This window comes from Shewanella amazonensis SB2B (genome assembly GCF_000015245.1).
GTDB lineage: Bacteria > Pseudomonadota > Gammaproteobacteria > Enterobacterales > Shewanellaceae > Shewanella > Shewanella amazonensis.
Map to the genome: position 1 here is coordinate 1,189,729 of NC_008700.1, position 57,671 is coordinate 1,247,399.

Below are 57,671 nucleotides of genomic sequence, written 5' to 3' on the forward strand. Positions count from 1 at the left end.
GGCCTCTGATGTGAACTGGCGTTTGATGGCATTGCCGATAAGGCTGCCCATTTGATACCAGTTCACCCCGATATGAGTGCCAACCCGGGGATCCTCCAGCTTGTTCACCAGCGCCAGTACAGGCTTATTAAGCCCGCCGGGCACGTCTTTGAGCAAATGCGGGGTTACGGCGCCCAGCAGCACAGCATCAAAATCGCCGCCTAAACAATGGGCCAACTGGGTCTGTTGGCGGTCGTGATTGGGGTAGCCGCCAGCCTCGAACATCTCAAAACTGACGCCGAGCTTCTTTGCTTGAGCCGCGAGGCCATAGTTAATGCCAATCCAATAGGCATCCTTTAAGTGGGGTACCAGTACACACAGCTTCCAGGGCTTATGTGCACGCTCAAGGGGCGTCAGCATGAGCGCCTTGCTTTGTTGCTCTATGGCGTTGAACGGCGTGCGCTGCTCAAGTTGCCATGGGGCGGCCTCGGCGGTAAAAAATCCCAGCGCTATCAAGAGTAAAAGGATTCTGGGGCTTATGTTCACGGCAAGAGTTCCGTAAGATGATCACAGCCGAAGTGTACCAGCTATAGGTGAGCCTGTGACCCCTCCTTCATTGTCCTTCTCCAGTCTGTCCGGACGTCTCATTCTGGCTTTTGTGCTATTGGCCGCCTTGCTGCTGTTGCTGGTGAGTTTGGGGTCGGTGAGCCTGCAATGGGTAAAACAGGCCGACCATATGCTCTACGAGCGTTCGTTACCAGCATCCGATGCGGCAAGGGAGCTGGTACAGTCTGCTGCTGCGCTCACCGAAAACACCCAGCTGCTTGCCAGGGTCAGCGAAGAAAATCAGCGGGAGTTAATTGGCCGCAAACTTTCCATTGAGACCGCCAATCTTCTGAGCGCCGCCGAAAAGCTGAGAAGCCTTGGAGTAGATACCGCCGTGGACACCCCCAACACCCTGGGGCGTGACTCGGGTGAAATCGTGTCGGCCCTTGCGGAACTTGGCAACAGGGTTGGGCGAAAGCTTGAACTGCACGATACCCTGACCCACCAGGCCAAGACCCTCGCCCTTGCCAGTGCCACTGCCCGTGAGCTGGTACAGGCAGAGCTGGCGGTTGTGGATGCCGTTCTTCTGGCGAAACTCAGTCAGGCGTATCCGCAGCAGGCCGGGCAGGGGCGCAGCGCCCGCTTACTGGATGACATCATAGAGACTGAACTGGATATTCAAAGCCAATTGCAGCGGGCGTTATCACTCATCAACCGCATCGCGCTGGTGGCCGAGCTTGCCGATGAGGGCACTGACTCGGGCCTGCCCCTTGGGGATATTCTGGGGGAGGGAGCGAGCGATGGGGCAGTAGAAAACAGCCTCTGGCCACTTAAGCGGGTAAGCCTGCTGGTGCGCGACCCAGTGCGCCAGGCCTCCCTTGAGGAAGAAACCCAGCGTCTGCTTCATGTGGGCGCTGTGCTGACGTTAAGAGCAGACTTTCTTAACGCCAGTCGTTCGGTCAATTCATTGCAACAGCTGCTGCAGGATAAGCTGTTTGGTCTTAGCCAGCGCCTCGACAGGGCGCTGCAAACTCAGAGTGCCAAGGCGCTGGAGGCCCGCAAAGACTATCTGCGTCAGCTCTCCTGGGCGGGCGCAGGGCTGTGGGGCACCGGCCTTGCGATGTTGCTGCTTATCCTGCTGGTGTCTTACCGGGTGATTTACAAAGGTATTGCGGTGCGCCTCGGGGAAGCCACTGGCGCTATGCACAGTTTGGCCCGTGGCAATACCGATATCAGTCTGGACCCTCACGGCGACGATGAGCTTACCGCCATGGCTGAAGCCATTGAGGCCTTTAAAGCCAAAACCATTCGTAATCAGGAGCTGGCGGGCGAACTGCGGGAGAGCGCCCGTGAGCTTGCCAGCCATAAGGCGGCGCTGGAAGTCAAAGTAATAGAGCGCACGGCCGAGCTTGCCAGTGCCCGGGAAGCAGCGGAAAACGCAAGTCAGGCCAAGAGCCGATTTCTTGCCACCATGAGCCACGAAATTCGCACGCCGCTCAATGGTCTGATGGGCACACTGGAGCTGCTCGATAAGGATAAAAGCCTCACCGAGTCACAGCATCAGTTGCTGGGGCTGTCGCGCTACAGTGCCGTGCTGCTGCAAACCCTGTTATCGGACATTCTCGATTTCTCACGGCTGGAAAAAGGCCAGCTAAAGGCCCAACCGGCTCCGGTGGATTTCCCCCAGCTGCTGGATGAAGTGATGAATGTGATGCTGGCCGGTGCCAGCCTCGCTGGGCTGGGGCTTGAGCTGCTGACAACCAATGTGCCGCAATACGTGAGCCTCGATGGCCCCAAACTCAGGCAGGTGCTGCTCAATTTGCTTGGCAATGCCATCAAATTCACCCAGCGTGGCTCAGTGGTGTTAAGGGTTAGCGCCGAGGGGCAAAGGCTTCACTTCAGTGTGACCGATACCGGCGTTGGCATGGATGAGGCGACTCGGCAACGGCTCTTTACCCCCTATGAAACAGGACATGTGCAGGGCAGGGCCCGGGGTACCGGGCTGGGACTTGCCATCAGCCGTGAACTGGTGTGCCTGATGGCTGATGTCGGCCCTGAGTCGGTCAACGAGGTTGGCATTCAAGTAGAGAGCCTGCAAGGTGTTGGCAGTTGCTTCAGTTTCAGTTTGCCGCTGGTTCACTGCGATGCCCCGGCAGAGGCTGCAGCGCAGTCCTTCGTTGCCGTGTCGCCCAGGCGGGTACTGCTGGTGGAGGACAATCAGGTGAATGCGCTGGTGGCCCGTGGATATCTTGCCACTCTTGGCCACGAGGCCTCCTGGGCATGGGATTTGGCCGAGGCACGCAGACTGCTTGCAGCAGAGCAATTCGATGCTCTGATGCTGGATATGCAGCTACCGGATGGTGATGGCCGCAGCCTGTTGCCATCGCTGCCTGCGGGTATTCTGGTCGCGGCCTTTACCGCGCAGGTCGATATTGATGCGGTGGCGGGTTATCAGCGGGCAGGCGTAGAGACTGTGCTTGCCAAGCCCCTGAGTCTGGCGGCTCTGGGCCATTGGCTGGGGGATGCATCCCAGACTGATGTGTCTCAAACGGATGTATCCCGTGCTGATGCCTCATTGGCGGTCCCGGTGACGGATGCCGCTGTGCACAATGCCCTTCGCACCGCCAACCCGGGACTGCTGGATATTGAGCAGCTTGAGCTGGACCTGGATATTCTTGGTCGTGACACGCTGGAGGAAATGGCGCAGCAGTTTGCTTCTTCAAGTGAGGCGCAGTTTGCGGCCTTTGAGCGCGGCGTAGCGACGCTCGAACGGCAAACCCGGCTGCACAGTCTGAAAGGCGCCAGTGCCAGCATGGGGCTGAAAGCATTGGCTCAGCTGGCGGCGGAGCTGGAAAAGGTGCAGGTAAGCGGCAAACTGACCGAAACCCAGTGGCAAGAACAACGCCTGCCAGAACTCAGGGAGCTCTGGCAGGCGTCGTTACAGGCGCTGGCTGAGTGGCTTAAGGCCAACGAATGATTCAGCTCAATGTTTGATGGCAAGCGGCTTACTTGGGGGTAAGCCCGTCAGCCCCTTTGCCAATTTCCAGTCGGTTTTTTCCTCTTAACCACCCAAAAGCTCAGTATCGAGTCGGGCCCAGGCGAGGGTAAAGTCGCCAAGGGCGCCATAGAGCGGACTTTCAAGCTTGAGCTTGCCAAGTCTTGCGTTGAACTCGGGCAGCCAGCTTAAGATGGCGCTTTCAAGGAACGCCCGCTGGCTCTCCTCAGTTGCTGAGGTGCACAGGTGCGCCATCAGCCCAAGGATCACCGCCAGATGATCGCTTGGCTCGCGAAAATCCGCATCAAGGCCAAGGCCCGCCGAGCGCAGGTAATCACTCATCAGCTGATGTTTTTCACCGTAGAGGCTTCGGGCGGCCTTATCCTGACTCTCCGTATCATAACTCGCTGTCTCATTCCGCTCAGTTTTGCCAGCATCACCCAGATACAGGCTCGCGTAAGGCGCGGCGCAGTGCTCGGCATTTTGCAAAAAGGCGCTGCAAAAGTCGGCGGCAAGTTCGAGGCGGGCGTCATCGCCGCCCTGACTTGCGTCATACTTAGCTGCGTGAGCGAGCGCCGCCTGGATTTGCGAAGCCGACGCCTGAAGCTCGACTTGTGCTGCAAATGCCTGCCACAGCTCGGCGCCAGCAAGCTCACAGATGCGCTCACGGCTCAGCTCTTTGGCGTAGAGCGAGCTTAGCAGTTGCCACACTGAGGCGCGGATGGCATTCATTTCGCCTGCGGCGAACTCTTCGGAATGAGACATCTTGTTCATGACAGATTAACCTCCACAGGGCCTGTGAATGAGCTGACCTCGGGCACCTTGCCCTCGAACTTCTCAAAGTCCACCAGACAGGTGTAGGCCGCACAGGCCTGCGCCAGTTTGGAGGTACCAATGTCCATGGTCAGGGTGTTGGGGTCACCAAAAGAGCAAAGGGCGCCGATTTCGCTGCCGCCTTCTTTGCTGCCATCCTTGCCCACAGGGCCATACCAGGCGCCTTCGTGGATACGGATAACCCCTTTGGGGAAGCGCTTGGAAATCACGGCGCCGGCCAGCACCTGGCCGCGGTCATTGAAGACCCGCACTAAGTCACCGTCTTTCACGCCACGGGCCTTGGCATCCTCGGGGCTGATGTACACAGGCTCGCGGCCTTTAACTGTATAGGTAGCGCGGTACTCTTCGCTTTCACACATCTGTGAGTGCAGGCGCTTGTCCGGGTGGCAGGATTGCAGCCACAGTGGGTGCTTGTCGCTGCCGGGGCCACCGTGGCTGCGCTCCTTTTTCTCCATCCACTTGGGGTGGCCGGGGCAGTCATCGTAGTTAAAGGCGGCAATCTTGCGGCTGAAAATTTCAATCAGACCAGACGGCGTACCAAGCGGGTTGATTTCCGGATCGGCACGGAAATCCGCATGACGGGTCCACTCTTCACCTTCACCAAAGTGCACATAGCCTTCTTTCCAGAACGTCTGGAAGTCCGGCATTGGGTACTTGGCCTTGTTGGCCTCACGACACTCGTTGTACAGGTGCTCAATCCACTGCATTTCATTCATGCCGCGGGTGTATTCCTGTTCGCGGCCAAGGATGGCGGCAAAACGGGTGAAGATGTCAAAATCGGACAGACTGTCGAACAGCGGCTCCACCATCTTGTGCATCGCCAAAATGCCGCGGCTCGCGTAGCTGCCGTACACGTCGATATCGTTGCGCTCCAGCGTGGTGCAGGCGGGCAGCACTATGTCACTGAAGCGGGCGGTGGCGGTCCAGTTCACATCTATGGTGACCACGGCTTCCAGTTTCTGGAACGCCTGCTTCATGCGGTTTCTGTCCTGATGGTGGTTCCAGGGGTTGTTGCCCGAGAACACCATCATCTTGATATCGGGGTAAGTCACCCGGCTGCCGTTGGCGTCGATGGTTTTGCCGGGCTCAAGGATGGCATCCACCCAGCGCGCCACCGGAATGGTGCTGCTGGCGCCTTTGAAGTCGTTGCTGTCAAACAGCGGCTTTTTGCCTTCATCGAGGTTACGGGGGAAGGCGCCGGGGGCTGCCGCCGAGGTGGCCGGCACGCCGATGCTGGAGTAGTGGTGGCCATAGCTGATGCCACCGCCCGGCAGACCAATCTGACCTATCATGGTGGCCAGTACCGCTGCCATCCAGTACGGCTGCTCGCCATGCTGCTGGCGCTGGATACACCAGCCCATCATGATTTGGGTGCGGTCTTTCACCATCACTTTGGCGAGGTCGCGAATGGTTGCTGCGCTCACGCCGCAAATGGCTTCGGCCCACTCAGGCGTTTTGGGAGTGTTGTCGGTTTTGCCAAGCAGATAAGGCAAAAAGTCCTCAAAGCCCAGGCTGTAGCCCTTCACAAACTCGGCGTCGTACAGCTTTTGCTGATACAGCTCGTGAGCGATTGCGAGCATCATGGCCACGTCGGTCTGGGGGTTGATGTATAGCCGCTCGCAGCCAAGGTAAGCCTGGGTCTTGGTTTCCACTGGGTCGATGCTGATGACCCGAATTTCCCCCTTGGCCACTTTCGCTTTGAGCTCGGCGAGATAGGCGTAGGACTCATGGGTTTCGGCGTTCCAGCCCACCTGCAGGTTCTTCACCGGATCGTTAGACCACAAAATCAGGGTCTTGGTGTTTTTCAAAATCAGCGGCCAGGATGTGCCCTGGGCATACACTTCAGTGGAGCCGAGCACGTAAGGCAGAATGGTCTGGCCCGCGCCGGTGGAGTAGTCGCCCACCTTTTTGACGAAGTTGCCGTGCATGCTCACCGCACGCTGCATATGGCTGGTGGAAGAATGTAGCTGACCGGTGGCGCGCCAGCCGGTTTGGCCGGCGTGCAGGCCGCTTGGGCCATACTTGGTCTGTATTTCATCCAGCGACGCTTTGAAAAGCTCCAGCGCCTCATCCCAGGTCACCCGCACAAAGCGGAAGTCGCCGCGCTCGGCGGTATTGCTCCTGTGGCCGTTCTTGTAAAAGTCGAGCCTGACCATGGGATAGCGAATACGGGATGGGTTGTACACCAGGCCCTTGATGCCGTTAATCATATCCGTTGGATACTTGTCCAGCTCGAAGGGTTTCACCTCGGCAATCACGCCGTTTTTACGGCGAATTTTAAAGGCGCCAAAGTGACTGCCGGTGGTAAGCCACTCGTCACGGCCGCGGGGCGCGGCCAGTGCGTTCAATGGGCTCAGCAGGCTGGTGGAGCCTATGGCCATACAGGAGGCTGACATCAGGCCTTTTAAAAAATCACGTCTTTTCATCTGACTGTCTCCCCTTAGTGGGCATCTTTGTTAAAGGTGGCTGAGTGTTCCTGCAGGTACTTCTGTACCAGCGCCTGGGTGTCCTGATCCATGTTGACGAAGGCCAACATGCCCTGGAACATGCCCGGCCAGGTGTTGGCATCGAAGTGGGCTTCCTCTGGCTGGGTGTGGCATACGCTGCAGCTGCTGCTGTAGGTGGTTTTGGCGTAGCTCCATAGCGGGGCTATGTCACCAAGCAGGTAGTCGGCATCGGTCCAGATGTCGGCTTCAATTCGCTCCCACATGAGACCCGTCATGGGGTCCTGTTTTTCTTCAAAGGTACGGATAAGGTCAGGGGTTTTGGCGGCATCCAGTGACAGCTGAGCCGAGAGGATATTCACCCCAAAGTCGAAGTAGATCACCCGGCCTGCACCCACACGCTTGCGCCAGCCTTCAATGGCCACTTTTACGCGCTTGCCGCTGGTTTCCAGTACCTTGACCTTGGTGGCCACGTTCAAAGTGCCCGCTTCTTCGGCGGTGGTGGCATCCAGATACAATGGCTTGGTCAGGGCGCTGAAGTAGCTCTCGCCTACATTGGGGGTTACGCCGCTGCCTACCTCGGCAATCAGCTCAGGGGCGCGGGCTGTGCCCATGTCCGGCAGCTTGTGGGCAATGCCCTTGTGACAATCGATGCAGGACTGGTCAATTTCGGCGGCGCGCTTCATCTGTTTTTGCGCCAGCGGCGACATGGTGTCCCACTTCATCGACTGGTAATCGTGGCAGTTTTTACAGGCAAGGCTGTTGTCTCTATCGAAGCGTTTCCACTCGCGGCTCGCCATCTCAAGACGCTTGGCTTCGAATTTCTCGTCGGTATTCACGGTCTGGAACAGCCAGCCCCATACGTCGTGGGAGGCCTCCATCTTGCGGGCGATTTTGCGGCTCCAGTCGTGGGGCACGTGGCAGTCGGGGCAGGTGGCACGCACGCCAGAGTGATTTGACCAATGCACAGTCTGCTGCAGCTCCTGATAGGGCTTGCTTTCCATGCTGTGGCAGCTGATACAAAACTCTTCGGTATTGGTGGCTTCCAGCGCGGTGTTAAAGCCGCCCCAGAACACAATACCCATGATAAAGGCGCTGATGGCAATAAAGCCCAGACTCAGGGAGAGTGCGGGCTTGCCGAGGGTTTGTCTGAGAGAAGAGAACCATTTCATATGCAATATCCTCGAAAATCAGTGGGGCGCAACGCCGGTGACGGCCTGGTAAACCCAGAGCGCCAAACCGTAGAGGCTGATAAAGGTGACGGTAAGTGCAGGAAAAAGCAGAAAAACAATAAAGCCTAAGCCCTTAAGCTCCCGGCTTCTGCTCTCCTTGGGGGATTGAGTGGGGTGTGACATGGACGCATCTCCGTTTTTTTGATGCGTCCACTATAAAAAAAGGTTGTGAATGGCCATGCGGGCTGGCGTGAATGGGTTTTGATAAATTATGTAAAAATATGAACAGAAGCCTCAGGGGCGACGGCCAAGGTGGCTGTATGCCCTGAGTAAATCCTTCCAGGTGATGATGCCGACCAGCTTGCCGTCTTCCAGCACCGGCAGTGAACCTATGCTGTATTCGAGCATCAGTAAACTGGCGTCATCCAATGACTTGTGCGGCGCTATGGTCACAGGCTCGCGGGTCATGACCTGATGCACCCGCTTTAGCAGGGTTTCCTGATCGCGATTGGTCTCGCCTATGGCGCCAATGTGGGGGCTGATGGCGCGCAGCAAATCACGCTCCGACAGCATGCCGCTCAGGGTGCCGTCTTCATCCACCACCGGCAGGTGATGGAAGCTGGCCTGATCGAAGATTTCCTTCACCAGTTGCAGCCTGTCGTCCATTTCAACCGTGACCACCCGGGTGACCATGATGTCGGCAATCGAGAGTTCCATAATCTGCCCCAGTAAAACTGTGTTTCCCTAGGTATATCAGACTCCTTCGCCGTCTGCGAGCACCAGCTGGGCATTATCTTGCCGGTGGACTCCCAGATATCGCTCGCGTTTTTTGTCTTTCAGGCGGGTCAGGTCCACAGTCACCAGCCCATCGACGCAGTGACCGAAGTCGGGATCAACGCTGAATGCGGCAAAGGATACGCCGTCTTCATGGCAGAGCTCTGTGTACTGTTTGTAGAGGGTTGGCACAGCAACACCCATGCCAGACAGGGTATGCTTCAGGCGTTTAAAGGCATCCTCCATGGGTAACCCTTCATACAGCTTGTCAAGCTCGCGCCGACGCTCATCAGACAGTCTGAATGCCTGTTTCGGGGATGCCAGTTGGGTGTTGGCGCCGTAGAAGCGGCCATAAAAATCCACCAACATTTCTCTGGCTGCCAGGGGTAACTGGCCGCTGATGGACACCGGGCCGAACAGATAGCGATATTGCGGATTGCGTGCGAGGAAGGCGCCGATACCAAACCAGAGGTAGTCCAGACTGCGTTTGCCCCAGTATCTGGGCTGTACGAAACTGCGGCCCAGCTCCAACCCCTCGGCAAAGCAGGGGGCAAAGGCGTCTGTGAAATCAAACAGGCTTTGGCTATAGAGGCTGTTGGCACCAAGCTCCTGATGCAGTTTACTGGCACTGGCAAAACGGTAAGCGCCCACTACTTCCAGCGCTTCTTTGTCCCACAGCACCAGATGCAGATAGTGACTGTCGAAGGCGTCTATATCCCGGCGTTTGCCCGTACCTTCGCCCACGGCCCGGAAGGCCTGCTCCCGCAAGCGGCCTATCTCACGCATGATGGGGTTGGAGCCCTGATGCTGGTAAAGGTAAATGGTTTTTCCGTCCTGGGTGTTCCCCAAATGCTCACAGGCACCAAGTGCCGCTTTAAGCTCGGCGCGGCACTCGGGGCGGGCAATGGGACTTTGGGTTTTAAACAGGGGCGGACGGTTTTTGCCGATGCGATACAGATGGTTTTTCAGCAGGGTGACCTTGGTTTTGAGATCAAAGTCCTTTGCCTTGAGGGCGTCAAGGGCGATGAGCTCCCCTATGCGTATGGGCATGGTTCGCTGTTTCTGGCGGAACATTTCTTTCACCAGCAGCAGGGTGGAAAGGGGTTTGTAAATCATGGATGTGCCGTAGAAGGTTGCCGAGTTGCGTGCGTCGGCAAACAGGGGCAGCAGCGGCGCATCGCAGGCCAGGGCGATTTTCAGAAATCCGCTTTGCCACAGGGTATCCCTGACACCATTCGGGCGCAGGCGGGACACTTCACCTGCGGGGAAGATAAGCAGGGCTCCGTCGTTTTGCAGGTGACGATGAATGGCTTCCAGATGATGCTTGGGGGTGCCGCCGCCCATGTTGCGCACCGGCAACAAGATGGGATGCAGAGGTTCAATCGCCATCAGGATCTCGTTGGCCACCACCTTGATGTCGGGACGGATTTCCCCGATGAGCTTTATCATCGCCAGCGCATCCAGAGAACCTATGGGATGATTGGCAAAAATCACCACCCGGCCTTTGGCGGGAATATTATCCAGGTCACTGTCGGGCACAGTAAAACTGAAGTTCAGGGTTTCCAGCACGGCACCGGCAAAGTCTACACCCTGCATAAAGGCGAATTCGGCGGCGATGCGGTTACATTCCTCTTCATGGAGTAAGAATCGCAGCGCGGCCGACACAGGGCGTTTGAGCCAGGGGCTTGCCGAGATGGCGGGCAAGCGGGTGTCTATCAGATTATCTACGGTAAAAATCATCTTGTGTCCTGTCTCAGGCAACCTTCATGCGGGCCTTGCTTGTGTTGTTGAGGAGCACTTCCTGCTCCAGCTCCAGCCGGTGCTCGGCATGGTTCCACCTGAGCAGCTGGAAGTTTCCCTGGGGTGTTTCGGCAATCAGGGTAGTGTTTTCTACCCAGTCACCTGTGTTGGCATAAATCAGTGAGCCCTGTTCGATGAGCGCAGGCTGGTGGATATGGCCACAGACCAGCATGTCTGCCTCCTGGCGTGCGCAGTGTTTCAGTGCGACTTCACGGTACTTGCTGATGGCGGCCTGCGCCTTGCTGACTCTGGCTTTGATGTAACCGGCCAGGGACCAGTAGGGGTAGCCCAACAACTTCCGGCAGCGGTGCAGTGCCCGGTTTAGCCACAGCAGCAGGTCATAAAGGTTGTCGCCGAGACGGGCGTGGAAACGGCCTATGGCAATTTCGGCATCGAAGTCGTCGCCGTGAATGGTCAGTACGTCCAGTCCGGTGCGGCTGTGATGTCTGTGAGTGCGCTCGATGTGAATGCCGCGAAAGCTGATGCCGTGAAAGCGGCGAAACCATTCGTCGTGATTGCCTGGCACGTAAACGATGTCGGTGCCTTGCTCTGCCAGAGACAGCAGCAATTCCAGCAATTGTCTGTGGCTTTGGGGCCAGAAACTGCGGCGCTTGAGCGACCAGAGATCGACAATATCGCCGGCGAGGATCAGTTTGTCGTAATGGTAGGATGAAAGCAGGCTGAGGAGGGGACCTGCCTGGCAGTCGGGTGTACCAAGGTGTACATCCGAAATCCACAGGCAGCGAAAGTGTCCCAGTGCTCCGCGGCGCTGTGTGGCACAAGCGGCTTTATTGGTGTCCATATCGGCTCCAAACCTTTGGGATGCTTACAGCCTAAGGATGGGGTTTGACCGACAAATGACAGCCCTGTGACTTTCTGATGACACCTTACTGAGGGCGGTGCAGTTCCATGCTTTTGGGCAGGCGGATGATGAAGTGAGCGCCCTGATGGGGCGCAGTGATCAGCTCGATATCGCCTTCCAGCACCTGATGAACCAGGTTGTAAACGATATTCATGCCAAGGCCACTGCCTCCCTTACCCCGCTTGGTGGTAAAGAAAGGCGTGAAGATATTGTCCTGAATTTCCTGACTCATACCGCAGCCATCATCACGGTAGTCCAGCACTATGCCCTCTGGGGTTCGCTTGATGGTAAGCCGCAGGGTGCCGCTGCGGCCATCCGGGTAGGCGTGGATGATGGAGTTGTTAAACAAGTTGCTGATAATCTGATAGAAAATCCCAGGGTTACTGTTCACCAGCAACTGAGGGTCGCACTCGTAGCTGTACTTGTGAGGGGTACGGGACAGCAAGGGGTTGAGGGAGAGAAAGATCTCATCCACGTACTGGCTCAAGTCAAACTCCCGCAACTCTTCATGGGACTGGTCGACCGATACCTTTTTGAAGCTGCTGATGAGTTTGGCAGCACGCTCAAGATTGGTGAGCATCAGCTTACAGCAGTCATTCACTTCACTCTGGTACAGCACAAAATCATCTTCATCCACTTCGCCTTTTTCAAAGGCGGCGGTAAATTCTCTCACCCGGTCCTGCAGATGGGAGGCCGCGGTCACCGAAATCCCGATGGGCGTGTTCACTTCATGGGTAATACTGGCCACCAAGCCGCCGAGGGTGGCCATTTTTTCTTTATCCAACAGTTCATCACGGGTCTGACGCAGTTCTTCAAGCAGGGTGTTGAGCTCTTCATTTTTGTCCTGCAGCTCCTGAGTCCTCACGGTAACTCTTTGTTCCAGCTCGGCATTGAGTTCTCGCAGGGCTTCTTCTGCCTCCTTGAGCCGCTGGATATTTTTGACTGTGCCCATAATCCGTTCTGGACGGCCGGTTTCATCCCGGGAAATGACTTTGCCGTGATTGAGTACCCACAGCCACTGGTCTTCACCGGTGCGGCCGCGGTAGCTTACTTCGAATTCATCCACGCCGCGGTAGAGGCAGTCATCCATTGCAGCCCTGACTTTGGCAACATCATCGGGATGAATAACCACCAGCAGTGTGTTGGCCAGATTCAGTTCCTGGGGAGGGTAACTCAAATAGGTATTGGAGCGGGTGAGGCGCTGGGCGGCAATCTCCCAATCCCAGAACTCATCGCCACTGCTGGAGAGCGCCTGCTGCAAACGCTGTTCACTGACGGCTATCTTGTCCATGAGCGCCATTTTGGCGCGGTATTTGGATAACTTCATGTACAGCAGTAGCCCAAGGATACAGGTCGCTATGAGTAAATACAGGCCATAGGCCCACCAGGTTTGCCACGGTGCGGCTTCGATGGTGATACCCATGGCTGTGATAGGGCTCTGGGCGCCGTCGATATTGCGGGCCCTGACTTCAAATTGGTACAGCCCGGGGCTCAGGCCGGTAAAGGTGGCCTGTTGCAGATCGTTGTCGGTAAACCAGTTGTCATCCAAGCCGAGCATACGGTATTCGTAACTGAGCTGGTGGGCATCGGTGAGCGCTGCCGATTGATAGCCCAGGGCAAACAGGGTGTCTGTGTGATTAATTTTCAGAGTTCCCGGCTCACCTTTGCCTTTGGCCGATTGGGGCAAGTCGGCCGGTTGGTTCATTAACATCAGGCTCTGTATTGACGGTGCTCTCGGAGGCGCCCGTCTGGGCAGATCTTCGGGGTGTATATGGTTGAAACCGTTAATCCCGCCAATGTACAGACTGTTGTCCCGGTCGAGAAAGGCAGCGCCAAAGTTAAATTCATTGTCCTGCAGGCCATCTTCTCTGGTAAAACTGCGGACCTTGCCAGTGCGGGTGTCGATAACACTTAACCCACTTGCGGTACCGGCCCACAGCCTGTGGTGAGCATCCAAAATCATCAGATAGACCACATCACCTATCAATCCCTTGGATTTGTCGATTCTGTCTACGGCCATGGTTTGGGTATCGAGGGAGATAACACCGTTGTCGGATGCCAGCCATAACTTGCCATTGTCTTCCATAAAGATTGAGAACAAATGATTACTGGGTAAGGCAGGGGTGGAATCTGTGTTGAAGTGCCGGTATTGGCCTTGAGTATTGAGCATGGCCAGACCACCACCGTAGGTGGCAATCCAAAGCGTGCCATCACTGCTTTGCGCCATTCCTGTGACCTGATCTTCCGGCAGAAGATTACTGTTGCTTCTGTCGATGGCGCTGAACTGGCCGCTGTTGACGTCCATTCGCGCCACGCCGCCATCCAGTGTGGTTATCCAAAACTGCCTTTGCGCATCGCGAAACAGGCTGTACAGGGTGTTGCTTGGCAGGCTGGTGCTGTTACCGGGGTCGTGGCGAAATTGCCGGAAACTCTGCCTGTCTTTGCTGACAATCACCAAACCGAGGCCCCGGGTGCCTATCCACAGCTGGCCATCGTCATCTTCCCTGATAAAACTGATAAAGGCCTGTGTCAGCTCTGGCAGCGGCAAACCATGGGGAAGAAACCCTATTATCTCGCCTTCAGCAGATTCTTTTGCCCTCAGTAAACCACCGGTTGAGCCCACCCAGAGTTGTCCCTGACTGTCGCGAAAGAAGCTGCGGATGTCGCTGTTTTGCAGATTATCTTTCTCAAAGCTCTGGCCATGAATATGCCTGAGTTGCCTCGATGGCAACGACAAACGGGCAATACCCGCGCTGCGGGTGCCAATCCACAATTGTTGTTCTTCATCCAGCCACAGGCGGGTGAGCGTTTGGTTGCTGAGGCTGCGGTAATCGGCAGGAGAATGCTCGTAGCGTTCAAGCCGCCGCTTGCCAATATCCAACTCAGCGAGACCCGCGCCTGAGGTTGATATCCACAGGTGCCCCTGGTTATCTGTGGCTGGGATGGTGTTTGATGATATGGCGTTGTGGTGGTGATTGGTGTGGCTGTACACATCCAGCAAGAGATCTGCAATGGCAACCCGGGTGATGTCCGATGGAAAAAGATTACTGAAATCCTCCAGGGAGTCATCGTCCTGCCCATAGCGCAGCAGCTCCATGTTGTCGGTGCCAAGCCAAAGGTTTCCTGCAGGGTCGATTGTCATGGCAGAAACCGATAATCCTCTGAGCTTATCCGGGCTCCTGCTTTGCCCATCCTGTGTCAGATGGGAGACACCGCCAAGCATTGCAAGCCAAAATCCGCCCCGGCCATCGGCCGTGATACCTAATACGTTTCCGCTGCCCGCTATCCTGTGGGTCTTTACCACCCGGCCTGCACTCGGGGAAAACTCCAGCACGCCCAGTTTATCGGTGGCCAGCCACAAAGCGCCGGAGGCATCTTCACTGATGCCGGTGAAACGGACATTGGGAATACCAGCCTCTGCGCCAAACACCTTGAAGGTATCTGTGAGTGGCTGATACAGGTTCACCCCTGCATTTTCTGTCAATAACCAGAGTTCACCTTTGGCGGAGAGATGTAAAAAGGAAATATCGTTTGCCGACGGTCCATTTGGTGCATCGCTTTGGGTATAAATTTTAAAGTGTTTACCGTCGTATCTGTTGAGCCCTGCCTGGGTGGCAATCCACAGATACCCCCGGGAATCTGTGACCAGGTCGTTGACGGTATTCATGGATAAGCCGTGTTCGGCTTCCAGGGTTTGAAAGGCGGGTTTATAGCCGTATGCACCGGCGCAAAGCAGTGAGCAACACAGGAGAATGAGCGAGGAAAGAATCAGCTTCACTTACAAAACCCTTTGATTAAGTAGTTAAAGTGTAGAAGCTGAAGACAAAGTTGCGAGCCCGAAAACAAAAACCGGCGCCAGGCGCCGGTTTGTCATGTTCAGGTTCAGGCTCAGAATATCAGGTGAGCCACACCGGCGATGACCGGCAGGGTGACCAGAGTACGCAGAACGAAAATCACGAACAGCTCCGGCAGGTTGACCGGAATGCGCGAACCAATCAGCAGGGCGCCGACTTCGCTCATGTAAATCAGCTGGGTCACGGACAGGGCCGCAATCACAAAGCGGGTCATATCCGATTCGATGCTGGCTGCCAGAATCGATGGGATAAACATGTCTGCAAAGCCCACAACGATAGTTTTGGAGGCAGCGGTGGCTTCCGGGATTTGCAGCAGTTCAAGCAGCGGAATAAAGGGCATGCCGAGGTAGTCAAAAATCGGTGTGTATTCGGCAATCATCAGCGCCACAGTACCTATGGCCATTACCACCGGCAAAATTCCCAGCACCATATCGGCGACGTTTTTCACGCCTTCGGTAAAGGTCTCCTTGACGCCGCCGCTGGCCGCTGCCTTGGCGAGTGCCATGTCATAGCCCCAGGAAAACACACTGTGACCGGCGGGGACCACTTCATCGTCAGGATGTCTCGGGGTGCCGTCGATGTAGTTGTCTTTTTTCCAGCAAAGCGGTGGCAACTTGGGCACCACAATGGCAGCCACGATACCGGCCAGACACACCGTCAGGTAGAAGGGTACAAACAGTGCCTCAAGCTTCACCTGAGAGATCACCACCAGCGAGAAGGTAATGGATACCGCCGAGAAGGTCGTGCCAATGACCGCCGCTTCGCGGGCAGTGTAAAAACGGCCTTCGTACTGTTTGCTGGTGAGTAGGATCCCCACACTGCCATCACCGAGCCAGGAGGCCATACAGTCGATGGCACAGCGGCCGGGCAGGTTAAACACAGGTCGCATGATTTTGGTCAGCAGAGCACCAAAAAGCTCCAGCAGGCCAAAATTCAGCAGCAGTGGCAGCAGCATACCGGCAAAAATAAACACGCTGAGCAGCACGGGCAACAGGTCGTTCAGCACCAGACCACCGGTGTTGCCTGACGTAATGGCTTCTGGACCCACTCCGGCAAAGGTCATCAGGATGAAGGCCGCACCCAACATACGGATGAAAAACCACATGGGGCTGACGTTAAACAGCGCATTCAAAAAACCGTTTTCGGTAATAAATTTGGGCTTTGCCACCTTGGTGATGAGAGACACCAGGGTCGTCAGAACCACGACTGCCGTCACTATGGCTGTCGCCTTATCACTCAGCGCATGTTGCAGGGCTTTTGAAATAATCGCGATGGGAATGGTGATGGCATCCTGATAGCTGACCGGCGTCATAAACAGCAGAAGCCCTATCAGGGAGGGGACGATAAAGGTCAGTATCGTCTTGATGTTGTGATTTTGTTTTTCTGAAGCCACGGTATTGGCACCTTAAGCTGTTGCTAATAAAGCTCTGTTTCCCCACATTCCGTGGTCGAGTCGCAGTTTAACTGTTTTGCGGCCAGTGCATGTCCATGCAGGCCGGAATTTGGCGAGGGGCAAGATTACTCTCTAAGACCTGCGCTGTAAAACGATTCGCCGCCGATATTCTTCAAGTTTGAGCTTGAGCATAGTTATTGACAGCAAATGACTGGATATAGCTTACTCTGGAGTATTGGAAACATCACGCACTAAATCTATATCAATCAGTGTGTTGCCAACGTGTTTTTAAAATGTTTAAAGCAGGTTTCTTGAAAATGGGCAGGCGTTTTTTGCCTGCCCCGGAAGGCTTGGATAAGCCACTCATTAGATGGTAAATACCTTAGTGGCCAAAGGTTTGGCGAAGGCTGCTGGCCTTATCGGCGCTGGATTGCAGTTCCAGGGTGGCTTTGCCCACCAGACTCATGGCAGCCAGGTTGTCATTGGCGCCGTGGGCAATTTGTTGCAGGTTTTGGTTCATGTCTGCCACCACGGTTTCCTGCTGGGCTGAGGCTACGGCGTTTTGTTCGGCGAAGTCGTGGATTTCACTTATCTGCACATGAATATTCTGAATGTCATCAACGCTTTCGGCAATTGCGCGGGCACAGGCCTCTGCCTCCTGCTGGCTGCGGCCCATCTCTTCGGCCCAGCTTCCCAGCATGCTGAACATCTGCTCGACACTGCGCGAAATGCTCATGGTGGACTGCTGGGTGCGGGACGACAGGGCGCGCACTTCGTCGGCGACGACGGCAAAGCCGCGTCCCTGCTCGCCGGCTCTGGCGGCTTCAATGGCTGCATTCAGGGCCAGTAAATTGGTTTGCTCGGCGATGGCATCGATTTCAGACATGGCGCTGGCCACTTTTTCGGCCTCACGATTTAATTTTTCGGCATTGCTGGCCGCTTCTGCCACAGCGTCTGCGAGGTTGGCAATCCGGACACGCTTTTCAGACATGGCATGGGCATTGTGTTGGCACAGCTGTTGGGCGTCACGAATTTTCTCCGAGGTCTGGCGACTGTTGAGTGCCACTTCGCCTATGGTGGCCGTCATTTCTTCCATGGCGCAGGCCAGTTGCTCCAACTGCCTGTGTTGCATATCGAGACTGGCCTCGGTTTGCCCACTGGCAACCACCAGGTTTTCGGCGATGCGCTGTAATTGCAACGCCTGATCCTGACTGCGGCCAAGCACGCCCTGCATGCGGGCCTGTTGCAGCAACAGCTGAAAGTCCAGAATAGAGGAGGTGTCATAGCCGCAATAGACGTGGCGGCTGACCGAGTCGAACTCCTGTTGCAATGCCATCAGGCGGGCAGGAATGCGAAACGCTTCATCGTAGAAAATGGCGAGATTGACCCCCATCAAGAGCGCGCCGGCCACCATTACGCCCGGGCCCCACAGCAGGCCACATATACCTAAGCCCGTGGTGGCAACCAGGGCGGAAATAATGCGTTTTTGCCCAAGGGAAAGGTGACGGGGCAACCCCTTACCCTGTTGCAGTCGCTGATAAATACGGGTGGCGCGATTGACCCACTCGGTCTGCGGCATGCGGCGCACCGACTGATAGCCGACGATTTTGCCTGCCTCAAAGATGGGCGTCACAAAGGCATCCACCCAATAAAAGCTGCCATCTTTGGCGCGGTTTTTCACTAGGCCGCGCCAGGACTGACCGGCTTTGAGCTTGCTCCAGAGTTCAGCAAAGGCGTCTGCCGGCATATCCGGGTGACGCACAATATTGTGGGAGTGCCCCACAAGTTCCTGCTTGCTATAACCGCTTATCTGAATAAAGCGTGGGTTGGCATAGGTGATGACGCCACGCAAATCTGTGGTAGAAATCAACTCGTCATCCTGATTGAGGCGAATTTCACGTTGGTTGATAGGGCGATGTTTCGACATGTTCGACATAGATACGGCCGTCGGCTCTGGAGATTATTATGGGTTGGAAAAAGGCGATCAATGTAGCATAACTTAACCATAATTTGATCAGGGTTTTACTCCGATTTAGGTAGAGGTATTAGTCACTTGTTATGACGACATAATGTCAGTGTCAGAATTGCCATGGGATCAGGCATATGAGGCTTATTGAATCTATTACTGAATACAAATAGGGATACTCATGTGAGCCAGGTTAAAAAATGTCATACGGTTAGCTGTAAAGCCCGGTTTTTATCTGTATGGTAAACAAAGTGATTTTACTATTCTGCCCAAGGATTGGAGACAAGGTGCCCCAGAGTGTTAGCGATTCCCCAAGGGGATCAGGCAACAAATGTCACAAGATATTCCGGCTCGCCAGGCAAATGTTTGCCGTCGGTATGCTGTTGCTCTGTGCGTGTTTACTCGGAGGGGCGCTGGGTTTCACCTCGGCAGATAATCCAGAGTTGTTCAGTCCTTTCAATCACAACCTTTCCGAGCTGGGTACCTATGGGCTGTCACCATTGGCAGTGCTTGCCAATGGCGGTGTGTTCTTCGGTGGTTTACTGCTGAGTTTGGGCTGCCTGCAGGGCATGCGTACTCAACGTGGTGGTGGCATGCTGGTATGGCTGTTGCTGGCGTTCACCTGGCTGTCTCTGGCCCTGACCGGACTCTTTCCATCGAACGTGTATCATCTGCACACCCTTGCCCTGAAATGGTTTTTTACCCTGGGGCTGGCGGCATCCCTGTGTTATTGCCTCTATCTTGCGCTGCGTCAGGCACCGGTAACCGGCTTTTGGTCTTTGGGTCTTTGTTTGCTGGCGCTGCTGGCAAACAGCGCTTTTTTGTTGTTGCCCAGTCTGACGCTGGAGGGCCTGCCTTTCAGCAGGCCCTTCTATGAAGAAGTTTATTCCCCCTACCCAAGGCCAGCGTTTTGGTGGCCCGCCACACTGCAATGGTTAAGCCTGGTCACCATGCTGCTGTGGCAAGCCGAACTCTTCAGACGGCCTGATTAAATCCCGCTTCACCAAACCAGTATCCATTACATTCATTCCCCGATAGCGGGGTGGAGATTTCCAGGTTTGGCAGCGACATGCCACTTGGGGAAATCCGGAACCAATCCACGCCCATCGCGGCCATATTGTGCCATTCGCTGGCCAGATTCACACAGGCCGCAGACTGGGTTTGGATGCCGTTGAGCCTGAGCAGCGGCTGAGATTCCTGAGTTTGCACCAAGAGGCCCTTGCTGTGGTTTTTGCAGATTATCTGACAACCATCTTTAGCCAGGCCATGGTGGCGGGCAGTAAAACAGCGAGCCGAGTGGGCAAGTGGTATGTGCCCGTGGCCCAACACCTCTACTTCGGGCCGTGACGAACCCAGCTGGCTCAAAACCTCAGCCAGCCAATCACGGGAAAGTTCGACCGGCATGACAAAGCGCTGCATCCCCCAGTCGGCCAGTTTGCGGATGCTGGCGGCATTGTAAAGGTTGATGTGGGGGCCACACACAAAGGGTACTGCCGCTTCGCGGGCATGGTGTACTGCGGCCATGTCGTTGGCTTCGATGATAAACTCGCCGTTACTGACCAGTTTTTTAAGTTCAGTCAATTCTCCAGCGGCTTCAATCAAAGCCAGACTGGTGAGCACCACCTCTTTACCGGCATCCCGCAGTTCGCGGGCCAATGTCAGATAGTCGCTGGTTTTCAGCTCGCGCCGGCGACTGCATACCGCTTCACCCAGATACACCAACGCGATATCGCTTTGGGCTATTGCCCGGTAAAACTCAAAAACTTTGGCTTTGTCCCAACAGTAGAGCAGGGGACCCAGACTGGATTTCATACGCTTGTTCCTTACTGCCAGCGACGCTCATAGGCGCCCAGCGTGGTGATTTGGCCTTCGGATAATTTACCCAGCGCCCTGTCCCAGTCGGCCTGAACCTGATATTGCTCTGGGTTGCGCTTAAAGGTATCGATGGCGGCGCGCCACACTCGGGTAACCTGCTCCACATAGGCAGGACTGCGCTGGCGTCCTTCAATCTTGAGCGACACCACGCCAGCCCGTGCCAGCTCTGGCAGCAAACTCAGGGTATTGAGGCTGGTGGGGGACTCGAGCAGGTAGTCTGGGGTATCGCTGTCTTCGGCGATAAAACGCCCCTTACATACCACCGGATAGCCCATCTGTTCATGCTGGGAGGCCTTATCAATTAAGACTTCGTTGAGGCGGGTCAGGCTCTGGTCTCCCTGCTGCTGCCAGCGCACATGTTTGGCGGGTGAGCAGGACCCACCCGTGTTGGGCGACTGGCCCGTGACATAAGACGACAGGTGGCAGCGACCTTCGGCCATGATGCACAGGCTACCAAAGGCAAAGACTTCCAAATCCACCGGGGTGTCGGCGGCCAGATCCCGCACCTGCTTCATCGACAGCACCCGTGGCAAAACCACCCGTTCTATATTGAAAGCCTCCTTGTAGAGGGTGAGGGCCCCCAGATTGGTGGCGCTGGCCTGCACCGACAGATGCAGCGGCAGATTGGGATAGCGGCTGTGGGCATAATCCAGCAACGAAATATCGGCCACGATCAGCGCATCGGCTTTTAACCGTGCCGCCAAATCCACCGCCTGATACCAACGCTGCTCTTCGCCGGGTTTGGGAAAGGTATTCAGGGTGAGGTAGAGCTTTTTCCCCGCCGCAGCGGTGAGGCGTCTGGCCTCGGTCATTTGCTCAGGGGTAAAGTTCAGCCCGGCAAAAGAACGGGCATTGGTATCATCTTTCAGCCCCAGGTAAATCGCATCGGCCCCGGCATTGAGGGCGACCTTGAGCGCGGCCAGATTGCCGGCCGGACACAACAACTCCATAGTGTGACACTCTTCAAATATCCAAAAACGCCCGCAGTGTAACCATGTTTGTCCGCCCGGGACTTGATGTAAGACAAGAGGCGGAAACTAAAAGCCACGTAAAATGCGCTGAATCCGTTTGGCCTGAAAATAGAGGACCCTTCATGCCCTATCCGTTTGCGGCACGTCTTGCCAAAGATCTGTTGGAAACCGCGCCCGCGCTGGTGCGTTTGCCCCTGTCCAGGGTGCCTTTTAGCGCCAAAGCCGCCCTGATTAAGCCCCTGTTGTCGTTGCTTTTGGCCGAGGAAGCCAAAGCGGGCGAGTTGGATTTTTTGGCCGGGCAGTGGGTAGGCATTGAAGTCAAAGATTTGGGGCTCTCGTTTGAAGTGAGCTTCGATGGCGCCATCAAAATACAAGCACCAGCCAGTCCTCAGGTGCAGTTCAGTGCCAATTCCCGGGAGCTGTTGCTTATCGCAGCGGGTAAAGAAGATCCTGATACGCTGTTTTTTCAACGAAGGCTCAGTATTGAAGGAGATACTGAGCTTGGGCTGATGGTGAAAAACATGCTGCTTGCCATCGACCTGAGCCGTTTACCCGCACCGGTAAAAACCAGCCTGAATCAGTTGGCCAATGCCTTGGTGGCGTTGGAGCACAAAGCTGAGCCTGCCTGGGCCTGAAAACTGATGTAAACATTTGGAGGACGCCTGGTATTTACCGGGCGTTTTTCTTTTGCTTATATAGCCTTAACGCGGTCTTGTCGGTGGCGAGAAAAGCGCAGGCGCGCTAGCATAACGTCATTAATCGGAGGGAAAGCCGCTATGCCTCAGTCCGCCAACACATCCAAAAAAATCAGTACTTACCTCTTTGTAACCGTTCTTGGCATCTGGCTTTACAGCCTCTGGGCCGACCGGGTGACACCCATGACGACCCAGGCGTTTGTACACGCTTATTTGGTGCGTATTACCCCTGAAGTCGCGGGAAACATAGTCCAGGTGAATGTGGACAACGATAAGCGGGTTGAGGCCGGTGAACTCCTGTTTGAGATAGATGCAACCCAGTATCAGATTGCCCGCGAAAAAGCCCAGGCCGATTTGGAACGGGTGGGGCAAAGTCTGGGTGCCAGCACCGCTGCAGTGCAGGTTGCCCAGGCCAAGGTGGGTGATGCCCGCGCCGCGCTGGATAACGCCAAGGCTCAGGCTACCCGGGTTGAAACCCTCGCCGAGCGGGGCGTGCTCAGCCAGGCAGAGCTGGATAATGCAAGGGAAGCTGCCCAGCGTGCCCAAGCCAGTCTGGAGGCTGCGCAGGCGTCTTTATTACAGGCCAAACAAAATCTGGGGCCTGTAGGGGAAAATAATCCAGAACTCAAAGCCGCCATGGCAGCTCTGGCCAAGGCCGAACTGGATCTTAAGCGCACCCGGGTGGTGGCACCCTCCCGGGGTGTGGTCACCAATGTGCAGCTGTCACCGGGTCAATACATGGCGCCCGGACAGCCGGCGCTGACGTTTATCGATCCCCGTGAGGTCTGGATTTCAGCCATGATGCGGGAAAACTCCCTTGAGCATATTCGCGAAGGCGGAAAGGTTGGTCTGGTATTCGATGCCTTGCCCGGACGGGTATTTGAAGGCGTGGTGGACAGCATCGGCTGGGGCAGTGGGGGGGCCAACAACATCGACCAGACTACGGGCTTTGAAACCGCCCAAACCGGCAAGCAACAAGCAAAGCGATTCCCTGTACATATCCGTTTCGACACGGCGCCCATGGCCAACGAGCTGCGTTTTGGCTCTCAGGTGACAGTGGCGTTTTACACCGGTGAAAGCAGTGTGGGAGAGACCCTTGCCCAACTGTGGCTGTGGTGCTGGAGTAAGCTGACTTATGTCTCCTGAACGCACCGAGGGACTTCGCCTTTGGTATTTCAAAGGCTTTTCCAGCAGGGCTAACCCAATCCTGAGAATCGCCGTAGCTGCGCTGGTACCGCTGTTTGTACTCCATTATCTGGAAAACCCGTTGCCCATGTTGGTGTCGGTATTTGCGGTGATCATGCTCACCCTGATGCCGGGACGCCCCTCACTGCAGGTTCTGTCGAAACTCAGCATGGTAGTGGTGGCTGCCGCCATGGTGCAGCATGCTGCCGGTATTCTGCTGTCGGGAACGGGCACCGGCTCCTGGATGTTTTTATTTGCGGTGCTCTTCTACAGCCTGTCGCGAATCCACCTGAACCCCAAAGATATCGTCGGGACTATGATGATGATTCTTGGGATCATGGTGACTATATTGCACTGGCAATTTGCCACGACAGTATCTGACTTACCGCTGGTACTGGCGGCCAACTTCGTGGGCGCCATTGTGATGGTGTATCTGGTATTTTGGCTGTTTCCAGGGGAAGAGCTGGGCGCCGAGGCTGACACGGCCTGGGAAGTAACCCCCAGTCACTGGCTTAAAATTGTTGTTAAGTCACTATTTTTATTACTGGTAATATTTTTGCTGATTGATTCGGATAACAGTCAGAGCCTGCTTATCGCTATTACGCTTGCCAATCTCATCAAAGATCCCAATCCCATGGCCGGAACCCACAATGGACGGCAAAGGCTGTGGACGACCGCGGTGGGAGTGCTGCTGACATTACCCTTATTGTTGGCATTTTGGCTGGATATGCACTGGTGGCTGTTGATGTTGTTTGCCATTGCCCTGGCCTTGTGGGGCAGTGCAACGGCGCTGGAACACAGGGTATCCATGGCAGAGTATCAACTGCTGATGAGCAGCTTTGTCATGCTGGTTTATCAGGTCATCAGCCATGATGGCACCAGCTCTCTCACCTCGTCCCTCACCCGATTTGGGGCCGTGGTACTGGCTGTTTTACTGGGGGTGATGATGCTGGGAATGCTGTCTGAACTTGGGGTGACTCGCACCGGTAGCCGTGTGGCCAAGCCCAGTAACGTGGGCCAAGACTGACTTGGTGTTTACCGGTGAAGCCTTAATGTTAGCAGGTGAGACCTCAGAGCTTGCCGGTGAGGCGGGCGTATTTTATCAGCAGCTCATCCTGACTCTCAGGGTGCGCCGGGTCGGGGTCGATGCAGTTGATGGGGCAAACAGACACACAGGTCGGCTTGTCGTAATGGCCCACACACTCGGTGCAGCGATCCGGGTCGATTTCGTAAATCTCAGCGCCCATGGCTATCGCCTGGTTGGGACACTCGGGTTCGCACATATCGCAGTTAATACAGCTGTCGTCAATTATTAAGGCCATGGCCTTGAAAAACCTCAAAATTTATCTGCCGTGAACGGCTGCGTCACTCAAAATTGCTGGCCTAATGCCATTCCCAATTGGTAACGATGTGCCTGTGCTGCTTATTTTAGCACTGAGGCCATCGGGGAGGCGGGATTCTACCATGGGGGCGTGGCAAAACCTAACCCGGCATCACGGGAAACTGCGTCAGATGGGTAGGGTTGTGGTGGTGGCCTGCATAGGACGCTTCCCTTTATTCTGAAACCCATTCAAGTCACAGTATCGGCGAAAGTTGCATACAAAGTGTCATGGAGCTGTGCTACTTTTTTATACAGCGACTGACCGAGGCTATTGCATTAGGCCCGTGAAAAGGGTGAACAGTGCAGCAGTCAAACTTGGTGAGTCTGAACGTATTTTGGATGCAGCAGATTTGCTCGCAGGCAAAGGAGAAATGCCATGATGCTGGAATGGGTCGCGACAGATAAGGGAAATCAGGTCATTGAAAGCCTCAAGGCGGAGGGGTGGCGGGTAAAAGCCCAGTACAGCCCCTTTGCCTTTGACAAAGGCATCGATTATGACAGCTACGAGCTGGTAAGAGCCGGTGATACCTTGAAACTGGAGTGGGACAACTGGCTCGAATGGCGCCTTTGCGGTTCGGCAACCCTGTTGCAGTCGCTGAAACAGCGCTTTGAACTCTAACTGGTCTATTGGCAGCTTCAGCACGCGACATTTTCCTGCTCAGATGAAAGCACTCAGGTGGTTTTGGGCGCTCTCGGTCCATCTACCCTTAGGGTTTGGTGCAATAAAAAAGGCTGCGAAAATCGCAGCCTTTTTCATGCATGGCGATGATTATTCCACCTTGGTGGGGATCACTTCCGCTTCGCCGTGTGGATTACGGGTGTTGTTGCCGTTTGGCAGGTTGCGCAGCAGCACGCCCATGTTCACATCCACCTCGGCAGGCACCGGCAGGTACACCATGTGGCCTGAACCCAGACCGGCATCAACGGCTTCACCCTTACGGTTGTAGAGGGTGTCTACGGTCAGGTTGATATTGCCCTGGGGGGTCATCAGCTCAACACTGTCGCCCACAATGAACTTGTTTTTCACATCGATTTCGGCCAGGCCTGCTTCGTTGCGCTTACCGGTAAATTCACCCACAAACTGCTGGCTGTCGCTGATGGAATAGCCGTAGTCGTAGTTCTGGTATTCATCGTGCACGTGGCGACGCAGGAAGCCCTCGGTGTAACCGCGGTGAGCCAGACCTTCGAGGCGGGTCATCAGGTGTGGGTCAAAACCACGACCGGCCACGGCATCTTCAATGGCCTGACGGTACAGCTGAGCAGTACGGGCCACGTAGTAGAAGGACTTGGTACGGCCTTCAATTTTCAGTGAATCCACGCCAATTTTGGCCAGACGCTCCACGTGCTGGATGGCACGCAGATCTTTGGAGTTCATGATGTAGGTGCCATGCTCGTCTTCAAAGGCTGGCATGTATTCCCCGGGACGGTTTTCTTCCTGCAGCAGGAAGATTTTGTCGGTGGCAGGGCCGTTTCCGAGCGTTGGGGTTTCCAGCTGCACGGCACTTTCCGGGGTGTGGATGGCCACAACGTCACCGGCTTCGTTTTCGGTGGCTTCGTGGGCGTCATACTTCCAACGGCAAGCATTGGTGCAGGTGCCCTGGTTGGGGTCGCGCTTGTTAATATAGCCAGACAGTAGGCAGCGGCCAGAGTAGGCCATACACAGGGCGCCGTGTACGAACACTTCGAGCTCGATGTCCGGGCAGCGCTGACGGATTTCTTCGATTTCATCCAGCGACAGCTCGCGGGACAGAATAACGCGCTTGATGCCAACCGACTGCCAGAACTTAACCGAGGCCCAGTTGATGGCATTGGCCTGTACCGACAGGTGCACGACCTGGTCAGGGAAGGCTTCGCGTACCATCATAATCAGGCCTGGGTCTGACATGATGAGGGCGTCCGGCTTCATGGCAACCACGGGCGCCATGTCGTCGAGATAGGTTTTCAGCTTGGCGTTGTGGGGGGCAATGTTGCTCACCACATACAATTTTTTGCCAAGGCTGTGAGCCTCTTCAATACCTGTCTTCAGGTTTTCCAGTTTAAAGTCGTTGTTGCGGACGCGCAGACTGTATCTGGGCTGACCCGCATACACGGCATCTGCACCATAGGCAAAGGCGTAGCGCATGTTTTTCAGTGTGCCTGCCGGCGACAGAAGCTCAGGTTTAAACATATTCATTCCCGAAGAAAGTATAAAAGTGGACGCGACTCGCGGGGGCGGCATTTTACTCAATCATAGCCCCTCAGTGCAAATCTGAGTGCGTAGGTCGGATATTCCGGGTGGGTTAGACTAAAATGTTGCGGGTTTGTCGTCGTATGATGTTATTTTGCACTTCGCCTGTTAGTTTGGGCTGGTATACTGCACCAATAAATAGAATAACCTTTTGATGGGAGCCAAGATGTCGAACGAGCACCAGCTTTTGGTCGGATTGCTGAAAAAGCTGAAGGACGATGCCCTGATTTTGCCAACCTTGCCTGAAGTCGCTATGAGAGTTCAGGAAGTGGTGGGAAGGCCCGATTCCAGTCTTAAACAGGTTGCAGAAATTATTGGTCAGGATGCTGCCATTTCTGCCCGTATCATTAAAGTGGCCAACAGCGCCCTTTATAGCCGTGGTGTACCGGCAGAAAACATCAATTCAGCCGTTACTCGCATCGGTCTCACTCAAATAAAATCCATTGCGACTTCTGTGGCCATGGAGCAGCTGTTTATCTCCACCAATGAAATGGTGTGGGAAGTCATGGATGAAGTGTGGCGTACCTCCATTGATGTGACCGCTGCCGCCTGTTCGTTGCTGCAGATATACAACAAAAAGCATCCGGGCAGTGGTCTGAATTACGACACCCTGACACTGGCGGGGCTGGTACACAATATTGGCGCCCTGCCGGTACTGACAGAGGCAGAAGCCCATCCTGAGATGTTCACCACCATAGAGCACCTGCGCTCACTGGTGCGCAAGATGCAGGGCCCCATCGGCCGTGCGGTACTCAAGAGTTGGGACTTTGCGCCTGAGGTGATGGAAGTGGTCGAACGCTGGGCAGATTTGCCTTATTTGGGCGATCATGTCAGTTATCTCGATTTTATTCGCGCAGCCGCCTTCTACACGGGTGAGCTCAGGGCGGGCAATGAACTTGAACAGCGTTTGGACGTATTTGTAAAACGCGGCCTGCCGGTGAGCCCGGAAGATTTGGGCAGCGATGCCTTCCTTGACAGTTATCATTCCATCAAGGCAAGTTACGAGTAATACGGGCCGGGGCAGGGGTCACTCTGCCATGGATCAGGCCCCGTTCTATTCTCAAGCTAAGGAGGCGCAGTGTTAAGGTCTAGCCCATGGTTTATCTGATTGCCTTCCTGGCTGCCTGCTTATTCTTACTGGCGTGGCTTTGGTATCGCTACTCGCGCAGTACTGAGTTGTTTCTTCATCGTCTTACGCAGGAGTTGCTCAGTAAAGGCGAGCAGCGCCAGCCCCTGATGTTGACTGATATCCCTGAGTCTTTTTCAGCCCTGGTTCAGGCGATTCAGCATGTATTGCTGCATACACCGTTGCATACCACCAAGGATAAGCTTACCGGCTTGCCCAATCGGGTTGGTTTCAAGCGGGCCATTACCCACTCCATGCCGCTCACATCCGGCACCCTGGTATTAATAGATCTCTATCGTTTCCGCTACGTAAACGATCTGTTCGGTTTCGCTTTTGGCGATACCCTGCTGCAATTATTTGCCGACCGTTTACGTTTAATGCCGAAAAAGCCCCGCCAGATGGCGCGCATGAATGGCGATGAATTTTTGCTCTATTTCGACACCTGTCTGGACGAAAAAGGGCTGTTGGAGATTAAGCAACTGTTGCAGCAGCCCTTCAGTATTCAGGACACCCCTGTCTCGGTCAGATTACAAATGGGGTATGTGCAACTGGCACAGCACCATGCAGATGTCAGCCAAATGCTCAGGCGCGCCGATCTGGCACTTAAGCGTGCCCGCAGCGACAAAGATATGCTGGCGGCTTATCAACAGGACGACGATATCAGTCAACGTCGTGAACTTTTTATTATCAACAGCTTGCCAAAGGCGTTGGCGCATAATCAATTGTATCTGGTATACCAGCCCAAAGAATCGCTGCACCACGGTGGCTGTGAGCAGGTCGAGGCGCTTATCCGTTGGGAACATCCTGATCTGGGATTGATATCTCCCGCCGAGTTTATTCCGCTGGCAGAATATGCGGGAATGATCGATTTGGTCAGTGCCTGGGCACTGGAGCAAGTGTTGATGCAGCAGGTGCGCTGGCGCGCCGAAGGCATACATATTAGGGTGGCGGTGAATCTGTCGGTGGAGGATATGCAGGAAGGCAATCTGCCCACGATGGTACAGGCAGCGCTGGCGCGTTATCAGCTGCCCGGTGAGGTCTTGGCGCTGGAAATCACTGAAAGTACCCTGATGTCCAATTTGGCCCGCGCCACTGAAAATATCGTCAAGCTCAGGGAAATGGGGGTGAAGGTCGCCATTGATGACTTTGGCACAGGTCACTCTTCACTGGCCTACCTCAAAGACTTGCCTGCTGATGAGGTGAAAATCGACCGTGCGTTCCTCGATGGCATCATGGAACAAGAGCGTGCACGCAATATTATGACCACCAGCATCCAGCTGGCCAAGCGCCTTGGTTTTGAGGTGACGGTTGAGGGCGTGGAATCCGATGCCCTTCGCAAAATGTTGGCTGCCATGGGCGCCGATAATATTCAGGGGCAATATTTCGCCAGGCCGATGCGGGCATTGGAGCTGGAAATGGACCTGCGGCGGCTTGGCATTGCCAGACGTGCCTGATTAAGCTTCCAGTAAGCTTGCCATCAGTTGTGCTGGCATGGGGGTGAGTTGGCGTTGCTGGTTCAAACAGACCATTTCGATATAGCCGCTCACAGCCGGACGTGAACCTCCTTCGCGCCAGATTTCCTGCTGCCACAGGGTGCGGTACTTACTTTCAATCAGTACCCGGCTTCTAACCTCCACGATGTCGGCGAATTCAACGCCTTCGTTGCACACCATGTCACAGCGATACACAGCAAAGCCCAATCCCTGCTCAAGCCACAGGCGACGCAGTTCATTTGCGCCTATTACCTGCTCTCTGGCCCGCTCAAAGTACTTGATGAAGTTGGCGTGATACACCACGCCGGAGAAATCGGTATCTTCGTAAAAAATCTGTACCGGATAACTGTGGCATCTGGCTTGGCTGAAATCAGGTTGTGACATGAAGGGCTCGCAGTGTGAAAAACTGGCTCAGTTTACCCCGCCGGCAGTTTTTCTCAAACCCTCTGGGGCGGATGTGACACCGGCAATCAGGCTGTGGTATTCGCCGCTGGCCTTAAGTTGTCTCAGGCCTTTGTCCAGTGCATCAGCCAGGGCCGGTGAGTCAGGATTATGTTTATCGAATGCCAGAAACAGCTCGCTGCTGTGATTGGCCATTACGGCACGCACTTCACCGCTGACCCCCATGGTATAGAGAAACTGGGCGGCGACTCTGTCATACATCACCACGGCATCGACCTTGTCGGTCAGCAGCAGATTAATCAGCTGATACTGGTTATCGACGATTTTCAGCACCATGTTGGGCAGCCTGTCAAACTCATCGCCATATTCATAGCCCCTGACTATGCCCACGCGGGTGTCTTTCGGAAGAGACCATTTGTCTTTCGCCAAGGGGGCATTGCGGCTTAGCTGATAGAAAGAGGCGGTAGCAACAAACAGGGGCTCTTCACCAAACCAAAAGCGCTCGCGGGTGTTTTGTTGCATTGCCACGTTAAACACCGCATTCACCTTGCCTTGTTCGGTGAGGATCAGCCCCCGATTGTACGGCACCACCAGGGTGTCAACATAGATACCTTCGAGGGCGAATGCTTTGGCTATCAGGCGGTGAGATAACCCTTCACCGGCGGCATCGGCAAAAGGAGGCCAGCTGTCTTCGGCGGCGAGTCGGATGCTGGTTTCGTTACTGCTGACCATGGTGGAAAACAGCAAAAAAACGATAGACATTACTGAGCGTAGACACGGCCGGTTCATTAGCTTCCCTCTGATGGAACTCCCTGTTTTGCTGGCTATTGTACGTTATGTAATGGCAAAGCAACAGACAGGATGGTCATGAAGGATTTGCCGTCTCACGTACTGAAAAATGCATTTTTATTGGTTTGGTTTGTATTTTGAATGCTGTTCGATAAAAGCGTTTTTGTTTGTTTTTAATTTATTGTTTTATATAGATTTAATAAATTCACATATTAAAAAATTTACCTGATAAAACTTATGTAGGACACTCTGTTTGGCATTGCTTTTATGGTCAAAAATAACGAGGCCATATTGTGGGTTGGTGCAGTCTTTCAAAAATAATTACAGCCTCCCGCCATGAATGCTGACATCTGACCTCTGCGCAGTCAGGGGCGGCTTGATAATTTTACCCTGGATTGACTATGAGTAACGAAATTCCACCTTCAACCTTGGCTGCAGGCCTGAGGGCTTGCGCGTGCGTCAGGCCATCGGTCAGACAGATAATGGCGGGTCTAATCGGTGCAATGGCTTGCCTCTTGTGGACGCCCCTGTATGCGGATGACACGTCTTTGTATGTATATGAGTCCTCCAATCGCTCGGATGAGCGACCACAGGTGCTGGTTATCTTTGATAACTCAGGCAGCATGGATACCACTGTATATGGTGTGAATCCATCGTTTTCCAGTGCAGACGGGGACCTGTCAGAGAGTGAACAAGTCTATTACAGCCTGGATGCGGCAGAAGCGCCGCCCAATCCGGCAAACCCCGCTGAAAAGCGCTTCTTTACCTTCAAACGCAATGCCTGTGCCAGCTCTTTTGAATTCCTTAAAGAGCAGGGTGTTTTCACGGGTTTTATGCGCCACTATGTTTACAGTGGGCAAACCGGTAGCTGGGAGGAGTTTCCCCGCAGTGACGGCGCCAGCATTCGCATGGTGGAGTGTTTTGAAGATATTCAGGATAAAAATTACGACAACGGCAGTGTCGCCAAAGATGGTCTTCCGGTAGACGGCGAGGGTCGCCGGGGCAGTCCTTCTCCCTTTTTTCGGGTCTCCAGCGGCAGCAAGGAGGCAACCAAAGAGCTGGCGATGTCCAAGGCAAAAAATACCGGATTTGGTACCGGTAGAGTCGTCACTCTGTACACAAAAACTTACCTTACCTGGTATCACAGCAAGAAAAAGCAGGTCAATCGAACCCGTATCGATATCGCCAAGGAAGCGGTGACTAATGTGCTGTTAACTACGCCGGGTGTGGATTTTGGTTTGGCCATTTTTAACAGTAACGTTTACGAAGGCTATGACGACGGTGGACGTATTATCGCTGGCATTAAACCTGCCACCGCCAGCAATAAAAAGGATTTGATTGAAGCCGTCGATTTACTGAAAGGGACAACCTGGACCCCGCTGTGTGAAACCCTCTACGAGGCATACCGGTATTTTTCCGGCGGTGAAGTTTGGTTTGGTGATGACGACCCTACCCTGAAACCCTATCGCGACAAAGACGCCATTGATGCAAATAGCCGCTATAAGTCGCCATTCAAGACTTGCCAGAATCGCGCTTATATCGTCTATGTGACTGATGGTGAGCCCACCCGCGACAGTAACGCCAATCAGCTGGTGTATGACTTAACCGGCGGCGTTGATGCCTATACCTCCAGCCCTGCCAGTTATTTAAGCTCGCTCTCTTCCTGGATGAACACCCAAGATGTCAACCCCAATATGACGGGGAAGCAGAGTGTATCTACTTACACCATTGGTTTCAGTCAGGGCGCAGCGTCGGCGGCTGGCCTGCTGCGTCATACTGCCGAAAAGGGCGGTGGCAAGTATTATGATGCAACCAACGTGGATGACTTGCAGAAATCACTGATGCAGGTGTTTAAAAACATTCTCGAAAAGAATGCCAGCTTCACCGCCCCCGCCGTGGCCAGCAACAACTTCAACCGTATCCGGACCTTCGATTCCGTTTACTACTCGATGTTTTTGCCAAACCGGGGGCCACGTTGGAGCGGGAATCTCAAAAAATTCAAGGTCACCGACAGTGGCGACATCATAGATGCCAGCAAGGCCAAGGTCATTGACGGCGATGGCAATATCGCCAAGACCGCTTGCTCCCATTGGAGCAGCAGCGCTGATTGCAGCGCGGGTGACGGTAATGATGTGCGCCGTGGCGGTGCTGCCGGTATGTTGCAGCGAATGCAGGCCAGGGACCGCAATCTGTTGTCGGACGTCGGCGGGCTGAAGCCGCTGACGCTGAGCGCCGCCAGAACCAAGGCCGGTGGTGACGGTGCCCTTGCCACCTTGCTCGGGGTGGAGGAGTCAGAAGTCGCGAGCCTGATTGACTGGGCCCGAGGTGTGGACGTGGATGACGACAATGACAACGGCGATCGCACCGAGATGCGCGCCGATGTTATGGGCGACCCCCTGCACTCCAAACCGCTTGCCATCAACTTTGGCAGCGAGGGTTCACCGGATATTCGGGTGATAGTGGGCACCAACCACGGTGTGCTGCACATGTTTAAAGATGAAGGCACCAGTGTGTCTGAATCCTGGGCTTATCTGCCGTGGGAAATGCTGCCAAAGCAGGCCACGCTGCGGGAAAACCTGCCGTCGGGTCGCCACTCTGTGTACGGCATTGATGGCTCACCCGTCGCCTGGGTGAAAAACGGCGCTTCCGGTATTCAAAAGGCCTGGCTGTTTTTCGGTCTTCGCCGCGGTGGCGATGCCTACTATGCCCTGGATATCACCAATCCGGATGCGCCACGTTTTATGTGGCGTATTGATGGCAATAGCCCGGGAATGGATTTGCTCGGCCAAAGTTGGTCCAAGCCTGTAGTGACCTTTATCCCGGGCAGAGAGTCCAGCCCGGTTCTGATTTTGGGTGGTGGCTACAGCCCGTCAAACAAGGATATCCCCGGCGTGGGTACACCGGATAATTTGGGTACGGCGGTGTTTATTGTGGATGCCGCGACCGGCGCTCTGGTGCACGCCTTTGGCCCCAATAATGCCGGTAACATGACTGTGATGCCCGGCATCAAAGACAGTATTCCCAACGAAGTGGCGGTACTCGATGCCAATAACGATGGCCTCACAGACCGTATCTACGCCACAGATACCGGCGGCAACGTGTGGCGCATGGATTTACCGGGGGCCACGCCCAAAGATGCCAACAGGCGTTGGTCTGCCTTTAAGTTTGCCTCCCTTGGCGGCATGACAACAGGCTCCGACAGGCGATTTTTTGCAGCTCCCGTGGTGGCCCAAACGGCATTGAACAATACCCTGGAATACACCAGCCGTGAGAAAGGTCGCACCACCACAGTAACCACAGTCCAGACCATTCCCTATGATGCCGTGGTGGTGGGCAGTGGTATTCGTCCCGCCCCTCAGGATGACCAGCGTGAAGACATGTTCTTCACCCTGCAGGACCGCAATATCGGTATAAGGTCCTTCGATGGCAGTAATAAAGACAGGCTGCCGCCATCGGCCCTGACCTTGGCGGATTTGTATGATGTCACCAGCTCGCCTCCAACCACCAAAGAAGAAGAGGTGCGTTTTGGTACGCTGCGGGGCTGGTATTACAATTTCACCCGTAAAGGCGAGAAGAGCCTGTCTGCGGGCTCCATAATCAGGGGGCGGGTGTTTTTTACCTCATACGTACCCGGCAGCGCCGGTGCTCCCGGTACCAATCAGTGTCTCATCCCGGGTAAAGGCTATCTCTATGGCTTTGATTTGCACAAGGGGACCCGGTCTTACAATCAAACCTATCTGGAAATGGGCGAAAGTGTGCCGGATACACCACAGCTTGTGGTGCCAAGCAGCGAAGCCATGTATCTGATTGGCATCGGCAAGGCGCCTGAATTGATGGTGAAAACCCGCTGTGAAGATAACAACGAACACTGTGATGGTTGCCCGCCTGGCGACGAGAAATGTATCGGTGGTGGCATGAATACCCGGAAGATTTATTACTATGCAAATTGACATCCCTGTTGTCGCCATGCTGGTGGCGTTGAGTTTTTCTTCCATGGCATCGGCCGCGACAGAGGCGCCGGTGCGCGCCGAACGCGAGTCGTTCAAGTGCTTCATCAGCACCAATGTAGGTGATGGTGTGTACGACTTCAGTTGGTATGCCGCAGACACCAGGCGCAATATGGCGGAGCTTGTGGGTCAGAGGTTGGCTAACTCTGCCATGGCTGCCAAAGGGGTCCGGGTTTACGCCAGCGAGGTTCACGAATGCGTGCCCCTGAGCCACGATTTCGCGGCCCAGAAGGCCCGGACACTGGATGAGGCAATGGCACGCTGAGCGAAGGCGCTTCAGTGCTTTGGTGTGGGTATCCCACACGTTTTGCTGCGCCGGGCTCAGTTCAGCGTTGTATTCAAAGGGGAGAGGATGGCGGCCATGCTGCCATCTTCTTCCATACTCACAATGGCCTGATTGAAATCTTCAAGCAGCTGAACGTTTCCCTCCCGCGTTTTGGACACCCCAAGATGAAACACCTCCTTTGCCAGGGGCTCACCCACAAACTCGAATTGCCCCTGATATTCAGCCGGGCTGTGGGCGATAAGATGCTGTGCCACATTGCGGCTTATTACGATTAAATCCACCCGACCTAACAGCAGTTTGCGTAGATTCGTTTCATCAGAGTCGGCCTCTTCAGTATGTAATTTGTTGCTGGCAATGGCCGCCGGGTTGGCATAGCCCCGGCTTATTCCAATCCGTTTGTCCTGGAGTTCTGACAATTGATGATAGCCAATGTGGTCTTGCTTTCTGGCCATAAAAACAATTTCTGTGCCCTGCAGGGGCCTTGAATAATAGGCCCAGCTTTCCCGTTCGGCCCGATACCACAGGCCAATAATGGCGTCGGCTTTGCCGGCTTTAATAAGCGCAGTGGCGCGAATAAAGGGATAGAATTTAAGCTCTACCTGATAGCCCCTGCGCTGCAGTGCCTCCAATACCAGAACCGCCACGGGGCCGAAATGATCCAGTGATTCAGCGTAAAAAGGGGGAAGGTCGGTGGCCACCAACGTCAGGGTTTTGGGCTCCTGCGCTATACCCCACAATGGCAGTAGCAGGCATATCAGCAAGGTTAAGCGCTTGGGCGACATAAAGCGGGTTCCAGCGGCGGGAAAGGCGGCGTTGTGTCTGAGTATAGTACGCCGCGTTTCTCATGCCTCTGGCTGTTTCTGAGAAACTGTGTGGGAAAGGTTAGGGATTAATCACTGATAAGTGGTGATTTGCTGCCATCGTATTTGCCCCGAAGCAAGGTGCTCCCCTCAACCCAAAGCAATTCCCCGGCGTTACCCAGCTTAATGGAAGAATCGATGGCGATGATGCGGTTGTCGTAAAGACCAAGCACCCGGGTTTGAGAGGTATGGCCAACCACTATGTGGTTGACTCCAAAGTGCTTAAGCAGAGCATCGATTTGCGACTCATCCAGCTCTGACTTGAAGTAACCCCGATACCATGTGGGGCCGCCCTTATAAAAGAGGAAGTTCAGTAACGGGTCTGTCTTGAGTGTGGCTTTTTCATCGTCGATATGTTTGCGGTACAGGTCGTTGGCCTGGGTGATGGTCAGGCCGCGCTCCAGCCACTCCGGGCTAACGCCGCCGTGCATAAACAGCATATCGTTTATCTTTACCAGGGTGTTTTTACTCCGAAGCCACTGACCGATTTCGGTATCCCTGTCGTAGAGGGCATCGTAGGGGCGACCGATGAGGGCGCTGCTGATACGGTAACGATCGTTGACGTAGCGTAAGTCGCCCTGAAGCACCATTTGCTCATGGTTGCCCATCAAGAGGTGCACCATGCCACCGGCGGCGCGTGCAGCCCGGTCGAGTTCGTACATGAACCAGAGCACTTCGTTAACCTCAGGCCCCCGGTCAAACATATCGCCGGTCATGACCAGATGGCCGTCTTTGAGTGCCCAGTTGCCTGTATCATCAATTACGCCATGGGCCTTCAGTAGTGTCTTCAGCACCTGATATTGGCCATGGACATCACTGAGAGCAACCAGGGTTTTCACGCCGCTGACATGATCAGCATCTATTGCATAGGGCCCAAACAGGGTGGGCTGGGGCAGGGCGCCGCAGTGTTTCGGGCGCTGCAGCCTGATGCTGACGTCTGTGGTGATTAATCGGCGGTGACATACCCAATGGGCCTGTTTTTGGCGCGCATCATTGAGAATGACATAGGGGCCATCATGAAAGTCTGTATCGGCATCAGAGCCCGTTTCTGCCTGTAAAACCTCAGGCATTTTGGCCATCACCTGGGATGCACTTGCCATAGCTAACATCGCCACACCCATCAAGGCGGTACTCATCAAGCCTGCGCGACTGCTACTCAAGCCTGCGCCACTGCTATGGGCACGCCGGGAGTACCTGCTCTGGTGGGGAAAAAACCGGGTTAGTACGGACTTCACTCGATACCTCGGGAATGGATTCAAGCGATGCCCCAATAGCATCACCTTTGCTGCTAATGCGCCGCAGTATAACTCTGAAAAAGGCGCGTTCGGAGTGAATAGAGAAAGAAACGAGTTAAAAACGACAAGGATGTTATTTGCTCAACTTACTGATATGTATTGGTAAATAAAAAGGAGACCCTGAGGTCTCCTTGAGCGTTCAAGCCAATTGTCAATATCAGGGCTTACTTGGTCATGCGCTTGTACTTGAGGCGGTGCGGCTCAACCACATCGGTGCCGTAGGTGTTCTTCAGCCAGGTAGAGTACTCGGTGTAGTTACCTTCGTAGAAGTTCACCTGGCCCTCATCACGGTAATCGAGGATGTGGGTACAGATACGGTCGAGGAACCAACGGTCGTGGGAAATCACCATGGCGCAGCCGGGGAATTCCAGCAGGGCTTCTTCGAGGGCACGCAGGGTTTCCACGTCCAGATCGTTGGTGGGTTCGTCGAGCAGTAGTACGTTGCCGCCGGCCTGCAGCAGCTTGGCCAGGTGCACGCGGTTACGCTCACCACCGGACAGGGTGCCGATGATCTTTTGCTGATCCGCACCACGGAAGTTAAAGCGGCCCACGTAGGCGCGGCTTGGGATTTCCATGTTGTTGATGCGCATGATGTCCTGACCGCCGGAAATTTCTTCCCAGATGGTGGCCTTGTTGTTCATGGAGTCACGGAACTGCTCAACCGAGGCGATTTTCACGGTTTCACCGATCTCAATCTCGCCGCTGTCAGGCTGTTCGGCGCCGCTCAGCATACGGAACAGAGTGGATTTGCCGGCACCGTTGGCACCGATAATGCCCACGATGGCACCTTTGGGCACCGAGAACGACAGATTATCGATAAGCACACGATCGCCATAGCTCTTGGTGAGGTTACGCACCTCAATCACCTTGTCACCGAGACGTGGTCCGGGCGGAATAAACAGCTCGTTGGTCTCGTTGCGGCGCTGGTAATCGGAGTTGTTCAGCTCTTCAAAGCGGTTCATACGGGCCTTGCCCTTGGACTGACGGCCCTTGGCACCCTGACGCACCCACTCGAGTTCCTTGGAGATGGTCTTTTGACGGGCGCTCTCGGTGGCGGCTTCCTGCTTCAGACGGGCGTCTTTTTGCTCAAGCCAGCTGGAGTAGTTGCCCTGCCATGGGATACCTTCGCCGCGGTCCAGTTCCAGAATCCAGCCGGCGGCATTGTCGAGGAAGTAACGGTCGTGGGTAATGGCCACTACCGTACCTGAGTATTCCTGCAGGAAGTGCTCAAGCCAGGCTACAGACTCGGCGTCCAGGTGGTTGGTGGGTTCGTCCAGCAGCAACATCTCCGGTTTTTCCAGCAGCAGACGACACAGGGCCACCCGTCGGCGTTCACCACCTGACAGCACTTCAATCCTGGCATCCCAGTCCGGCAGACGCAGGGCGTCGGCGGCGCGCTCGAGGATGTTGTCCAGGTTATGGGCATCCTGGGCCTGAATAATGGCTTCAAGCTCACCTTGCTCCTTGGCCAGGGCGTCGAAGTCGGCGTCCGGCTCGGCATAGGCGGCGTACACTTCATCCAAACGGGTCAGGGCGCGCTTGGCGTCGCCAACGGCTTCTTCGATGGCTTCACGCACTGTCTGATTCGGATCAAGCTGTGGCTCCTGTGGCAGGTAGCCAATCTTGAGGCCGGGCATGGGGCGGGCTTCACCTTCGATTTCGGTGTCGATACCGGCCATGATGCGCAGCAACGTGGATTTACCTGAACCGTTCAGACCCAGAACACCAATCTTGGCGCCGGGGAAGAAGCTTAAGGAGATGTCTTTAAGGATTTGCTTCTTGGGCGGCACGATTTTGCCAACCCGCAGCATGCTGTAAACAAACTGAGCCATGTCGTCTCTCTGCGATTTACAAATAGAATTAAGCGCTGAAAATTGGCCGAAGTTTACCAAGTCGGGGCACTATTCTCCAGATGGCGATGTGAAATCCCATTCACCAGACAGGTTGTTTTGATGATGAAACACAGTCATCGGTACAGAGAGGGATTTTCATCATATTGCGGCTGGGATTGTGATCGATTGCAGAGTAGAATACCGCGCAACCCTACCTATAAGATTTGCCAGCTGGAGTGACCAATGCTGAAGAAGACCATGAATATTGCCGACTATGATCCCGAGCTGTTCAAGGCGATTGAAGACGAAACCCTTCGCCAGGAAGAGCATATCGAGCTGATTGCCTCCGAGAACTACACTTCTCCCCGCGTGATGCAGGCTCAGGGTTCACAGCTGACCAACAAGTACGCCGAAGGTTATCCTGGTAAGCGTTACTATGGTGGTTGTGAGTACGTCGACATCGTGGAAACCCTGGCCATCGAGCGCGCCAAAGAACTCTTCGGTGCCACTTTCGCCAACGTACAGCCACACTCCGGCTCTCAGGCCAACAGCGCCGTGTACATGACCCTGCTGCAGCCAGGCGACACTGTATTGGGTATGAACCTGGCCCACGGTGGTCACCTGACCCACGGCTCACCGGTAAACTTCTCTGGCAAGCTGTACAACATCATTCCTTACGGTATCGATGAAACCGGCAAGATTGACTACGACGAAATGGAACGTCTGGCCGTTGAGCACAAGCCAAAGATGATGATTGGCGGTTTCTCCGCCTATTCCGGCATCGTTGACTGGGCCCGCATGCGTGAAATCGCAGACAAAATTGGTGCTTACCTGTTTGTGGACATGGCTCACGTAGCTGGTCTCGTGGCGGCCGGTGTATATCCAAACCCGGTTCCACACGCTCACGTAGTCACTTCTACCACTCACAAGACCCTGGCCGGCCCCCGCGGCGGTATCATTCTGTCTGCTGCCAACGATGAAGACCTGTACAAGAAGCTGAACTCAGCGGTATTCCCAGGTGGTCAGGGTGGCCCATTGATGCACGTTATCGCAGGTAAAGCGGTAGCCTTCAAAGAAGCGCTGGAGCCTGAGTTCAAGGTGTACCAGCAGCAGGTTGTGACCAACGCCAAAGCCATGGTGGAAGTATTCCTCGAGCGCGGTTACAAAATCGTCTCCGGCGGCACCGACAACCACCTGATGCTGGTTGACCTGATTGGCCGCGACCTGACCGGTAAAGAAGCCGACGCCGCTCTGGGCGCTGCCAACATCACTGTGAATAAGAACTCAGTACCAAACGACCCACGTTCTCCGTTCATCACCTCCGGTATCCGTATCGGTACTCCAGCGATCACCCGTCGTGGTTTCAAAGAAGCCGAGGCCCGCGAGCTGACTCACTGGATCTGTGATGTACTGGACAACGCCAAAGACGAGAGCGTGATTGCCCGCGTGAAAGGCCAGGTACTGGAACTGTGCGCTCGTTTCCCTGTTTACGGTTAACCTTTTAACCTGAATAGGATACACTCATGGCCGCTGCGATAGCGGCCATTTTTATTTGTATTGCGGTTCAATTTGTCCTTCATTCAGCACGCCAGGAGGCCCCATGCACTGTCCATTTTGCAACGCAACCGACACCAAGGTGATCGACTCCCGTCTGGTGGGAGAAGGGCATCAGGTAAGGCGTCGGCGGGAGTGCACTGAATGCCACGAGCGCTTTACTACCTTTGAAGGTGCCGAACTGGTGATGCCGAGGGTCATCAAGCGTGATGGCACCCGTCAGCCATTCGATGAAGAAAAGCTGCGCAGCGGTATGCTCAAAGCCGTGGAAAAACGCCCCGTGTCCATCGATCAGATTGACCAGGCGATGAACAAGATTAAGTCAACTTTGCGTGCCACCGGCGAGCGCGAAGTGCCCTCAGAGATGGTTGGCAACCTGATGATGGACAGCCTGATTGAGCTGGATAAGGTCGCTTATATCCGCTTTGCCTCCGTATACCGCGCCTTTGAAGATGTTTCTGAGTTTGGAGAGGCCATTGCCAGGCTTCAGAAGTAAGCACTGCGGCGGACTGTATCCATGAGTAATAACAGCGTTTTTTCCGCTCTTGACCGCGCCATGATGGCCCGCGCCATCATGCTGGCCAAGCGTGGCCAGTACACCACCCGACCCAATCCCAATGTGGGCTGTGTGATAGTTAATGACGCCGGTGACATCGTTGGCGAAGGATGGCATATCCGCGCAGGCGGCCCCCATGCCGAAGTGCATGCCCTCAAGGCTGCCGCAGACAAGGCCCGGGGCGCCACTGCCTATGTCACTCTTGAGCCCTGCAGTCACTATGGACGCACACCGCCCTGCGCCAAGGCGCTGATTGACAATGGCTTAAAGCGTGTCGTGGTGGCCATGACCGACCCCAACCCCCAGGTGGCGGGCAGGGGGATTAAGCTGCTTCAGGATGCTGGCATCGAAGTGGCTCACGGCCTGATGGAAGCCGAGGCGCGCGCACTGAACCCGGGCTTTTTGTCGCGGATGGAGCGTAAACGCCCGTTTGTGACCGTCAAAGTAGGGGCGAGTCTCGACGGAAAAACCGCACTGTCCAGTGGTGAGTCCAAGTGGATAACAGGTCCCGAGGCGCGCCGCGACGTGCAAAGGCTTCGGGCCAAATCCTGCGCCCTGATTACCGGTATCGATACTGTGCTGTTGGATGACCCCAGCCTCAATGTTCGCCACGGTGAACTTGGCAGTCTGGGAGCAAGCCTGACGGAGCCCGAGCTTATCCAACCCATTCGGGTTGTGCTAGACAGTCAGCGGCGTATGAGCACTGATGCCAAACTCTTTGGTATCACTGGCCCGATACTGCTGGTGTCTGCAGAGCCATATGATGAGAAATTTTTGCACTCGCTGCCGGACTTTGTTACCTGTTTGATCCTGCCCGGTTCCCATGGCCGTATCGACCTTGCCGCACTGCTTAGCCACCTCGGTGAAAACTGCAACCGGGTGCTGGTTGAAGCCGGCGGAACCCTCGCCGGCGCCTTTATCGCCGCGGGACTTTGTGATGAGCTGGTGCTGTATCAGGCGCCAAAACTCCTTGGCAGCCATGGCCGCGATATGCTGCAACTGCCCGACTATCAGACCATGGCCGAGGTGCCGGGTCTTAAGCTTATTGATGAGCGTAAAGTGGGCCAGGATTGGCGCTTTACCTTCACTGTGGCCTGAGTGTCAGCATCTGCTGCATCGAGCCTAAAGAGGATTTATGTTTACCGGGATCATTGAAGCCGTTGGCCAGTTAAGACGAATCGATCGTAAGGGCGATGATATTCGCCTGACGGTCGCCAGTGGCAAGCTGGATTTATCCGATGTTCGCCTTGGCGACAGTATCGCCACCAATGGCGTGTGTCTGACCGTGGTGGAATGCCTTGCCGATGGTTATGTTGCCGATGTATCAGCTGAAACCGTGAAGCTCACCGGTTTTGGCGACTATCGTCCCGGCCAGGCGGTGAATCTGGAAAAGGCTGTCACCCCAACCACCCGCCTTGGCGGACACCTGGTGAGCGGCCACGTGGATGGCCGAGCCATGGTGGTCAGTCGCAGTCACCTGGGTAAAGCCATTGAGTTTTGGCTTGAAGCACCCGCCGAGCTTGCCCGTTATATTGCCCACAAGGGCTCCATTACCATTGACGGGGTGAGTCTGACTGTAAATGAAGTGGACGGCAGCCGTTTTCGCCTGACCATAGTGCCCCACACCGCAGGGGAAACCACCCTGATTGATTTGGCGGTGGGCGATAAGGTGAACCTCGAAGTGGATCAGATTGCCCGTTATCTTGAGCGATTGATGCAACGCGGGGAAGAAAGTGTCTCCGGCGGTGTGACCCTGGATTTGCTTGCCCGCAGCGGATTTATGCGCTGAGCGCGCTGATACGCCGGTGAGTCAAAGCACCGCTTTGTGCGCCCGGCCCTGTTTTTTGGCCCGCAGGCCGCTAAAATTCACACACTCTTAAAAGAAAATAAAGGTCTTACAATGGCGCTACACAGTATCGAAGAAATCATCGAAGACATTCGTCAGGGCAAAATGGTGATCCTGATGGACGATGAAGACAGGGAAAACGAAGGCGACCTCATCATGGCCGCCGAACTGGTGACCCCGGAAGCCATTAACTTTATGGCCACCTATGGCCGTGGTCTGATTTGTCAGACCATGACCCGTGCCCGCTGCCAGCAGCTCAATCTGCCATTGATGGTCAGTCACAACAACGCCCAGTTCACCACCAACTTTACCGTGTCCATCGAGGCCGCCCAGGGGGTGACCACCGGGATTAGCGCCCACGACCGCGCCGTGACCATTCAGGCCGCGGTTGCCAAGAATGCCAAGGCTTCTGACCTGGTACAGCCCGGCCACATTTTCCCGCTGATGGCTCAGGAAGGTGGCGTGCTGACACGTGCCGGCCATACCGAAGCTGGATGTGACCTGGCGCGGCTGGCAGGCTTAGAGCCCTCCGGTGTGATTGTGGAAATCCTCAACGAAGACGGCACCATGGCCCGTCGTCCGGATCTGGAAAAATTCTCCGAGAAACACGGTATCAAGATTGGCACCATTGCCGATTTGATTGAATACCGCAACAACACTGAAACCACCGTGGTGCGGGAGGCGAGCTGTAAACTGCCGACCCGTTTCGGTGAGTTTATGATGCACACCTTCCGCGACACCATCGACAACCAGTTGCACTATGCACTGGTGAAAGGTGACGTTAATGACAATGTGCTGGTGCGGGTGCACCTGACCAACACCTTCAACGATATCCTGCATTCAGAGCGGGATCAGGAACGTTCCTGGCCATTAGAGAAGGCCATGGCCCGTATCGGCAGCGAAGGTGGCGTGCTGGTTATCCTTGGTAACCACGAACATGACAGTGATATTCTGGCCAAGGTTAAAGCCTTTGAAGCCGAAGATCAGGGCCAGGCCGCAGCGCCTGCCAAGTGGCAGGGGACTTCACGCCGCGTGGGTGTGGGTTCTCAAATTCTGGCCTCCCTGGGGGTTCACAAGATGCGCCTCCTGAGTTCACCCAAGAAGTACCACTCACTGTCGGGCTTTGGTCTGGAAGTGACCGAGTACGTCTCAGGCGAGTAAGTAATTCACTATTTCAGTTAAATAGCATAGGGATTGGGGCAAAAGCCTGTGGTATGATAGCGCCACTTTTTGTCCCGGTCCGTCCGGGCGGATTGCACCAAGCCGGGTGCCTTAAGTTAAACCAGGTGAGAGAATGCACATAGTAGAAGGTCATATCGAAGCCAAATCTGCCAAAGTGGCGATTGTGGTATCACGTTTCAACAGTTTTGTGGTTGAGAGCCTGCTGTCAGGCGCCATCGATACGCTCAAGCGTTTTGGCCAGGTCAGCGAAGACAACATCACTGTAGTGCGCGTTCCGGGCGCCTTCGAATTGCCGCTCGCTGCCAAGAAAGTTGCTGCTTCAGGCAAGTTTGACGGCATCATTGCGCTGGGCGCCGTGATCCGTGGTGGTACTCCTCACTTTGACTTTGTTGCCGGTGAGTGCAACAAGGGACTGGCCCAGGTTTCCCTGGAATTCAACACTCCAGTGTCTTTCGGTGTATTGACCACGGATACCATTGAGCAAGCCATCGAGCGCTCAGGTACCAAGGCCGGCAACAAGGGCGGCGAAGCTGCTCTGGGCCTGCTGGAAATGGTCAATGTACTTAATGCTATTGATAAAGAGCTGTAATTAGTAGGAAAAATCATGAAGCCTTCAGAGCGCCGTAAGGCCCGTCGCCTGGCGGTCCAAGCTATCTATTCCTGGCAACTGAGCGGCAATAACGTTGCCGATGTCGAGCACGAGTTCCTGACCGAACAAGAGCTGGACGGTGTCGATGTTGCTTACTTCCGGGAGTTGTTTGCTGGCGCTGCAACCAAAACCGCTCAGCTGGATGAAAAGCTGAAACCCCTGCTCGATCGTCCTCTTGAGGAAGTGTCACCAGTAGAAAAAGCCATTTTGCGCCTGGCAGTCTACGAGCTGACTTTCCGCAAGGACGTGCCTTACAAGGTGGTGATCAACGAAGCCATCGAGCTGGCCAAATCCTTCGGTGCCGAAGACGGACACAAATTCGTTAACGGTATTTTGGATAAGCTGGTTGCACGCAACTAAATGACAGACGGTGCCTGAGGGTGCCGTTTTTCATTTTCCGGTGTTCATTTTTCAATGGGTCGGCGGGCCGACATCAAGGCCGACGCCGGAATGACAGTGAAAGAATTCCAACTTATCGATCAGTATTTCTGTGGCCGTGGCCCGGTGCGTCGGGATGTTAAACACGGTATTGGCGACGACTGTGCCCTGGTTCAACCGGCTGAGCACAAGCAGATTGCCATCTCCTGTGACACCCTGATAGAAGGGGTGCATTTCTTCAACGATATGCCTGCCTGGGCACTGGGTTACAAGGCGCTTGCCGTCAACCTGTCAGACTTGGCCGCCATGGGCGCCGAGCCAGCCTGGTTTACTCTTGGCCTTAGTTTACCATCGGTGGATGAAAGCTGGCTCGCTGCCTTTAGCGAAGGCCTGTTTGAGGCCGCCGAATATTATGGTATCGCGCTGATTGGCGGCGATACCACCCAAAGCCCTGTGAAGGTCATAGCCGTTACCATCAATGGTCAGGTGCCCGAAGGCAAGGCGCTCACACGCTACGGTGCCCGTAGCGGCGACTGGATTTACGTTACTGGCTCGTTGGGAGACTCTGCGTTGGGGCTGGATATCCTCAGAGGACGTCAGCAAAGTCGCCCGGAGCACAGTGAGTACCTGATTGAGCGTCATTACCGACCTACACCAAGGGTACTTGCTGGCCAATCTTTGCGAGGTCTGGCATCCAGTGCCATCGACCTGTCCGATGGTTTGATGTCTGATCTTGGCCATGTGCTGAAGGCGTCCAATGTGGGTGCCTACATTGACGTGGAAAAGTTACCCCTGTCACAGGCGATGAAGGACTCGGTGCCGCTTGAGCAGGCGCTTGGGTATGCGCTCACCGGTGGAGAGGACTACGAGCTGCTCTTTACCGTGCCAGAGGCGCAACGTGGTGCGCTGGAAATTGCGCTGGCCAATGCCGGGGTGAAGTTTTTCCGCATCGGGCAAATCACGGCGGGCAGCACCCTCAAGCTGACCCATAACGGTGAGCCTTTCACACCGATGAACAAAGGTTTTGAGCATTTCTGATGGGTTGGCGCAGTCAAGATGAGGCGCTGTCGCGTCTGTCGTTAAAAAATCCCTGGCATTTTCTTGCCCTTGGCTTTGGCAGTGGTTTGGCCAAAAAGGCCCCCGGCACCTTCGGCACTCTGGCCGCCATCCCCTTGTACCTGCTGTTGAGCCCGTTGCCACTGGCTTGGTACTTAGTTGCCACCCTCATCGCGGTGATAGCCGGTGTGTACATCTGCGACAGGGCCTCCAAAGACATGGGCGTCCATGACCATGGCGCCATTGTATGGGATGAAGTGGCGGGGCTCCTTATTACCCTGATTGCGGCACCCGCTGGCATCGTCTGGCTGGTGGCTGGTTTCATCTTGTTTCGAATCTTCGATATTCTGAAACCCTGGCCTATCCGCGTGCTGGATGCCAGGGTGCACGGTGGCTTGGGTATCATGGCTGACGACGTGCTCGCCGGTGTGTTTGCCTTCGGCTGCCTGCAGGGGCTCGCCTATTTGTTTGCAGGTTAAGTACTGTGACTCTGCGGGCCTGCGCCTTCCTCTCTTTTTGATGCCATCGGGGCTATGCTTAAATGGCACTGGTTTATAAAGACAGTGGACAAACAGGCTCAGGCACTTCTAAAGGACTGACATTGTAAGCACTCCAGAGACTGAGCCTTGGGAGTCGCTTATGTTCAATAGGTTGTTCAATAGATTGTTCAGCCCCGAGGTTGTCAGGTTACTGGCCTCGATTAACCGGCTTTTCGCTTCTAAACCGGGGCTGTTTGCATTACTGCTCCCCCTGCTGCTCGGCAGTTTGAATTCTGGCGTGGTGGCGAGCCCTCACGCTGCTTTTTCCTCCGGATTTATCTTAAGCAACGCCAACATCGCAAATACCACGCCTGTATCTGACCGCGACATTGGCTCAAACCATTCCGCCGACTTAGCCGCTGCAGTTACGTCACACCAAAACACGGGTGCCCGGGGCCTCGAAGGGACTGTGGCTCCCATATGGCTGCTGGAGGTAAAAGGCGCTATAGGGCCTGGGGTAGCTGACTATCTTGTTCGTACCCTGAACAAGGCACAAAAGCAGGTCGTACCGCCCCAACTACTCTTGCTCACCCTGGATACCCCCGGAGGTCTGGTGGCAAGCCTGAGGGACATCAATCAAGCCATACTCACTTCAGAAATACCGGTAGCCTGCCTGGTGTATCCGGCCGGTGCCCGCGCCGCCAGTGCCGGCACCTATATGCTTTACGCTTGCCATCTGGCAGCGATGGCGCCGGCCACCAGTTTAGGGGCCGCGACGCCGGTACAACTCGGGCCACCTGCGGGAGGCGAGCCGAAGGATAAGGAAGCCGAGCAGCAAGGGGCTTCGGATATGGAGCGTAAAATCCTCAATGATGCCGTTGCCTATATCAGGACCCTCGCACAGTTAAGAGGGCGAAACGCTGAATGGGGCGAACAGGCGGTGCGCGAGGCTGCCACTGCGACTGCTTCTGAGGCGCTGGCGCTGGGGGCGATAGATTTAATTGCCAAAGATCCTTACGCCTTGCTTGAGGCCATTGATGGTCGACAGTTTGTGATTAATGACACAGTCCGCGTCCTGCATACCCACAAGGCATTGCTCCTTGACGCCAAACCAGACTGGCGAACGACTTTTCTGAGTACCATCACCAATCCAAATGTGGCTTATGTGCTGATGATGCTGGGTATCTATGGACTGCTGCTGGAATTTTACAGTCCGGGCATGGGGATCTCCGGTGTGGTGGGCGCCATCTGTTTGCTGGTGGCCATGTTTGCCCTGCAAATGCTGCCAATCAATTACGCTGGCGCGGCGCTGCTGATATTGGGGATAGGGTTGCTGGTGGCCGAATCTTTGGTTCCCAGTTTCGGCATTCTGGGGTTTGGTGGTGTAGTCGCTTTCGTGCTCGGTTCAGTCTTTCTCATCGACAGTGAGTTGGATGCCTTTCGTATTGCCTGGCCTGTCATTCTGGCACTGGCCATGGTGAGTCTGCTGTTCTTTGCCGTGCTGGTTTCCCTGTTATTTAAGCAGCGCCACAGGGCTGTGGTCAGTGGGCCTGAAGCAATGGTAGGTGCCAGGGCTCTGGTGCTGGATGGTTTTCCCGGTAAAGGGCAGGTGCTTTTTATGGGAGAGCGTTGGCAGGGCCACAGTGAGCAGGCGCTGCAGAGCGGAACCTGGGTCAGGGTAGAGTCTATCTCCGGGCTCTTGCTGGAGCTTGGTCCGCTGGATGAATCAAAGGAGAAACAAGATGAATGAGGTTATCTCAAGTCTGCAGGTGTCTTTCAGCCTTGTGGTGTTGCTGTTACTGCTGCTAATTATTTCGATGTTTCGCATCCTGCGTGAATATGAGCGGGCGGTGGTCTTTATGCTGGGGCGTTTTTACCGTGTCAAAGGACCCGGGCTTATCATAGTTATCCCTGTGATCCAGCAAATGGTGCGGGTTGACTTACGCACAGTAGTGATGGATGTGCCATCTCAGGATGTGATCAGCCGCGACAATGTGTCTGTGAGGGTTAATGCGGTGCTCTATTTTCGGGTTGTCGATCCCCAGAAGGCCATTATCAACGTGGAAGACTTCTTGAGCGCGACCAGTCAGCTCGCCCAGACCACGTTGAGATCGGTATTGGGGCAACATGAGTTGGATGAAATGCTGGCCAATCGCGACATGTTGAATGCCGATATCCAGCGGATATTGGACTCACATACGGATGTTTGGGGGATTAAGGTCGCCAATGTGGAAATCAAACATGTCGACCTCAACGAGACCATGATCAGAGCCATTGCCCGCCAGGCCGAAGCTGAGCGGGAACGGCGAGCCAAGGTGATCCATGCCCTGGGTGAGCTTGAAGCATCGGAGCAATTGGTCGCCGCTGCGGCCAGGCTATCACAGGAGCCAAACGCCTTATTGCTGCGTTATCTGCAAACCCTGACCGAAGTGGCCGGTGAAAATAACTCCACCATACTCTTCCCCCTGCCGATTGAACTGCTCAATCATCTCAGTGGTTTAACATCGTCAAAGACACAGCAATAAGCTACTGAGCGTCTGTCGGTGGTAGATTACCGCAGAGTTTATTCCAGGAGATAAGGGCCTCAGGGTTGCCGTTTTTGGCGCTGATATAGGTATTCAATTTGATGGCTATGGGGCTTTGCTGCTCTGGTTCAGTGGAGGTGGGTACTTCTATCAGATGTAATCCACCCTGAACGCCCATTGCCAGCGCCTCATAGAGGCGGTCCACGGACTGACACAGATGATATTTGCCACCGTAAGCGGCAATCAGTTTTGAGACATCAAACCTTAAGTCGTTGCAGGCGTATATGGGAGCATCACCGCATTTCCCGAGGTGAAAGAGGTTGTTGCGCATGTACAAAATGATGAGGTTTGCATTCTGCTTTTGCAGATTAATCAACTCATTACATTGAAAATTAAAACCGCCATCGCCGGTGATCAAGAGTATCGGCTGTGGGCTTCCCTTGGCATTGAGTTCATCGGCAATGGCCCGGGCATAGGGCAGACTGGTACCCATGGCCGCATACCAGGGGTTGGCAAGAAAACTGCGGCCTACATCTGAGCTTCGGGCGTCCAGAGCAAAGGCGGCGAAGAGAGCGTTACCCACCTCAGGTACCAAAATAAAGTCCTTCCCGGCTGCACGCTGAAATTGGTTGATGGTCTGTGCAAGGTTGGCATATCCCAGGGACGACGAGGTATCCGGTGTTATTGCCTCGTGCAGGTCTTTATTCTGATTGACCAAAGCCAGGTTGCGTACCGGCAGGTTAGCCCTCTCCAGCGCATCCACCACGGCCTGTAAATCCAACTCCCAACGGGCGGTGCCTTTGAGCAGGGTCTTATTTGGATGTGTGTCGATGGCGTGAGTGCCGCTGGCGAAGGCATTGTTGGTGTCTGAGTCATAGATGGCAGTACCAAACTCAAGCACATAATCCGCGTTTTCTTCGATATACGCCTGACCACGGCATTGGCTGAATACCCCATTATATGCCCCAAGACACAAGGGATGAGATTCATCGACCATGCCCTTGGCAAACCAACTGGTGGCGTAGGGCAGTCCCAGGCGCTGGCAAAAATGCACAATACGCTCAAGCAAAGCGCTGTTCATTCGCAGACGTTCCCCCAGATATACCAGGGGATGTTTGGCTTTCACCAGACGGCTGCAGATATCGTCGGCGATGAGTCCTGCGCCAGCAAGATTCAGCCGGGTCATGGCATTTAACTCATCGATATTCAGGGGAAGTCGCAGGCTCTGCGTCGGCTGCATGACCAGATCCCGTGGCACTTCGATATACACGGGCTGGCGGGATTGCACCGCCTCACACACAAGTTCAAAAAAGCGCGCGGCAGCAACGTTGGGTTGTCCCTGATGCCGCTGTCCCTGCAGCCGCTCGGCTCGAATTCCCAATGCTTTAAAGGCATTGAGCGCCGCATTGAGGTCGGTATGCCAGCCTGAACCCGGGTGCACCATATGGTGCAGGGCATGGCCCTGTATTTCATTTTCACCGGGGGCGCCGGACATGAAAATCACCGGCAGGCCTTCGGTTCGGGCAAGGGCCGCGGCACTGACACAGGGCAGGCTTCCCACCGTGTAGGTTGTCAGACAGGCCCCCAGACCGGTCAGCTCAGCCTGTGCACAAGCGCTGAATCCGGCGTGCATTTCGTTACTGGAGGGAAGTACCTGCAGCGGACCGTCCAGGGCATTGATAAGGTTTGCCACAAAATCGCCGCCGACTCCATAGACGCGCTTCAAACCAAAAAAGCACAGGATGTCGCAAAGGCTTTGTCCCAGGTTGGGAAGTTGTTCACTGTATGCCTGGCCCAGATTTTGAGAAATAGAAGTCATAAGTTATCCGCCGCAGAGGGGCAAAGGCGATTGCCCAACAAATGCTCGCAGCTTATGACTGAGACGGCTTAGGGATGTTGATGTGGATCATTTGCAGTGCATCTGCCCGGATAACGCGCTGTCATCCGGGCGTGACACTATGGTGAGATTAAGGTCTATCCAATTGATTAATTGAATATTTTGTTGGAAAGCCTGGCTTACGTTCCTTGCAGCAGCTCGCGGGCATTGGCGAGAGTATTTTCGGTAATGGTATCGCCGCCCAGCAAGCGAGCCAGTTCCTGTATCCGGGCGTCTTTGTCCAGTGGCTTCATCGAGGTTTCTGTTTGTCCACCCTTAGTGGATTTGTTCACAAACATATGTTGATGGCCATTACCGGCAACCTGGGGCAAGTGGGTGACACAAAACACCTGAGTTGCCTCACCGAGGGCACGGAGCATACGGCCAACCACGGCCGCAGTTGGGCCGGAAATCCCCACATCCACTTCGTCAAAAATCAGTGTGGGTGTCGAGACCTTTTTCGCGGTGATCACCTGAATACCCAGTCCAATGCGGCTCAGTTCACCGCCCGAGGCAACCTTGGCCAATGGCGACAGGGGCTGGCCTGGGTTGGTGGTAACCAAAAACTCCACACTGTCACTGCCGTTTGCACTCATCACCTTGTCGTTGAAGTTCACCTCGATGGTGAACTTACCTTTTGGCATGTTGAGCTCCTGAATGGAGGCGGTGACCTGCTTATCCAGTTCTTTGGCATAGCGAAGACGGCTTTGACTGAGCTTCTGCGCGTGACTGAGATAAGCCTCCCTGCTGGTTTGCACCTGTTGCTTCAGTTCATCCAGCTGCGCCTCATCGGAATCCAATCCGGCCAGTTCCCTGGCAAGCTCCTGATGATGCGCAGCCAGTTTATCGGCGGCAACATGGTGTTTTCGTGCCAGGGTCATGGCTTTGGAGAGTCGCTCTTCGAGATAGGCAAAATGTTCCGGGTCCAGCTCCAGATTGGACAGGTAACGGCCAAGTTCGCTGCTGCTTTCCTGCACCTGAATAAGGGCGTCATTGAGCATATTCCCAATGGGGGCCAGGGTAGGGTCAAGCGACTCCAGGGTTGCGGCCAGGGATAAGGCTCGGTTTAACAGCGACTCAATATTGCCTTCGTCGGATTCACTGAGCAGCGACAAGGTGTGCTGACAATCTTCAATCAGTGCGGTGCCATTGGCGAGGCGTTTGTGTTCGGCCTCGATTTGTTCAAACTCTCCTTCCATCAGGGCGAATTCGTCCAATTCTTCAACCTGATACTGCAGCAGCTGTTTGCGGGCGATGCGTTCCTGCTGGCTTTGCTCAAGCTGCCTTAATTCGGCTTCGATCTGACGACAGCGCTGATAGGCGCTGGCGACCGACTCCTGCAGCATGCGGTGATTGGCATAGCTATCCAGCAGCGTCAGTTGGTGTTCGTTTTTTAAGAGAGCGTGGTGTGCATGCTGGCCGTGGATCCCCACCAGATATTGCCCGAGGGATTTGAGCTGAGAGAGGGGGACAGGATTGCCATTGATGTAGGCCCGTGAACGGCCATCGGAAGTGATGGTACGCCTGAGAATACATTCGTCGTCCAGCTCGAGATCGTTGTCCTCCAGCCAGCGCCGGGCCAGTGGCACATCATCCAGAGAGAAACGGGCGCTGACCTCGGTTTTGCTGGCTCCGGGGCGCACGGCACCGGCGTCGGCGCGGTTACCCAGGCACAGCCCCAGGGCATCGATGGCGATAGACTTACCGGCACCGGTTTCACCGGTAATACTGGTCATACCCGGACGGAAGTCCAATTCCAGAAAGCGAACAATGGCAAAGTTATTGATGCTGAGCTGACAAAGCATGACGGCAATCCTGTGTGATTAGCAATCAAAGTACTGTATTGATACACAGTATATACTGATTTTTTGTACAGTAAATTATCCCAGAGGCCCGACGTGAAAAATTTTTTGGTTACTGGGTTATCAGGTTTAACCCCATCGTCAGCAGCGGCAGACTGAAAAGCGTCAGCAGCGTGCCTGCCACTATGCCCCGGGCGATTTGTTTTTCCAGGGTTTTATCCTGATAGGCCAGCAGATAAACGCTGGCGGCAGTGGGCATGGCGGAAAGCAGTACCCCCATCACGGTCAGCTGCGTGTCCACCCCAAACCAACTGAAGAGTAGCCATACCAGGAGCGGCTGCAAAGCCAGTTTCGCCAGATTCACGTGCCAGAAGGGCACGCCCACTCGACTGTGTTCAGGCTCTCGCATGGAACGGGCCAGCGCTATGCCGATGGCAAAAAGCGCGCAGGGGCTGGAACTTTTACCTATCCATGTCACCAGGGGTTCCAGTATCGGGGGCAGTGAAAACTGCATCGCCGACGCCAGTACCCCGAGAGCGCAGCCGATGACCACAGGGTTCCTGCTCACAACCCGCAGCGCCAGGCTTAATCGAGCAATGCCAGTCAGTGGTTGGCTGGCAAGTCTTAATTGCACCACGGTAACGGCAAACATCAAGACGGATAAAAGGCTTGCCAGCGCGGCAGCCATCAGCGCCTGCGGATTATCCGGAAACAGCATCGCCAGCACGGGAATACCGATAAAGGCTGTGTTGCCGAAGGTGGCCGAGAGGGCACGCAGACTCGCCGGACGGGGTTGTCCCTGTTCATGCTTCAGTGACCATAGCTGCACCAATACATAGGTCACCACCATGGCAAGCAGATAACCCAGCACAAATCCGGGGTTGAGAATTTGTTCAATGGGCGTTTTGGCCAAGCTCACATACAGGATGGCCGGAAATGCAAGGTAGTACACGTATTGGTTGAGAAAGCGTTCTAACCAGCCCGGAAGGAGTCTGGAGCTGGCAGCGCCCGCAATCATCACGGCAACAACAGCGAGCAGCGGAATGAGGAGGTTGAACATCTCAGCTGGGGCCTCGGCAGATCACAATTTCCCCCTTTGCAGTGGGGCTCGGCAGGCAAATTAGCATATCATGATGCGAGCTGACCATTGGTCCTTGGTCGCAGGCATATCCATGATTAACGGCGGGAAACGGCATGAGAGAGCATCCGGGCAGCGAACTTGAATTGATTTACCTCTTTGTGCAGCTGGTGGACGCCGGTAGCCTGTCTGCCGTGGCCGACCGCCTTTCGATGCCGGTGGCGACTGTCAGTCGTAAATTATCCCGCCTGGAAGAAAACCGAGGCCGTCAGCTGTTGATGCGAAGCACCCGCAAAATTCGCCTCACCGAAGAGGGTATGGCGCTTTACGAGCGTTACAAGTCTCTGGTGAGCGCCGTGGACGCCCTTTATGGTGATGGCGAAGACCCGCTGGAAGGCACGCTGCGTATTGCCGCCCCCATCTCTATCATCTCGATGATTTTTATGAAAACCATTAACGAGTTTCGGCGGGAATATCCGGGGATCAGGCTGCATATCACCCAAAAAAACGAGGTAGTCGACCTTATCGACAAGGGCATAGATATCGCCATCGTGGGCGGTATTCAGCCGGACTCGTCCTGGATAGCGGTACCCCTTGGGACACTGGATTACCGCCTGGTGGCGTCGCCTGGGTATCTGCAGCGCCGGGGCATGCCAACTCATCCCAGCAGCCTTGCTGCCCACGACATCATCAAGGTATGGCCTTTGTATAACTGGTCGCTGAGGCATCCACAGGGGGAGGCCTTCTATTATGACGGACCCGCGAGCCTGACGCTGACCGACCTGCAGGGGGCTATCAGTGCCTGTGTGGATGATGGTGGCATATTGTATGGGCCGGAACTCTTCTTTAAACAGGAGCTGCAACGGGGCCTGCTGTTGCCGGTATTGCCGGATTGGCGGGGAGAAACGCGGCGGATTTCGATTTTGTGTCACCAGCGGCAGCAACAACCTGCCAAGGTAAAAGCCTTTATCGATTTTATGAAGTCGCGGGCGCCGGGGTTATTTACGATGGACGCTTAACCCAACTGCTTTTTGCGTCCCTTGGGAGGGTGACCGGGTTTGCGCTTGGAGGATGATGTGGTGGGAGCCGGATAGTCCTTCACCGGGGGAAGGACCCCCAGCTCCTGATAAAAAGCCACCTGACGGCGAAGTTCAAACAGAGAGCCGATGCGCACTTCATCGGCTATGGTTAGACGCCAGCTGTCGGTTTTTCCGTCGAGATTAGTGAGTATAAAGCCTTGATAAAGTAAGGTTCTCACACATTACCTCTGAATATCCGTTTCAGGCTTCCTGCAGGCTGATACCAATATTGGACACGCCGCTGGATACCAGCTCTTTGCGCAGAGCCTTGATAAAATCCGCCGACATGTCCGGATTGTCTTCAATCAGCTCCAATAAGGTGCCTTGCAGTTCACGCTCTGCGACCATGGCTTCGTGGGCAAAGACAAAGTCATCCAGCGCCTCGTCGTCCAACTCCACATCGCTGATAGCTTCAATATAGTTGGCCACAGTAGCAGAAGACAACTTACTGATATTGGTGATGTCTTCTTCTATTTTGCTCTCGATACCGCTCAGCAGGCTTATCAGGGCGACCACGGCATCCATTGCCGGGTATACGCCGTAAACATCAAAGTTTTCCGGCTCTGGGATCACTTCTTCGAGTTTGTTGGTGTGCAGCTCAAGGTTCAGTTTGAGTTTTCGGTCGTACAGCGACTGCCACAACAGGTTCAATACTGTGTCCAGCACCTTGGGTTCACCAAATTCACACACTTCGGCAAACAGCTGATAGTTGGGATACATGCGCTGGCACAGGGCAACGGCAAATAATTGCTTTTGGGGCAAAGACAGCGCTTTGAGACGCTTGAAAAATCCGGGTTTAGAACTCATTGGGTACTTCCGCTGACATCTGGGAAATCACTTGGGTTGCCGCCGATTCTACCTTAGTCAGCTCATCAAGTAACTCAAGGATTTCCGGTTCAACATCCGCCACATCGGCACCGCCTTTCAGCGCAGACTCGATTTGCTGGCAGAGTTTTTGGGTGGTGGGCACGCCGCAATAGCAGCTGGCCCCGTGGAGTTTGTGCACCGTATACAGCATAGACTCGTTATCGCTGCGGGCCATGGCAAGCTCGATATCGTTAACCGTACCGGGCAAGGACTCCAGCATCATCTTTAACATGTCGATGGCCAGATCCTCTTTCTGATTAGCCTGGCTCAGGCACAGTTCCCAGTTGAGCGTGTTGCTGTCGAAGTGGGTGAACTTGGGCCGGGTGAGCCAGCGCGAAATCACCCCTTTAAGGGCGGCTTCATCAATGGGCTTGGGCAGATAACCGTCCATGCCGCTTGCCTGTATACGCTCACGTTCTTCGTTAATGGCATGGGCGGTAACGGCAATAATTGGGGTATTGCGGTTGAGTGAGTCCTGCCGTATCAGGCGGGTTGCGGTAACCCCGTCGGTGCCCGGCATCTGAATATCCATAAAGATGAGGTCGAACGAACGGCTCTTGGCCAGCGCCACCGCCTGATCGCCGCTGCTGACCGCCACCACGTTGGCAACAAGCTCTTTGAGCAGGGTGTCGATAAGCTTGAGGTTGGCCAGGTTATCGTCCACCGCCAGCACATTGAGGGGGTGGCGGGCGCTGGGTTTTGTGGCCAGCGCCGGTTTGGGCGCGGCATTTTTCTTCACCGGTGGGAATATGAGGTTTTGCGCCAGCTTCAGCTCACTCACCGGCAGCTGCAGCACCAGATCCACAAAGGGCTCCATCTCCTGGGTGTACACCTCTGGGTCGAGACAGTCGTTGAGCAGCAGCAGCGAGCCTGTATGGTCTTTTACCCGTGACAGGTGCCGCTGTAGATCTTCGCATGATTCGCAGCTTTGGCCGGATAACAGGATGGCGTCGTAGTGCCTGTCATCCAAATGCCGCTCCAGCTCATCTTCGTTGCTCGCCAGCGTCACCATCATGTGCCAGTCCTTGAGCTTACGGGCGATGGACTCGCGGGTGAGTTTGCGGGGCTCAAACAAGAGCACCGAGTGGCCAATCAGTTTTTCCAGCGGCAGGGTATCGTGCACCGGGAAGGGACTGAGTTGCAGCGGCACGGTGAACCAGAAGCTGGAGCCTTTGCCGACCTCTGAATGAAAGCCTATGCGACCGCCCATCATCTGCACTACCAAACGCTTGGTGATAACCAGCCCGAGGCCTGTGCCGCCGTAGCGGCGGGAAATGGAGGAGTCGGCCTGACCAAAGGCCTGGAACAAGAGTTCCTGCTGCTCGGGATCAATGCCTATGCCTGTGTCAGTCACCTCACAGCGCAGGGTCAGGTTGTTGTCTTCCAGACTGGCAAGACTGATTTTGAGATGGACACTGCCTTCTTCGGTAAATTTGATGGCGTTGCCCAAAAGGTTGGTCATCACCTGCCCGAGGCGCATCACATCGCCGCTCAGGTTTTCCGGTACGTTGGCATCCACATCCACCACGAACTCAAGCCCTTTGGCATGGGCGCTGCCTGCCAACAGGTTGATGGTGTCCTCCAGTGACGCGCGCAGGCCAAAGGGCATGGTCTCCAGCACCATCTTGTTGGCTTCAAGCTTGGAAAAGTCGAGGATGTCGTTGATTATCTGCAGCAAACTGGTGGCACTGCGCTCGATGG

The 57,671-nt window shown here is 55.0% G+C and carries 48 protein-coding genes (2 of these 48 only partly in view); 22 read left to right on the forward strand and 26 right to left on the reverse strand.

The window, feature by feature from the left end; translation table 11 throughout:
- On the reverse strand, positions 1-525 hold the 5' portion of the coding sequence (gene torT / locus SAMA_RS05140; RefSeq protein WP_011759100.1) for a TMAO reductase system periplasmic protein TorT. 513 nt of this gene lie to the left of the window's left edge; the window shows 525 of its 1,038 coding nt (coding positions 1-525); its start codon is at positions 523-525; its stop codon lies off the left edge, out of view.
- 55 nt (positions 526-580) lie between these two features.
- Here torT and torS point away from each other — a divergent pair, with 55 nt between their 5' ends.
- Positions 581-3,502 carry a TMAO reductase system sensor histidine kinase/response regulator TorS gene (torS, locus tag SAMA_RS05145; RefSeq protein ID WP_011759101.1) on the forward strand — a complete coding sequence of 974 codons (2,922 nt, stop codon included), beginning with the start codon at positions 581-583 and terminating at the stop codon, positions 3,500-3,502.
- A gap of 84 nt (positions 3,503-3,586) precedes the next feature.
- On the opposite strand, the gene torD is transcribed toward torS, so the two are convergent.
- The 10 genes from torD to SAMA_RS05195 form a co-directional block, all read right to left on the reverse strand.
- Positions 3,587-4,294: a molecular chaperone TorD gene (torD, locus tag SAMA_RS05150; RefSeq protein WP_011759102.1), complete on the reverse strand. Its 708-nt coding sequence runs from the start codon at positions 4,292-4,294 to the stop codon at positions 3,587-3,589.
- Positions 4,291-6,780 carry a trimethylamine-N-oxide reductase TorA gene (gene torA / locus SAMA_RS05155; RefSeq protein ID WP_011759103.1) on the reverse strand — a complete coding sequence of 830 codons (2,490 nt, stop codon included), beginning with the start codon at positions 6,778-6,780 and terminating at the stop codon, positions 4,291-4,293. Before torA ends, torD begins: the two co-directional genes overlap by 4 nt.
- Before the next feature lie 14 nt (positions 6,781-6,794).
- On the reverse strand, positions 6,795-7,970 hold the full coding sequence (gene torC, locus SAMA_RS05160) for a pentaheme c-type cytochrome TorC (RefSeq protein ID WP_011759104.1): 1,176 nt from the start codon (positions 7,968-7,970) through the stop codon (positions 6,795-6,797).
- Between the two features lie 18 nt (positions 7,971-7,988).
- A complete protein-coding gene (locus tag SAMA_RS05165; RefSeq protein ID WP_011759105.1) occupies positions 7,989-8,153 on the reverse strand; it encodes a periplasmic nitrate reductase, NapE protein in 165 nt (54 codons plus the stop codon).
- A gap of 111 nt (positions 8,154-8,264) precedes the next feature.
- A complete protein-coding gene (locus SAMA_RS05170; RefSeq protein ID WP_011759106.1) occupies positions 8,265-8,687 on the reverse strand; it encodes a CBS domain-containing protein in 423 nt (140 codons plus the stop codon).
- A 36-nt stretch (positions 8,688-8,723) separates the two neighbouring features.
- Positions 8,724-10,484, reverse strand: coding sequence for a GNAT family N-acyltransferase (locus SAMA_RS05175; RefSeq protein ID WP_011759107.1), 1,761 nt, complete (start codon positions 10,482-10,484; stop codon positions 8,724-8,726).
- Positions 10,485-10,497: 13 nt separating this feature from the next.
- Positions 10,498-11,346, reverse strand: a complete 849-nt coding sequence (locus SAMA_RS05180; RefSeq protein WP_011759108.1) for a UDP-2,3-diacylglucosamine diphosphatase — start codon at positions 11,344-11,346, stop codon at positions 10,498-10,500.
- Positions 11,347-11,431: 85 nt separating this feature from the next.
- On the reverse strand, positions 11,432-15,184 hold the full coding sequence (locus tag SAMA_RS05185) for a two-component regulator propeller domain-containing protein (RefSeq protein ID WP_011759109.1): 3,753 nt from the start codon (positions 15,182-15,184) through the stop codon (positions 11,432-11,434).
- A gap of 110 nt (positions 15,185-15,294) precedes the next feature.
- Positions 15,295-16,653: a YjiH family protein gene (locus SAMA_RS05190; protein ID WP_011759110.1), complete on the reverse strand. Its 1,359-nt coding sequence runs from the start codon at positions 16,651-16,653 to the stop codon at positions 15,295-15,297.
- Between the two features lie 382 nt (positions 16,654-17,035).
- Complete coding sequence (locus SAMA_RS05195; protein WP_011759111.1) at positions 17,036-18,589, reverse strand: methyl-accepting chemotaxis protein; 1,554 nt, start codon at positions 18,587-18,589, stop codon at positions 17,036-17,038.
- A gap of 317 nt (positions 18,590-18,906) precedes the next feature.
- Here SAMA_RS05195 and SAMA_RS05200 point away from each other — a divergent pair, with 317 nt between their 5' ends.
- Positions 18,907-19,611: a DUF998 domain-containing protein gene (locus SAMA_RS05200; RefSeq protein WP_011759112.1), complete on the forward strand. Its 705-nt coding sequence runs from the start codon at positions 18,907-18,909 to the stop codon at positions 19,609-19,611.
- Here the strand turns inward: SAMA_RS05200 and SAMA_RS05205 are convergent.
- Both SAMA_RS05205 and ubiU read right to left on the reverse strand, forming a co-directional pair.
- Entirely contained in the window at positions 19,595-20,431 is an 837-nt protein-coding gene (locus tag SAMA_RS05205) for a U32 family peptidase (RefSeq protein WP_011759113.1), read from the reverse strand. The genes SAMA_RS05200 and SAMA_RS05205 overlap by 17 nt on opposite strands.
- An 11-nt stretch (positions 20,432-20,442) precedes the next feature.
- On the reverse strand, positions 20,443-21,444 hold the full coding sequence (gene ubiU / locus SAMA_RS05210) for a ubiquinone anaerobic biosynthesis protein UbiU (protein ID WP_011759114.1): 1,002 nt from the start codon (positions 21,442-21,444) through the stop codon (positions 20,443-20,445).
- A 143-nt stretch (positions 21,445-21,587) separates the two neighbouring features.
- Between ubiU and ubiT the strand changes: the two genes are divergently transcribed.
- The 3 genes from ubiT to SAMA_RS05225 all read left to right on the forward strand — a co-directional run bounded on the left by ubiT (position 21,588) and on the right by SAMA_RS05225 (position 24,372).
- The gene (gene ubiT / locus SAMA_RS05215; RefSeq protein WP_011759115.1) at positions 21,588-22,100 is read left to right on the forward strand and encodes a ubiquinone anaerobic biosynthesis accessory factor UbiT; all 513 of its coding nucleotides are present in this window, start codon (positions 21,588-21,590) and stop codon (positions 22,098-22,100) included.
- A gap of 141 nt (positions 22,101-22,241) precedes the next feature.
- On the forward strand, positions 22,242-23,306 hold the full coding sequence (locus SAMA_RS05220; RefSeq protein ID WP_011759116.1) for an HlyD family secretion protein: 1,065 nt from the start codon (positions 22,242-22,244) through the stop codon (positions 23,304-23,306).
- A complete protein-coding gene (locus tag SAMA_RS05225) occupies positions 23,296-24,372 on the forward strand; it encodes a DUF2955 domain-containing protein (protein WP_011759117.1) in 1,077 nt (358 codons plus the stop codon). The genes SAMA_RS05220 and SAMA_RS05225 overlap by 11 nt, the downstream gene beginning before the upstream one ends.
- 43 nt (positions 24,373-24,415) lie before the next feature.
- Here SAMA_RS05225 and SAMA_RS05230 read toward each other — a convergent pair whose 3' ends face one another.
- The gene (locus SAMA_RS05230; RefSeq protein ID WP_011759118.1) at positions 24,416-24,667 is read right to left on the reverse strand and encodes a YfhL family 4Fe-4S dicluster ferredoxin; all 252 of its coding nucleotides are present in this window, start codon (positions 24,665-24,667) and stop codon (positions 24,416-24,418) included.
- A gap of 435 nt (positions 24,668-25,102) precedes the next feature.
- On the opposite strand from SAMA_RS05230, the gene SAMA_RS05235 reads away from it, so the two are divergent.
- Entirely contained in the window at positions 25,103-25,345 is a 243-nt protein-coding gene (locus SAMA_RS05235) for a hypothetical protein (RefSeq protein WP_011759119.1), read from the forward strand.
- A 150-nt stretch (positions 25,346-25,495) separates the two neighbouring features.
- Here SAMA_RS05235 and trhP read toward each other — a convergent pair whose 3' ends face one another.
- Entirely contained in the window at positions 25,496-26,893 is a 1,398-nt protein-coding gene (gene trhP / locus SAMA_RS05240) for a prephenate-dependent tRNA uridine(34) hydroxylase TrhP (protein WP_011759120.1), read from the reverse strand.
- Between the two features lie 226 nt (positions 26,894-27,119).
- On the opposite strand from trhP, the gene SAMA_RS05245 reads away from it, so the two are divergent.
- Together SAMA_RS05245 and SAMA_RS05250 are read left to right on the forward strand one after the other, a co-directional pair.
- Entirely contained in the window at positions 27,120-27,962 is an 843-nt protein-coding gene (locus tag SAMA_RS05245; RefSeq protein WP_011759121.1) for an HDOD domain-containing protein, read from the forward strand.
- Positions 27,963-28,048: 86 nt separating this feature from the next.
- Entirely contained in the window at positions 28,049-29,533 is a 1,485-nt protein-coding gene (locus tag SAMA_RS05250; protein WP_011759122.1) for a putative bifunctional diguanylate cyclase/phosphodiesterase, read from the forward strand.
- Here SAMA_RS05250 and SAMA_RS05255 read toward each other — a convergent pair whose 3' ends face one another.
- Together SAMA_RS05255 and SAMA_RS05260 are read right to left on the reverse strand one after the other, a co-directional pair.
- On the reverse strand, positions 29,534-29,956 hold the full coding sequence (locus tag SAMA_RS05255) for a thioesterase family protein (RefSeq protein ID WP_011759123.1): 423 nt from the start codon (positions 29,954-29,956) through the stop codon (positions 29,534-29,536). It abuts the gene before it with no gap.
- Between the two features lie 27 nt (positions 29,957-29,983).
- Positions 29,984-30,736 carry a substrate-binding periplasmic protein gene (locus tag SAMA_RS05260; RefSeq protein ID WP_198134302.1) on the reverse strand — a complete coding sequence of 251 codons (753 nt, stop codon included), beginning with the start codon at positions 30,734-30,736 and terminating at the stop codon, positions 29,984-29,986.
- Positions 30,737-31,245: 509 nt separating this feature from the next.
- Here SAMA_RS05260 and SAMA_RS05265 point away from each other — a divergent pair.
- Together SAMA_RS05265 and SAMA_RS05270 are read left to right on the forward strand one after the other, a co-directional pair.
- The gene (locus SAMA_RS05265) at positions 31,246-34,713 is read left to right on the forward strand and encodes a pilus assembly protein (protein WP_157608305.1); all 3,468 of its coding nucleotides are present in this window, start codon (positions 31,246-31,248) and stop codon (positions 34,711-34,713) included.
- Positions 34,703-35,035 (forward strand): TapY2 family type IVa secretion system protein, encoded by a 333-nt coding sequence (locus SAMA_RS05270; RefSeq protein ID WP_011759126.1) that lies wholly within the window; start codon positions 34,703-34,705, stop codon positions 35,033-35,035. Before SAMA_RS05265 ends, SAMA_RS05270 begins: the two co-directional genes overlap by 11 nt.
- A gap of 56 nt (positions 35,036-35,091) precedes the next feature.
- Here SAMA_RS05270 and SAMA_RS05275 read toward each other — a convergent pair whose 3' ends face one another.
- The 3 genes from SAMA_RS05275 to ettA all read right to left on the reverse strand — a co-directional run bounded on the left by SAMA_RS05275 (position 35,092) and on the right by ettA (position 39,043).
- Positions 35,092-35,838, reverse strand: a complete 747-nt coding sequence (locus SAMA_RS05275; RefSeq protein ID WP_011759127.1) for a substrate-binding periplasmic protein — start codon at positions 35,836-35,838, stop codon at positions 35,092-35,094.
- A gap of 107 nt (positions 35,839-35,945) precedes the next feature.
- Positions 35,946-36,986 (reverse strand): metallophosphoesterase, encoded by a 1,041-nt coding sequence (locus SAMA_RS05280; RefSeq protein WP_011759128.1) that lies wholly within the window; start codon positions 36,984-36,986, stop codon positions 35,946-35,948.
- A gap of 389 nt (positions 36,987-37,375) precedes the next feature.
- Positions 37,376-39,043, reverse strand: a complete 1,668-nt coding sequence (ettA, locus tag SAMA_RS05285) for an energy-dependent translational throttle protein EttA (protein WP_011759129.1) — start codon at positions 39,041-39,043, stop codon at positions 37,376-37,378.
- Between the two features lie 243 nt (positions 39,044-39,286).
- Here ettA and glyA point away from each other — a divergent pair, with 243 nt between their 5' ends.
- The 11 genes from glyA (at position 39,287) to SAMA_RS05340 (ending at position 49,268) form a co-directional block, all read left to right on the forward strand.
- Positions 39,287-40,540: a serine hydroxymethyltransferase gene (glyA, locus tag SAMA_RS05290; protein ID WP_011759130.1), complete on the forward strand. Its 1,254-nt coding sequence runs from the start codon at positions 39,287-39,289 to the stop codon at positions 40,538-40,540.
- A gap of 103 nt (positions 40,541-40,643) precedes the next feature.
- Complete coding sequence (gene nrdR / locus SAMA_RS05295) at positions 40,644-41,093, forward strand: transcriptional regulator NrdR (protein ID WP_011759131.1); 450 nt, start codon at positions 40,644-40,646, stop codon at positions 41,091-41,093.
- Between the two features lie 21 nt (positions 41,094-41,114).
- Entirely contained in the window at positions 41,115-42,251 is a 1,137-nt protein-coding gene (gene ribD / locus SAMA_RS05300; protein ID WP_011759132.1) for a bifunctional diaminohydroxyphosphoribosylaminopyrimidine deaminase/5-amino-6-(5-phosphoribosylamino)uracil reductase RibD, read from the forward strand.
- Positions 42,252-42,288: 37 nt separating this feature from the next.
- A complete protein-coding gene (locus SAMA_RS05305) occupies positions 42,289-42,942 on the forward strand; it encodes a riboflavin synthase (RefSeq protein ID WP_011759133.1) in 654 nt (217 codons plus the stop codon).
- Between the two features lie 111 nt (positions 42,943-43,053).
- Positions 43,054-44,160 (forward strand): bifunctional 3,4-dihydroxy-2-butanone-4-phosphate synthase/GTP cyclohydrolase II, encoded by a 1,107-nt coding sequence (gene ribBA, locus SAMA_RS05310; RefSeq protein ID WP_011759134.1) that lies wholly within the window; start codon positions 43,054-43,056, stop codon positions 44,158-44,160.
- A gap of 133 nt (positions 44,161-44,293) precedes the next feature.
- Positions 44,294-44,770 (forward strand): 6,7-dimethyl-8-ribityllumazine synthase, encoded by a 477-nt coding sequence (gene ribH / locus SAMA_RS05315; protein ID WP_011759135.1) that lies wholly within the window; start codon positions 44,294-44,296, stop codon positions 44,768-44,770.
- Positions 44,771-44,785: 15 nt separating this feature from the next.
- The gene (gene nusB, locus SAMA_RS05320; protein WP_011759136.1) at positions 44,786-45,190 is read left to right on the forward strand and encodes a transcription antitermination factor NusB; all 405 of its coding nucleotides are present in this window, start codon (positions 44,786-44,788) and stop codon (positions 45,188-45,190) included.
- Positions 45,191-45,286: 96 nt separating this feature from the next.
- The gene (thiL, locus tag SAMA_RS05325; RefSeq protein ID WP_041410146.1) at positions 45,287-46,246 is read left to right on the forward strand and encodes a thiamine-phosphate kinase; all 960 of its coding nucleotides are present in this window, start codon (positions 45,287-45,289) and stop codon (positions 46,244-46,246) included.
- Complete coding sequence (locus tag SAMA_RS05330; protein ID WP_011759138.1) at positions 46,246-46,743, forward strand: phosphatidylglycerophosphatase A family protein; 498 nt, start codon at positions 46,246-46,248, stop codon at positions 46,741-46,743. Before thiL ends, SAMA_RS05330 begins: the two co-directional genes overlap by 1 nt.
- 160 nt (positions 46,744-46,903) lie before the next feature.
- Positions 46,904-48,493, forward strand: coding sequence for an NfeD family protein (locus SAMA_RS05335; RefSeq protein ID WP_011759139.1), 1,590 nt, complete (start codon positions 46,904-46,906; stop codon positions 48,491-48,493).
- Entirely contained in the window at positions 48,486-49,268 is a 783-nt protein-coding gene (locus SAMA_RS05340; protein WP_011759140.1) for a slipin family protein, read from the forward strand. The genes SAMA_RS05335 and SAMA_RS05340 overlap by 8 nt, the downstream gene beginning before the upstream one ends.
- A gap of 1 nt (position 49,269) precedes the next feature.
- Here SAMA_RS05340 and SAMA_RS05345 read toward each other — a convergent pair whose 3' ends face one another.
- From SAMA_RS05345 to SAMA_RS05355, 3 genes are all read right to left on the reverse strand, one after another.
- The gene (locus SAMA_RS05345; protein ID WP_011759141.1) at positions 49,270-51,087 is read right to left on the reverse strand and encodes a thiamine pyrophosphate-binding protein; all 1,818 of its coding nucleotides are present in this window, start codon (positions 51,085-51,087) and stop codon (positions 49,270-49,272) included.
- Positions 51,088-51,284: 197 nt separating this feature from the next.
- Positions 51,285-52,949: a DNA repair protein RecN gene (gene recN / locus SAMA_RS05350; protein WP_011759142.1), complete on the reverse strand. Its 1,665-nt coding sequence runs from the start codon at positions 52,947-52,949 to the stop codon at positions 51,285-51,287.
- Positions 52,950-53,058: 109 nt separating this feature from the next.
- Positions 53,059-54,006 (reverse strand): AEC family transporter, encoded by a 948-nt coding sequence (locus SAMA_RS05355; protein WP_011759143.1) that lies wholly within the window; start codon positions 54,004-54,006, stop codon positions 53,059-53,061.
- A gap of 134 nt (positions 54,007-54,140) precedes the next feature.
- On the opposite strand from SAMA_RS05355, the gene SAMA_RS05360 reads away from it, so the two are divergent.
- Complete coding sequence (locus SAMA_RS05360; protein WP_011759144.1) at positions 54,141-55,043, forward strand: LysR family transcriptional regulator; 903 nt, start codon at positions 54,141-54,143, stop codon at positions 55,041-55,043.
- Here SAMA_RS05360 and SAMA_RS05365 read toward each other — a convergent pair.
- The 3 genes in view from SAMA_RS05365 to barA are tightly spaced (at most 22 nt apart) and all read right to left on the reverse strand, a layout consistent with a single transcriptional unit that may run on beyond the window.
- Positions 55,040-55,282 (reverse strand): DUF3319 domain-containing protein, encoded by a 243-nt coding sequence (locus SAMA_RS05365; protein WP_011759145.1) that lies wholly within the window; start codon positions 55,280-55,282, stop codon positions 55,040-55,042. The genes SAMA_RS05360 and SAMA_RS05365 overlap by 4 nt on opposite strands.
- 22 nt (positions 55,283-55,304) lie before the next feature.
- A complete protein-coding gene (locus SAMA_RS05370; RefSeq protein WP_011759146.1) occupies positions 55,305-55,910 on the reverse strand; it encodes a YjaG family protein in 606 nt (201 codons plus the stop codon).
- Positions 55,900-57,671 carry the 3' portion of a two-component sensor histidine kinase BarA gene (barA, locus tag SAMA_RS05375; RefSeq protein ID WP_011759147.1) on the reverse strand. 1,054 nt of this gene lie beyond the right edge of the window, so only the last 1,772 of its 2,826 coding nucleotides appear in the window; its start codon lies off the right edge, out of view — the gene reads right to left on this strand; it ends in the stop codon at positions 55,900-55,902. The genes SAMA_RS05370 and barA overlap by 11 nt, the downstream gene beginning before the upstream one ends.

What these genes read in the sequence shown, in the direction of transcription:
- SAMA_RS05280 (WP_011759128.1), bottom strand. Translation starts at nt 36,986, where the DNA reads ATGCCTGAGGTTTTACAGGCAGAAACGGGCTCTGATGCCGATACAGAC.
- SAMA_RS05230 (WP_011759118.1), bottom strand. Translation starts at nt 24,667, where the DNA reads ATGGCCTTAATAATTGACGACAGCTGTATTAACTGCGATATGTGCGAA.
- ettA (WP_011759129.1), bottom strand. Translation starts at nt 39,043, where the DNA reads ATGGCTCAGTTTGTTTACAGCATGCTGCGGGTTGGCAAAATCGTGCCG.
- SAMA_RS05270 (WP_011759126.1), top strand. Translation starts at nt 34,703, where the DNA reads ATGCAAATTGACATCCCTGTTGTCGCCATGCTGGTGGCGTTGAGTTTT.
- SAMA_RS05165 (WP_011759105.1), bottom strand. Translation starts at nt 8,153, where the DNA reads ATGTCACACCCCACTCAATCCCCCAAGGAGAGCAGAAGCCGGGAGCTT.
- SAMA_RS05205 (WP_011759113.1), bottom strand. Translation starts at nt 20,431, where the DNA reads ATGAAATCCAGTCTGGGTCCCCTGCTCTACTGTTGGGACAAAGCCAAA.
- SAMA_RS05250 (WP_011759122.1), top strand. Translation starts at nt 28,049, where the DNA reads ATGGTTTATCTGATTGCCTTCCTGGCTGCCTGCTTATTCTTACTGGCG.
- ubiU (WP_011759114.1), bottom strand. Translation starts at nt 21,444, where the DNA reads ATGGAGTTGTTGTGTCCGGCCGGCAATCTGGCCGCGCTCAAGGTCGCC.
- SAMA_RS05260 (WP_198134302.1), bottom strand. Translation starts at nt 30,736, where the DNA reads ATGTCTATCGTTTTTTTGCTGTTTTCCACCATGGTCAGCAGTAACGAA.
- SAMA_RS05220 (WP_011759116.1), top strand. Translation starts at nt 22,242, where the DNA reads ATGCCTCAGTCCGCCAACACATCCAAAAAAATCAGTACTTACCTCTTT.
- SAMA_RS05225 (WP_011759117.1), top strand. Translation starts at nt 23,296, where the DNA reads ATGTCTCCTGAACGCACCGAGGGACTTCGCCTTTGGTATTTCAAAGGC.
- recN (WP_011759142.1), bottom strand. Translation starts at nt 52,949, where the DNA reads ATGCTTTGTCAGCTCAGCATCAATAACTTTGCCATTGTTCGCTTTCTG.
- SAMA_RS05305 (WP_011759133.1), top strand. Translation starts at nt 42,289, where the DNA reads ATGTTTACCGGGATCATTGAAGCCGTTGGCCAGTTAAGACGAATCGAT.
- ribD (WP_011759132.1), top strand. Translation starts at nt 41,115, where the DNA reads ATGAGTAATAACAGCGTTTTTTCCGCTCTTGACCGCGCCATGATGGCC.
- SAMA_RS05245 (WP_011759121.1), top strand. Translation starts at nt 27,120, where the DNA reads ATGTCGAACGAGCACCAGCTTTTGGTCGGATTGCTGAAAAAGCTGAAG.
- nrdR (WP_011759131.1), top strand. Translation starts at nt 40,644, where the DNA reads ATGCACTGTCCATTTTGCAACGCAACCGACACCAAGGTGATCGACTCC.
- SAMA_RS05180 (WP_011759108.1), bottom strand. Translation starts at nt 11,346, where the DNA reads ATGGACACCAATAAAGCCGCTTGTGCCACACAGCGCCGCGGAGCACTG.
- SAMA_RS05170 (WP_011759106.1), bottom strand. Translation starts at nt 8,687, where the DNA reads ATGGAACTCTCGATTGCCGACATCATGGTCACCCGGGTGGTCACGGTT.
- SAMA_RS05330 (WP_011759138.1), top strand. Translation starts at nt 46,246, where the DNA reads ATGGGTTGGCGCAGTCAAGATGAGGCGCTGTCGCGTCTGTCGTTAAAA.
- SAMA_RS05265 (WP_157608305.1), top strand. Translation starts at nt 31,246, where the DNA reads ATGGCGGGTCTAATCGGTGCAATGGCTTGCCTCTTGTGGACGCCCCTG.
- nusB (WP_011759136.1), top strand. Translation starts at nt 44,786, where the DNA reads ATGAAGCCTTCAGAGCGCCGTAAGGCCCGTCGCCTGGCGGTCCAAGCT.
- SAMA_RS05370 (WP_011759146.1), bottom strand. Translation starts at nt 55,910, where the DNA reads ATGAGTTCTAAACCCGGATTTTTCAAGCGTCTCAAAGCGCTGTCTTTG.
- SAMA_RS05235 (WP_011759119.1), top strand. Translation starts at nt 25,103, where the DNA reads ATGATGCTGGAATGGGTCGCGACAGATAAGGGAAATCAGGTCATTGAA.
- torA (WP_011759103.1), bottom strand. Translation starts at nt 6,780, where the DNA reads ATGAAAAGACGTGATTTTTTAAAAGGCCTGATGTCAGCCTCCTGTATG.
- ribH (WP_011759135.1), top strand. Translation starts at nt 44,294, where the DNA reads ATGCACATAGTAGAAGGTCATATCGAAGCCAAATCTGCCAAAGTGGCG.
- SAMA_RS05255 (WP_011759123.1), bottom strand. Translation starts at nt 29,956, where the DNA reads ATGTCACAACCTGATTTCAGCCAAGCCAGATGCCACAGTTATCCGGTA.
- ubiT (WP_011759115.1), top strand. Translation starts at nt 21,588, where the DNA reads ATGCCCTATCCGTTTGCGGCACGTCTTGCCAAAGATCTGTTGGAAACC.
- SAMA_RS05355 (WP_011759143.1), bottom strand. Translation starts at nt 54,006, where the DNA reads ATGTTCAACCTCCTCATTCCGCTGCTCGCTGTTGTTGCCGTGATGATT.
- torC (WP_011759104.1), bottom strand. Translation starts at nt 7,970, where the DNA reads ATGAAATGGTTCTCTTCTCTCAGACAAACCCTCGGCAAGCCCGCACTC.
- glyA (WP_011759130.1), top strand. Translation starts at nt 39,287, where the DNA reads ATGCTGAAGAAGACCATGAATATTGCCGACTATGATCCCGAGCTGTTC.
- SAMA_RS05345 (WP_011759141.1), bottom strand. Translation starts at nt 51,087, where the DNA reads ATGACTTCTATTTCTCAAAATCTGGGCCAGGCATACAGTGAACAACTT.
- SAMA_RS05175 (WP_011759107.1), bottom strand. Translation starts at nt 10,484, where the DNA reads ATGATTTTTACCGTAGATAATCTGATAGACACCCGCTTGCCCGCCATC.
- SAMA_RS05335 (WP_011759139.1), top strand. Translation starts at nt 46,904, where the DNA reads ATGTTCAATAGGTTGTTCAATAGATTGTTCAGCCCCGAGGTTGTCAGG.
- torD (WP_011759102.1), bottom strand. Translation starts at nt 4,294, where the DNA reads ATGAACAAGATGTCTCATTCCGAAGAGTTCGCCGCAGGCGAAATGAAT.
- SAMA_RS05340 (WP_011759140.1), top strand. Translation starts at nt 48,486, where the DNA reads ATGAATGAGGTTATCTCAAGTCTGCAGGTGTCTTTCAGCCTTGTGGTG.
- SAMA_RS05360 (WP_011759144.1), top strand. Translation starts at nt 54,141, where the DNA reads ATGAGAGAGCATCCGGGCAGCGAACTTGAATTGATTTACCTCTTTGTG.
- SAMA_RS05275 (WP_011759127.1), bottom strand. Translation starts at nt 35,838, where the DNA reads ATGTCGCCCAAGCGCTTAACCTTGCTGATATGCCTGCTACTGCCATTG.
- SAMA_RS05195 (WP_011759111.1), bottom strand. Translation starts at nt 18,589, where the DNA reads ATGTCGAACATGTCGAAACATCGCCCTATCAACCAACGTGAAATTCGC.
- trhP (WP_011759120.1), bottom strand. Translation starts at nt 26,893, where the DNA reads ATGTTTAAACCTGAGCTTCTGTCGCCGGCAGGCACACTGAAAAACATG.
- ribBA (WP_011759134.1), top strand. Translation starts at nt 43,054, where the DNA reads ATGGCGCTACACAGTATCGAAGAAATCATCGAAGACATTCGTCAGGGC.